Source organism: Hydrogenophilus hirschii, from assembly GCF_054656675.1.
Genome location: NZ_BAAHXQ010000001.1, coordinates 681,565 through 738,791, shown reverse-complemented (window position 1 = coordinate 738,791; position 57,227 = coordinate 681,565). Strand labels below are relative to the sequence as shown.

Genomic DNA, 57,227 nt, shown 5'->3' with positions numbered 1-57,227 from the left:
GAAGGGCAGCACCTCGACAATGCACGGCTCTTGGGGCTGGTCGCGGAAGCGCGCTGCAGGCTTTTGGCCGAGTTGGGCTTTTCCCAGGTAGACATTGGCGGCGCAGGGATCATCCTCGCGGACGTGGCGGCGCAGTACCGCAGCGAAGCCTTTCACGGCGAACGGCTGCTCTGCGCGATGGGCATCGCCGACCCCCATCGCTACGGTTTCGACCTGGTTTGGCAATTGACGGAATCAGCGAGCGGGCGCGAAGTGGCGCGGGGCAAACACGGCGTTGTCACCTTCGATTATGCGAAACGGGAAAAGGCGCCGGTACCCGACGCCTTTTGGCAACGATGGCAAGAACGTTTCGGAATGCTGCCTACGTCTTGAAGAGCGACGCGGTGTGGATGACTTGCTGCGTCGCACGCCCCACCTGGCCTGCGGCTGCAACGACGGTATGCGCTTTTTCTTCGACCGACTGACTCCCTTGGGCAATTTGTTGTGCGTTCTTTTCAATTTCGCGCAGCGCTTCGAGCTCCTCGTGCATCGCCCGCTGAATCTCCTGCGCAGCGGAGATCACCTTTTCGGCTTCCCGCTTGATCTCCTCGACCGAGTTCCCCGCTTCGTGGGCACTCTCCGCCCCTTTTTCAACGAGCGCCACCCCCCCCTCCTGCATGCTGGTTACCGAGACGCGCGTCTCTTCCTGAATGCGTTCGATCATCGTCCCGATTTCGAGCGTTGCTTTCGCGGTGCGCTCGGCCAGTTTCCGCACCTCGTCGGCGACTACCGCAAAACCGCGCCCCTGTTCGCCTGCGCGCGCCGCTTCGATCGCGGCGTTCAGTGCCAACAGATTGGTTTGATCGGCGATTTCGCGGATCGTCTGGATGATCTGGCCGATTTCACCTGCAATGCCTTCGAGCTTAGTGAGATTCGCTGCCGACGTTCGGACGGAAAGGGCGATACGCGCGATCTCGTCGGCGGCACGGTGAACGACTCGCGCGCCGGTGTCGACCGCCTGCTGCGCCGCAACGGCCGCTTTGGCCGTAACGGTAGCGTGTTCGGCAATTTTTTGAGCGGAAGCGGTGTTCTGCGAGACCGAAGCAGCAATCGCCTGGGTATTTTCGGCCTGTTGGTGCGCGCTGGCGGCAATCGCTTGCGCAGAGGACTCTGCCGCGTGCTGCGCTTCCTGCACCGCTTTGAGCTGTTGCTGGAGCGTAAAGACCAATTCGAAGAGGCGGTTGCGCATGATCTGAAGCGCGTCGAAGAGTTCGCCGAGCTCGTCCCGCCCCATGTCGTCGAACTCGACTTTGAGTTCGCCGTTTGCCACCGCACGGGCGATGCGCTGCGCTTCGGCAAAACCGTGCGAGAGGCGGCTGACCGTCCACCCACCGACCGTCAGCGTCACGACCACAACAAGGAGCGTGAATAGAAAAGAAAGCAGCGACGGTTGCCCGTATTCATACCACTCCAGACCCAACAACAACCCAAAACCGATCACCGGAAAGAGCATGAGGAGTACGACCCGCTGCTTGAGGGTAATGCGCCGCAAAAAGCGGGTGATGGCGCCTGCGCGGACTTTACCCCCTTCGAGTGCGATCTTTTCCCCGGCGCGCATCCGCGCGTAGAGTTCATCCGCGGCTTGAACCTCTTCGCGCGTGGGCTTCATCCGCACGCTCATATAACCGCCCCCCGGCTTCGGGGTTGCGGTAGCCTTGACCCAGTAATGGTCGCCATCTTTGCGCCGGTTTTTCACCATGCCCTGCCAAGGACGTCCCGCTTTGAGCGTGGCCCAGAGGTCACGAAATGCTTCTGGCGGCATATCGGGGTGCCGAATGATGTTGTGGGGTTGTCCCATCAACTCTTCGGGCGCAAAGCCGGCATACTCCAGAAAATCTTCGTTGAAATAGGTGATGCGACCCTTTTCGTCGGTGTGGCTGATGATCGCGCAGTCGTCGCGCACCGGGTATTCACGCTGGGTTACAGGCTGGTTGATGCGCATCGTCTTCCCCTTTGGGTTGGAGGCCCAAATTTCGCAATTCTAATAGAGTTATCAGCACACGGTTGGAAAAGTTGAGGGGTTTTTTGATGTTTTTTCATAGCCACTTTCGTCCCCCCGCCAGGAATCGAACCTGGATCTAGCGCTTAGGAGGCGCTCGTTCTGTCCATTGAACTACGGGGAGCCAGTGCGCGGTGGCGATTCTACCACCGGCAGGCGAGGCAGCGGCAAACCGAGGTAGTAGCCCTGCGCATAGGTGATCCCCATCTTCTGCAACATGGCAAACATTTCGTCATTTTCGACGAATTCCGCTACCGTCTGCATGCCGAGATCCGCACAGAGATTGGAGAGGTTACGCACCAGCGCCTCGTAGATGCGCGACGTTTGCATGCCCCGCACGAACGCGCCGTCGATCTTGACGAAATCGAGCTCCAGTTCCCGCAGATAGTGCAGGCTGTTGTAGCCGCTGCCAAAGTCGTCGAGCGCAAACCGGAACCCTCTTTTGCGCAATTGCCGGATGAACTGGCGCATCTTCTCGAGATCGTCGACAGCGTGCCGCTCCAAGAGCTCGAAGACGATGCGGCCGGGATCCAGCCCCCACTGGTGGCAAAGGCGTGCCGCAAAACCGAGCACGTTGCGGTTTTGGATCTCCTGTACCGATAGGTTGAGAAAAAGGGTGGGTTTTTCCCCTGGAAAGTTACGCAACGCCGCGAGCGCTGCTGCAATGATCTGGCGGTCGAGTTCGCGTCCCAAACCATATTTTTCGATTACCGTGATGAACCGTCCTGCTGGGATCGGGTCGCCTACCGACGGGATGAGGCGGGCGAGCACCTCGAACGCAACCACCTGACCGCTTGCCATATCGACGATCGGTTGAAAAAACGGAACAATGCGTCGCTCGGCGAGCGCTTCGCGAAGCGCTTCCACCTTGCTGCGCTGCTCGGCAAGGGAGTCACGCGTCAAAGCGCCGCCCGTCCGGCGCGTTTTGAGGTCGTCATAAGCGCAGATTTCGTCTTTTCCTCGCCGTTTTGCCTCATAGGCAGCCAGATCGGCGTGCGCTAGGAGTTCATGGACCGACTTTCCGTCTTGCGGGTAGCTCACAATGCCCAGTGAACAGGTCACATGAAATGAGGTCCCTTGATAGAAATAACGATGGGCGCGCAACCGATCACAGAGTTTGCGCGCGAGCGCCTTAGCACCCTCCAGCGGCGTTTCGGGAAGCAACAAGATGAACTCATCGCCGCCAATCCGGCAAGCGAGGTCGCCTTGCCGAACTTGCGCCTGGAGCACGTTCGCAAGCTCTGTGAGCGCCAGGTCACCTGCGGGGTGACCGTAGGTGTCGTTGATCTCCTTGAAATCGTCGAGATCGATCATGATGAGGCTAAACGCATGCTGGTGCCGTTCGCTGCGACCGATCTCGTACTCGAGCATGTGGAGAAAATGGCGGCAGTTGTAGAGGTGGGTGAGCGGATCGTGCATCGAAAAATACTCAAGCTCGCGCAGCGTGTCTGAAAGCGCCCGGCTAGACCCGACGACGATCACCAGGATTGCCAAGAGCGAGCGGATCACGGTTTGCTCTTGCGCGCTGAGCGGTTGCGCGGTGCCAAAGCCAACACCAAGAATACCGGCCAGTCCTGAGCGATGATCGGGCACCTTCTCGGTGAGCAATTGATAGCATTGCGCTGTCGCGATCCCAAACCACGGCGTCCAATCCAGGTAATGGACCGCCAGGTCGACAGCGGCATCAAACGGTTGGTTCAAACGCGCAAGGAGTTCGCGCACGAGTTGTGGTTCCAGATCGGATCGCTGTGCCGCTGTGGGTCGCCCTGGGTAGAAGAGGTGCGCGGTCAACCCATGCTTTTCCGCAAACGCGACGAAAAAGAGGTCGAACGGAAAAATCGCGTGAAACTCCTTGAGCACCTCTTCGATGAAGGGCAGCCAGTTGATCACCCGTTCGTAGGAGAGGACAACCCGCTCGAGCACCATCCGGTGGCGATCGAGAAGATCCTTTTCTACCAACGTCTGCGCCAGCACTTTGCTGCTTTCGTTGAACGCCGCAAGAAGGGCGCGCAACGCATCGCGCTGCCGGACGACATCGGCCTGATAGTGTTGCTCGACGAGCGCAAGAGTCGTTCTCAGCGTTTGGCACCGTCTGGCCAATTGCCGAACGGTAAGGTCCGCATCGGCTCTCCCAGCCAATTCCGCAAGCGAATTGGCCAGTTCCCCGTGAACGCGGTGAAGCGTCTTGGCGATTGCCGAGAAGGCCTGGCTAGCCCGAACCTGCTCTTCCAGGAGCGCGCTCGCGGCGCAAAGCACGTCACGGCGCAAAACGACCAGATTACTGGGGACGAAACGGTTCACGGAAGGAATCTCCCGCCTGGCTGTAGGCAATCGACGCCGCAAGGCAGTTCGTCGATCCAGGCAAGGAAATCAGTGATCGCACGACCACGGTAGATCGCTCCGTGCTGCGGGGCGATCATCGAGAGCGGTCGATCCCCCAGGGTCGCGCGCCATACGGCAACCGCACGGTGACTCACCATGTAGCGACGGTGAAATCCGGCAATTTGGCAAACGTGGGCGGGGAAGTCATCGACAAATGGGCTGAGTGCCGCACTGCTCATCTCCGCTGCACCGAGGTCGCCTGAAAAGAGGATCTGGCTGGTGGGGTCATAGACGTGGAAATTGCCTTCGGAATGGAGGAAATGAGCCGGCAGGAGCTCCAGTTCCGTACCGTCGTTCCAGGTGAAGCGTGCCCCTTCGTCGGGAATCGCGATAAGGCGCTCGACCGCCTTGGGTGGGAGACCATAATGGGGAATGAAGCGGGTCCACAAACGCGAAATCCACACCTGAGCTTGTGTGATCTCGAGCCAGGAAGCTAACCCGCCGACGATGTCCGGGTCCTGGTGCGAAAGGATGATCGCCTTGATCTGCTCCGGCGTGCAGTAGTCGAGCATCGCTTCGAGCACGTCGGGCATCACGCCGAAACCGCCGGGGTCGAGCAATACCCCCTCCTCCCGGTGCAAAATGAGATACTGATTCGAGTGAATGCCTTCCTCTTCATTCCCTTCGGTTTCGTGCAAAAGCACGCACAGGTGGTTCGAATCGCGGTATAGTTCTAGATTGCGCATACGCCACCCCATGGCATGTGTGGTATTTTTCACATTACCATAGTTATTCACGGGCTTCTTTGACCTGGATCAAGAAACCGGCGAGTTTTTGTATGCAGACCTATCTGGCGCTTCTCGACCACATCCTCACCCACGGCGTGGAAAAACGCGACCGCACCGGCGTCGGCACGCTGTCGGTCTTCGGCTATCAGATGCGGTTTCCACTCAACGGCGGGGAGACCTTTCCGCTGCTCACCACGAAAAAGCTCCATGTGCGCTCGATCATTCATGAGCTGCTCTGGTTTTTGCGCGGCGACACCAACATTCGCTACCTTTATGAAAACAAGGTGACGATCTGGGACGAATGGGCCGACGCAAATGGTGACTTGGGGCCGATCTACGGCAAACAGTGGCGGCGCTGGGAGGCACCAGACGGGCGGGTGATCGACCAGATCGCGCAGGTGGTGGAATCGCTCAAGAACAATCCAGAATCGCGACGCCACCTGGTCGTGGCGTGGAACCCCGCCGATGTCGACAAGATGGCGCTTCCGCCCTGTCACGCACTCTTTCAGTTTTACGTCGCGCATGGGCGCCTTTCGTGCCAACTCTATCAGCGTAGCGCCGACGTCTTTTTGGGGGTTCCGTTCAATATCGCCTCGTACGCGCTTCTGACGATGATGGTGGCACAGGTTTGCGGCTACACCGCGCACGAGTTCATCTGGACGGGCGGCGATTGCCACTTGTACCGCAACCACATCGAACAGGCGCGCCTGCAGCTCACCCGCACGCCACGCCCCTTGCCCAGGATGCGACTCGACCCGACGATCACGCGGCTCGAGGATTTTCGCTACGAGCACTTCACCCTGGAGGGGTACGACCCCCATCCCCATATTCCGGCGCCGGTGGCGGTATGAGCGAGATCGTGATCATCGCCGCGGTGGGTCGAAATGGGGAACTGGGGTACCGCAATGCGCTTCCGTGGCATCTGCCGGACGACCTCAAACGCTTCAAGCAGCTCACGCTGGGGGCGCCGGTGGTGATGGGGCGCAACACGTGGCTTTCGCTGGGGCGGCCGCTACCCGGGCGCGTCAATGTGGTGGTGAGTCGAACGCTCGCGCGATCGCAAAGAGAAGAGGCGCGCACCGATAAGGAGCCGGAGGCGACGCTTCCCGCTGGGGTGCGATGCTTTCTGACGCTTGAGGAGGCGTTGGCGGCGCTGGCGAATGAGCCGACGGTGTTCGTGATCGGCGGTGCGCAGCTCTACGCCGCGGCGCTGCCCTTTGCGGACCGCTTGGAGCTCACCGAGGTCGACGCCGAAGTCTCTGCCGACGCGTTCTTTCCGCCTTGGCCCAAAACGGAATTCGTCGAAGTTGCACGCACGCGACACCCGGCGGACGCGAACCACCCCTATCCGTTTGCGTTCGTCACCTACCGCCGCGTTCAATCGCGCACGCAATCGACGTAGTATTCCCCATCCTCGCCTTTGACGAGGCCGTGCACGTCGGTCTCGAACCCGGGAAACGAGCGGTTGAACGCGCGGGCAAACTGCAGGTAGTGGACGATCGTTGCGTTGAAGCGCTCGCCCGGAATCAGAAGCGGGATTCCCGGTGGGTACGGGGTGACGAGCATCGCGGTGATCCGCCCTTCGAGCGCGTCGATGGGGACGCGGTCGATTTCGCGATGCGCCAGTTTGGCCCAGGCGTCCGCAGGGCGCAGCGCCGGTTCCATCTCCGAAAGGTACATCTGCGTGGTAAGGCGCGCCACGTCGTGTGCTTTGTAAAACGCGTGAATGCGCTGACACAGGTCGCGTAGCCCCCATTTTTCGTATCTCGGGTGCTTCGCGATGAACTCCGGCATCACCCGCCACAGAGGTTGGTTGCGGTCGAAATCGTCTTTGAACTGCTGTAATTCGGTCACCATCGTGTTCCACCGCCCTTTGGTGATGCCGATGGTGAACATGATGAAGAACGAGTAAAGCCCCGTTTTTTCGACGACGATGCCGTGTTCCGCAAGGTAGCGGGTCACGACCCCGGCCGGGATACCCCAGTCGTGGAAATCGCCATCGACGTCGAGCCCTGGGGTGATGATCGTCGCTTTGATCGGGTCCAACATGTTGAACCCTTCGCTGATCTCGCCGAAACCGTGCCACCGTTCGTTCGGGCGCAGCATCCAGTCTTCGGGCGTGCCGATCCCCTCTTCCGCGAGCCGCTCCGGCCCCCAGACGCGGAACCACCAATCGGGGTAGTCGCGCGCCACTTCGCGCATCGCACGGCGGAATTCGGCGGCTTCCATCAAGGATTCTTCGACGAGCGCGGTACCCCCAGGCGGTTCCATCATCGCCGCGGCAACGTCGCAACTGGCGATGATCGCGTATTGCGGCGAGGTCGAGGTATGCATCAAGTACGCTTCGTTGAAGAGGTCACGGTCAAACCCACCCTGTTTCGCCTCTTGAACCAGGATTTGCGACGCCTGCGACAGCCCCGCAAGCAGTTTGTGGGTCGATTGGGTGGAGAAGATAAGCGAAGTTTCGCAGCGCGGGCGGTCTGCGCCAATTGCATGGTAGTCGCCGTAAAAGTCGTGAAAAGCGGCGTGCGGCAGCCACGCTTCGTCGAAATGCAGCGTCGGAATGTAGCCGTCGAGCTCTGCTTTGATCCGTTCGACGTTGTAGAGGATGCCGTCGTAGGTCGATTGCGTCAGCGTGAGGATGCGGGGTTGTCGGTCGTTTGCCAGTTGGGCGAACGGGTGTGCGTCGATCTTCGCCTGGATCGCTTCTGGCGCGAATTCGCGTTCCGGGATCGGGCCGATGATCCCGTAGTGGTTGCGCGTCGGGGTGAGAAAGACCGGAATCGCGCCGGTCATGATGATCGCGTGCAGCACCGATTTGTGGCAGTTGCGATCGACCACGACGATATCGTTCGGCGCAACGGTGTAGTGCCAGACCATCTTGTTCGAGGTGCTGGTTCCGTTGGTGACGAAAAACAGATGGTCACAGTGGAAAATGCGCGCGGCGTTGCGTTCGCTCGCCGCAACGGGCCCGGTGTGATCGAGCAACTGCCCCAGCTCTTCTACGGCGTTGCAGACGTCGGCGCGCAGGAGATTTTCGCCGAAGAACTGGTGGAACATCTGACCGACGGGGCTTTTGAGGAATGCCACCCCACCCGAATGCCCCGGGCAGTGCCATGAGTAGGATCCATCGGCAGCGTAATGGGTAAGCGCCCGAAAGAAGGGGGGAGCGAGGCTGTCGAGGTAGTTGCGCGCCTCGCGCACCACGTATCGCGCGATGAATTCCGGGGTATCCTCGAACATATGGATGAAGCCGTGGAGTTCGCGCAACACGTCGTTGGGGATGTGGCGGCTGGTGCGTGTCTCCCCGTAGAGGAAGATCGGAATGTCGGCGTTACGAAAACGGATCTCGGCGACGAAATTGCGAATCTGTTCGATCACCTCAGCCGCCTGCAGCGGGTCTTGCAGCTGCTCGTCGTCGATCGAGACGATGAACGCCGACGCCCGGCTCTGTTGCTGGGCAAACGAGGTGAGGTCGCCGTAACTCGTCACCCCCAGCACCTCCATTCCTTCGGCTTCGATCGCCTGCGCGAGCGCTCGAATCCCCAAGCCGGAGGCGTTTTCCGAACGGAAATCCTCGTCGATGATGACGATAGGAAAATGAAAACGCATCGCGTCGCCCTTTGTCGTTGTCGCTTCACATGCGCGGCAGGGTCACGCCGCGTTGCCCCAGATACTTACCGCCCCGGTCGCGGTAGCTCGTTTCACACACCTCGTCCGATTCGAAGAAGAGCATCTGCGCCACGCCTTCGTTTGCGTAAATCTTCGCCGGCAGCGGCGTGGTGTTGGAGAATTCGAGCGTCACATGCCCTTCCCACTCCGGTTCAAGCGGTGTGACGTTGACGATGATGCCGCAGCGCGCGTAGGTGCTCTTCCCAAGGCAAACCGTGAGTACGTTGCGCGGAATGCGAAAGTATTCGACGGTGCGCGCCAACGCAAACGAGTTGGGCGGGATGATGCAGACGTCACCGACGAAGTCGACGAAGCTGCGTTCATCGAAATTCTTGGGGTCGACGATCGTCGAATTGATGTTGGTGAAGATTTTGAATTCGTTGGCGCAGCGCACGTCGTAGCCGTAGCTCGAGGTGCCGAACGAGACGACGCGTGCGCCGTCGACTTGCCGCACGAGTTCGGGTTCGAACGGTTCGATCATCCCATACGCTTCTGCCATGCGGCGTATCCAGCGGTCCGATTTGATGCTCATCGTTGCGTTCAGTCGTTCCTGACCACGATCGTGGGCATTTTGTGGGTGAAATCTTTGCCACGGTCGGCGATCGCGATCGCCACCTGCCGGGCGATTTCCCGATATTTTTCGGCGATCGGGCCATCGGGTTCGGCGACCACGGTGGGCTTGCCGCCGTCGGTCTCTTCCCGGATGCGACGATCCAAGGGCAACGCCCCCAAAAAGGGCACGCCGTAGTCGGCGCACAACTTCTTGCCCCCCCCTTCGCCGAAGATCGGTTCGACGTGACCGCAGTGCGAGCAGATATGCAGGCTCATGTTTTCGATCACCCCCAAAACGGGGACTTGGACTTTTTCGAACATCTTGAGCCCTTTGCGCGCGTCCAACAGCGCGATCTCCTGCGGGGTCGTGACGATCACCGCGCCGGTGAGCGGCGCTTTCTGCGCGAGCGAGAGATGGATATCCCCCGTTCCCGGTGGCATATCGACGATGAGGTAGTCCAAGTCGTGCCACGCGGTTTCGGTGAGGAGTTGCACCAGCGCCTGCGAAGCCATCGGGCCGCGCCAAATCATCGGCGTTTCGACGTCCACCATGAAGCCGATCGACATCGCTTCGATCCCATACGCGGTGAGCGGCTGCATCTTCTTCCCGTCTTCCGAGACCGGATTGTGATGGCCAAGCCCGAGCATTTGCGGAATCGAGGGGCCATAGATGTCGGCATCCAAAATCCCGACCTTCGCCCCTTCTGCCGCCAACGCGAGCGCGAGATTGACCGCGGTGGTGCTCTTCCCCACACCGCCTTTACCCGACGCGACCGCGACGATGTTCGCGACACCGAGCAGCGGCCGTAACCCGGGCGGCACCTTGTGGATGCCGATTTGGCTGGTCACTTCGACAAAAAGCGCCGAAGGGTGCAACGCGTCACGAAGCGCGGTTTCGATCTGCTGCTGGATCGCTACCCATTGACTCTTTGCGGGGTAATCGAGCGCGATCTGGACCGAAACGGCGTCGCCGTCGACCGCGATTTGCCGAACAGCACCGGTGGTCACGTAATCTTTTCCGCGATTGGGGTCGATGGTCTGCGCAAGCACCGATCGAACAGCCTCTTGGGTTATCGCCATGTCGCGCGGCTCCTTGTCGAATGCGAACGATGCGTGCGATCATACCACCGTGTGGCAGGAACGATCACCCCTCGAAAAGGAGCGCAGTGAAACGAATCGTCGTGATCGGGGCGGGCGCAGCGGGACTGACCGCTGGTTGGCGGTTGGCGCGTTGGGGGTATTCCGTGATCGTACTGGAAAAGCGTGCGCAACTGGGCGGGGCGCTCGCCGAACTGACAGAAAATGCGCTTCGTTTCCCAGCCGCCGCTCCGACGTTGAAACAACTCATGCGTACGGGTGTGCTTTCCCTGCAACCGCTCCGTTCGCTTCCGTTCACCTGGGGGGATGACGCCGGAACGCAGCAGTGGTCAATCCCCGCAACCGGTTGGCCCAAAATCGAGGGAACGCCCGTTCCCCACCCCCTCTTTTGGCTTTGGCGGTTGCGGGCGTGGGGGCGTCGCCATCCGGATACGCCGCTCGATGCCTGGTTCCGTATCGCCACTCCGCCCGCGCCGCTCAGCGCTGCGCTCACACAATTGGCTGCCCAATGGTGTGGAGAGTCAGTCACAACCCTGACCTGGCCACGTCTCGCGCCGCTGCTTCGCGCCATCATGCGTTTTTCGGCGCCGCAAAGACATGCGTGGCAGGTAGCGGAAGCTGCCAGCGAATGGTTTGCGGTGGCGCTCGCGCGGCGGATCGGTCGGTTCGGACAGGTGGTACAGATCGCGTCCCCAGTAATGACGCTCACCCCACACGGCGATTCGGGGTGGCGGGTGACCACGGTCGGGCAACTGCACTTCACCGCAGCAGCGGTAGTCGTGGCAACCGAACCGCAGGACGCAGCGCCGCTTTTGCCCGCTGAATTGGGCCGAACAGCGGCGCGGCTGCACCAGTGGCCGCAGGTTCTGCGCTGGGGTAGCGCACGGGCGCTTCCGCAGATGGTTGCCAAACCGGTTCGCATCGCCAGCCATTTGTGGCTTGCCGGCGACTGGTTGCCCCCCATCGGCGCGCTTCCCGGGCTGGAAAGCGCGGTGGCTAGTGGCTGGACCACCGCGCGCGCGGTACGCGCCGCGCTCTCATCCCAGTGAAGGATGGTCGTTCGCGACGAGTCTGCCCCGCTGTAAGGTCAATACCCGCTGACAGCGCGCGGCCAATGCCGGATCGTGGGTGACCAGAACGAGCGTCGCCCCGCTCTCTTGCTGCAGAGAAAAGAGAAGTTCGATCACGGTTTCGCCCGTAGCGGCGTCGAGGTTTCCCGTGGGTTCGTCGGCAAAGAGATAGCGCGGGTTGCACGCAAAAGCGCGCGCCAACGCGACGCGTTGCTGTTCGCCACCGGAGAGCGTCTCCGGGCGATGACTGAGCCGTTCGGCCAAACCGACACGAGCGAGCCACGCTTTGGCTTGCTTTTCCGCATCCCCGTCGCCCTTGAGCCAGAGTGGTAGCGCTACGTTCTCCCACGCGGTGAGGTGGGAGAGGAGCTGGAAATCCTGAAAGACGAACCCAACCGCTTGCTGCCGCCAACGGGCGCGCGCCTCTTCGTCCCACGTGGCGATATCGGCGCGATCGACGACGATCTTTCCGCTCGTAGGCAGGTCGAGCCCGGCGAGCAGTCCAAGGAGCGTCGTTTTACCAGACCCGGAAGCGCCCACGATCGCGACCGCCTCGCCGTCGTTGATGGTAAAGTCGACCGCATCGAGCAAGGTCAAGGTGGCCCCGCTTGGCAGGGTAACCGTTTTCGTGAGATGGATGGCTTCGATCATATGTCGCGTTGCTCTCTTAATCGTCGTCGTCTCTTGAGTGCGATGATAACGGTTGGGTTCCTCAACCGGTTATCGAACAGTCTGGCGCTGGCCAACCCCGACCCGGGGAACCCGGAGCGCCCTACCGCGCTGCGCGCCCAGTCGGCAACGCTCCTCGTCTTCGGCGACAGCCTTTCGGCAGGCTATGGTCTGCGCGCCGGTAACGGTTGGGTCGATCTCCTTGCCGAACGATTGCGCGCCTGCGCGCCGCAGTGGCGCGTGGTCAACGCCAGCGTTTCGGGAGAGACGACCCACGGCGGTCGGGTGCGGCTACCGAAACTGCTCGCCCGCGAACGGCCCCGGTTGGTGATCCTTGAACTTGGCGCAAACGACGGATTGCGCGGTCTGTCACTCACGGCGATGCGGGAAAACCTGGCTGCGATGATCGACGCAGCGCACGGTGCTGGCGCGCAAGTGGTACTCGTTGGCATGCAGATCCCGCCAAACCTTGGCCCCGACTACAGCGAAGCGTTCGCCGCGACCTTTGCGGAATTGGCAGCGGAAAAACGGGTCGCCGGTTTCGTTCCGTTCCTTTTGGCGCCCATTGCGCTCAACCGTGACGCGTTCCAAGCCGATGGGCTCCATCCCACCGCGGAAGCGCAGCCGCTCCTTCTCGAAACGGTCTGGCCTGCTCTCGCGCCGCTCATCCCCTGTCAGGAACTTTCGCGCCGAACCGGGTCGCGGTGACGGATGGGCGTCTGTTGTCACAGCAGCCCCTCGCGCCGCAGGGTCGATTTGAGTTGCGCGAAGAAAACGGGGGCGCTCACCACCCCAGCCACCCCAAATGCCGCCTCCAGCACCACCATCATCGTCAAAATCTCCCACGCGTGGGAGCGGATGCGGTTGCCGATGATGTGGGCGTTCAAAAAGTACTCCAGTTTGTGGATGAAAACGAGCCAACCCAGGGCCAGTACCGCGTCGATCACCGAGACGCTCAACGCCACCAACGTGGTGATGGTGTTCGAGATGAGATTACCCACCACAGGAAGCAGCCCCGCCACAAAAGTGACGACCAGCAGGACTGGGGTGAGCGGCAACGTTCGCCCTAGAAGTGGCAAAATCCCCACCAAAAAAACGGCGGTGAGCGCGGTGTTCACCAGAGAGATCTTCACCTGGGCAAAAACGACCTGGGTAAAACTGGCGACGAGCTCGCGCGTGTAGTCGAAAATGGCCTGCGCCAAAGGGGGAAGCGGTTTGGGATTGGGCGCATCGCTGCTCGCCCAGGCAACCTGAACGGCCGCCAGCCCACCGATGACGAGCCCCAGGATCACGTACCCTATCCCCCGTGCGGTGTGCAGCCCCCAACTCTGCACCGCCGCTGCGTTCGCTTTGAGCCATACGATCACCTCGCGGCGCACGGTATCAACCGAATCGGGCAGATAGCTCGCCCAGGCGGGCAGCAGACCCCGTAACTGTTCGAGCGTGGTCGCCAACTGTTTGAAGAGCTTTGGGATCGCTTGCGGCGCCCACAAGACGAACTCGACCAATCCGACGATCAAAAGGAGCGTCACCACGGCCACCACCGCGGCAGAATAGAGACGCGCATGGCGGGCAAAAGCGGGCGAGCGAGCAAAACGCTGGGTCATCGCCTGAGAGGCACCAAAGGTGAGCACACCCGCAAAAAAGGCGGGCGTGAGTTTGAGGGAGAGGACAGTTCCCCAGAGCAGAACGATCGGGGTTGCTAACAGCAGCGCGCGACGCCCCCAACCGGTTACCGCCCAATGCGCCGATCCGTTCACGGCAATACCTCAACTTTTGGCGTTCCGGCGACTACCGAACCGATCACCACCCCACCTCCGCCTTGCGTCTCCGAGATCGCGCGCCACACCCGCTCCACCGCAGAAGGGGCGCACGCAATCAAAAGACCACCGCTCGTTTGCGGATCGGTGACGACCGCTTGCCACCAGGCGCGCTTTGCTTCCGGCAGCGCAGAGAGGTCGATCGCGTTGCCGTAGCTTTGCCAGTTGCGCGTTGCAGCGCCCGTGCTGATCCCTTCGAGAAGGTAACGGAGCGCTGCGGGCAACACCGGCAGCGCCGCTGCGTGGAAACGCACCACCACACCGCTTGCACGCGCCATCTCCCATCCGTGTCCCGCCAGGCCGAAACCGGTGACGTCGGTGAGCGCATGCACCTCCGGGTCGGCGGCCAAACGGGCTCCCACCTGGTTGAGACAGGTGGTCCACCGCCGCATTTCCGCATATTCGTCTGGAGTCAGCAATCCCTTCTTGAGCGCCGCGGAGAGGATGCCAATCCCAAGCGGTTTGGTCAGGATCAACTGGTCGCCCGGCCGCGCCCCGGCGTTGGTCTTGATCTCCCGGGGGTGTGCCAGCCCCAGCGCGACCAGGCCGTAAAACGGCTCGACGCAGTCGATCGAATGGCCCCCGGCAAGCGCCACCCCTGCTTCGCGGCACACCGAAGCGCCGCCCGCGAAAATCTGCGCGATCACCGCCTCGGGCAGTTTTCCGACGGGCATCCCGACGACCGCAAGCGCCAGGATCGGGCGTCCCCCCATCGCATAGACGTCGGAAAGCGCATTGGTCGCAGCGATCGCGCCGAAGTCGAACGGATCATCGACGACGGGAAGGAAAAAGTCGGTGGTGGCGATGAGCGCCTGCGTCTCGTTCAATCGCCATACCGCAGCGTCGTCGGTTTTGTCATAACCCACCAAGAGCTCAGGGGGAACGCACCCCGTTGGAATCTCCCGCAAGAGCCGTTCGAGTACGCCGGGCGCAATCTTGCACCCGCAGCCGCCACCGTGCGCGAGCGCTGTCAACCGTACCGCTGCTGTCATTCCCAGCTCGCTCCTTGAAAACACCCGTTCGAATTGCGCGATAATAGCACCCGAGTCCACTCCATGGTTCGCCAATGCCCCGCGAAACTGCCCCCCTCGTTTCGGTAGCGGAGATCGACGCGTTCGATACGGTGATCGACGCCCGTAGTCCCGCCGAATACGCCGAAGACCACATTCCCGGCGCGATCAGTTGCCCGGTGCTGGACGACCGGGAACGGGCGATCGTCGGTACGATCTACAAACAGCAGTCCCCGTTCGAAGCGCGGCGAATCGGGGGGGCGTGGGTGGCGAAAAATATCGCGCACCACATCGAAAACCAGTTTCAGGGCAAACCGCGTTCGTGGCGCCCGTTGGTTTATTGTTGGCGCGGCGGGCAGCGAAGCGGCGCGTTCGTCACCTGGCTGCGGTTGATTGGTTGGGACGCCGCGCAGCTCGAAGGCGGGTACAAGGCGTTTCGCCGTCATGTCCTAGCGCAACTCGATACGTTGCCGACTCGGTTGCGGCTTTTCGTGCTCGCAGGTCCTACGGGTTGTGGCAAGACGAAGCTGCTGCACACTCTGGCACAACTGGGCGCACAGGTGTTGGACTTGGAAGCGTTGGCGCGCCATCGCGGTTCGCTGTTGGGGCGAGCGCCGGACGGCGCGCCACAACCGACCCAGAAAGCGTTCGAGACGGCGCTCTGGTCCGCACTGCGCCGCTTCGATCCCACCCAACCGGTTTTCGTGGAAGCGGAGAATCGCCGCATCGGCACCTGCCACCTGCCTGAGACGCTGTGGCAGCAGATGCGCGCAGCGCCGCGCGTCACGTTGGAAGCCCCCATCGACGCGCGCCTAGCGCTGGTTCTGGCCGAGTATGGATTCTGGCGCCACGACCGCAAAGCGCTCAAAGCGCAGCTTTTGCGCCTCAAAGGGGTGGTCCCGAACGCCGTGCTCGCGCACTGGCAGCAATGGATCGATCGGGGCGATTTCGCCGCGCTCTACCGTGACCTGATGGTGCGCCACTACGACCCCCGTTACCGCAAAGGGCTTGCCACCTGGTCGGGCCCGATCGTGGCGCACTTTTCCTTTTCCACGCTCTCTGAGGCGACGTTCGCCGATTTGGCCGCGCAGCTCATCGCCATCGCCGCCTCTTTCCGACCAGTGGCGACTGTTACCAGAGAAACGTCACGCGCCTAAGGGGAGCTTGCGGCGTCACCTCGACCCAGCGATCCTGAGGGGGATATTCGACGACTGGGAGCGCAGAGGCGACCAACCGATAACGCCCTGTTGGCAACTGCGCACACCAAAGCGGCCCCAACCCGCCGCCTTGCCAAACCACCGCGCCGGAGTCGTTTTCGAGGGTCAAGGTCGCTTCAGCAAGGTAAGGGCGCTCCTTTTGCGCCCACTCGACGCAGACCGTAAAACGGTCTCTGAGCCGTTGTAACGCCACCCGCTCCTCCAAGCCGATCCCACCGGCACACCAAAAGAACGGGGTTTGCCCGCAACGAAGGGTCGCGATCGCCGCCTCGACTTCGGCTTCGGTAACCGTTTGCCGCCCCTCCCATTCCGCCGCAGCTTCGGCAGACAGGGTCGCGGAACCCTCAGCAAGCGGCGCAGCGCCGCGCGTCGAGGGCTCAAGACCCGATGCGGTGACACCCCCTGAGAACAGGGTCAAAACGAGCGCGCCCACCCAAAGGTCGCGCCAAGCACTGCCTCTGCTCGAACCGACCGATCCACACCCCACATTACGGCTCCTTTCCCTCATGGTTCCTCCCTTACTCGGGTTCTACAACGATCACACGCCGGCAAGACAGATCGCCTTCACCTCTAGGTATTCGTCGACCCCGTACTTCGACCCTTCGCGGCCAAACCCCGACTGTTTGACGCCGCCAAAGGGGAAAACCTCGCTCGAGATGATCCCGGTGTTGATCCCGATCATCCCGTAGTCGAGCTGCTCGGCTACCCGCCAGACGCGCCCCACGTCGCGCGCGTAGAAGTAGGCCGCAAGGCCATATTCGGTCGCGTTCGCAAGCGCGACGGCTTCGTCGTCGGTACGAAAACGGTAGATGGGCGCGACGGGGCCAAAGATCTCTTCACTGGCGATCGCCATCTCCGCGGTGACGTTCGTGAGCACCGTGGGGGCGTAGAACTGGTTGCCCAATTCCGTGAGCAGATGCCCGCCGCAACGTACTTGCGCCCCGCGAGACACCGCCTCTTCGACCAAGCGCGTCACTTTGGCGACTGCAGCTGCATCGATGAGCGGCCCCACTGCGACGCCCGCTTCCCACCCGGGACCGACGCGCAACTTGGCCACCTCCGCCGCGAACCGTTCCGCAAAAGCGTCGTAGATCCCCTCTTGGACGATCAACCGGTTGGCACAGACGCACGTTTGCCCGGCGTTCCGGTATTTCGACGCCAGCGCCCCGGCCACTGCCGCGTCCAGGTCAGCATCGTCGAACACGATGAACGGGGCGTTGCCACCCAGTTCAAACGAGAGGCGCTTCAACGTCGGTGCGCATTGCGCCATCAAGAGGCGACCGACTTCGGTCGAGCCGGTAAAGGAGAGTTTGCGCACGATCGGGCTCGCGGTGAGCGTCTCGCCGATCTCCTCCGGCCGACTGCCTGTGATCACATTGAACACCCCGGCGGGGAAACCGGCATCTTCGGCCAGCGCCGCCAAAGCCAGAGCCGTGAGCGGGGTTTGCTCCGCCGGCTTCACCACCACCGTGCACCCCACCGCAAGCGCCGGAGCCACCTTACGGGTGATCATCGCAGCGGGAAAATTCCACGGCGTGATCGCTGCGCACACCCCAACGGGCTGTTTCCACGCCATGAGGCGGCGATCCGCCTGCGGAGTCGGGATGAGATCGCCATAAACCCGTTTCGCCTCTTCGGCGAACCACTCGACGAACGACGCCGCATAGGCGACTTCACCCCGAGCTTCCGCCAGCGGCTTCCCACATTCGAGCGTGATCAATTGCGCCAGGGGTTCGGCGTTTTCGATGATGCGCGCATGCCATTGCCGTAACAGCGCCGATCGCTCTTTCGCGAGGGTATTTTTCCACGTCGCGAAAGCGTGCGCCGCCGCGTCGATTGCCGCCTCGGTCTCACTGCGTCCGCAATCGGCCACTTCGGCGATCGTTTCCCCTGTTGCCGGGTTCCGCACGGGAAATCGGCCCGATCCCGGATGCCACGCACCACCCCAATAGGCGTTCGTTTGCCAACACCGGGTTTGCGTCAAGTGGTTCAGCCATTCGTGCATCGTCATCTCCCTGGTCGTTCGAACGAATCGTTTGCGAATAAGTGGGATTGTACGCGCACAGAGTCGGTGCGATGCGGTACACTTCGCCGCAATGCCCTAGGAGAGTTTCGCCGTGCAGGAGAACCACTACTTGCAACCGTTGATCGAACCGCGCTCGGTCGCCGTGATCGGTGCTTCCGAACGTGCCGGGTCATTGGGTCGAACCGTGATCCGCAACCTGATCGACAGTGGGTACACCGGCCGCCTCTTTGCGGTCAACCCCAAACATAAAAAAATCTTCGACCTCCCCTCTTATCCGTCGATCGAAGAGGTGCCCCACCGCATCGATCTCGCGGTGATCTGCGTCGCCGCGGAAAAGGTGATCGCTGTGGTCGAAGGGTGCGGCCGAGCCGGCGTCAAGATGGTGGCGGTACTCTCTGCCGGTTTTGCCGAATCGGGCGCCCGCGGCGAACGGTTGGAGCGGCAATTGATCGAAACAGCACGTCGCTACCGGATGCGCCTGTTGGGCCCGAATTGTCTCGGTGTGATGCGGCCGCAGATCGGGCTCAACGCCTCATTTGCTCTGACCGCTCCGCTCAAAGGGTCGATCGGGTTCATCTCCCACTCCGGTGCGCTCTGTTCCGCGGTACTCGACTGGGCAAAACCGGCGGGGGTCGGATTTTCGGCGGTGGTCTCGCTTGGCGCGAGCGTCGATATCGACTTTGCCGAAGTGCTCGACTTCCTGGCGCAAGATTACCGCACCGAAGCGATCGTGCTCTACATCGAAGGAATCAAGAACGCGCGCCGCTTCATGAGCGCGTTGCGTGCTGCGGCACGCGTCAAACCGGTGCTGGTGCTCAAAGCGGGACGCCATCCCGAAGTGATGCGCACGATTCATCTCCACGCAGGCCATCAGCCAGGCGACGACAAAGTGTTCGACGCGGCCTTGCGGCGTAGTGGCGTGATTCGTCTTTATAACATCTCGCAGCTCTACGCCGCGCTCTCCGCGCTTTTTGCCCGACTTCGTCCGCGCGGCAACCGCTTGGCGATCCTCACGAACGGCGGCGGAATCGGCGCGATGGCTGCCGACCGCGCCGCGGACCTGGGCATTCCGCTTGCGGAACTCGGGGATACCACCCGCGAAGCACTCGACAAACTGCTGCCCCAGAACTGGTCCCACGCCAACCCGGTCGATATTTTGGGCGACGCCGACGCCGAACGCTACGGCGCTGCGTTTCAAACCCTTCTGGCTGCGAAAGAGGTCGACGGGATCCTGGTGATTCTCACGCCCCAGGCGATGACCGACCCCACCGCGGTCGCAGACCGGATCATCGCACTCGAAGCGAAAGCCGACAAACCGGTCGTCACCTGCTGGATGGGAGAGGCGCACGTCCAGGAAGCGCGGCAAAAATTCCAAGCGGCGGGGATCCCCACCTTCCGTGCGCCGGAACCTGCGGTCGAGCTCTTCTCGCACGTCTCGTCGTACTACCGAAACCAAAAACTGCTGGCGCAGACCCCCCCGCCGCTCACCCATTTCGAAGCGCCGCGCATCGAGAGCGCCGAACTGATCATCGAAGCCGCGCTCACCGAACGGCGGCTACGCCTCAACGAGATGGAGGCCAAAGCGGTCCTTTCTGCGTTTCGCATCCCGATTGCCCAAGCGATGCTGGCGCGCACCGTCACCGAAGCGATCGTGCTCGCCGAAGAGATTGGACTGCCGGTGGCGATGAAAATTCAGGCGAAAAACGTCATCGACAAAGCCGACAGCGGCGGAGTGCGACTCAACCTCACCACCATGGCGGCGGTACGCACCGCGTTTCAGGAGATCGTCGCCGAAGTGCAAAAAAATGCGCCTGAAGCGGAAATCGAAGGGGTAGTGATCGAACCGATGGTGATTCGTCGTTACGGCCGCGAGGTGATGATCCGCGTCAAACGCGACCCCGTCTTCGGGCCGGTGATCTACTTCGGCGAAGGGGGCAAACGGGCCGTTCCCGAAGAGGACATGTCGGTTGCGCTGCCGCCGTTCAACAAATACCTGGCGCACGACCTGGTTCGGTCGAGCCGCATCTATCCGATGCTGCAGGAGTGGCGCAACATGCCCGCGGTAGCGCTCGAACGGCTGGAATACGTCCTGCTGCGGGTTTCAGAAATGGTCTGCGAATTGCCGTGGATCGAATATCTGAGCATCAACCCGCTGATCGTCGACGAACACGACGCGATCGCGCTCGACGCCAAAATTTCACTCACCCCTACGAACCCGTCACAGGATCGCTACGCGCACATGGCGATCCACCCCTACCCGTCTCACCTCGTCCAACATTGGACGCTGCCTGACGGCACCGACGTGCTGATCCGCCCCATCCGGCCGGAAGACGCCGAACTGGAAGCGGAGTTCGTCCGCAACCTCTCGCCACAGACGAAGTACTTCCGTTTCATGACCACGCTCAACGAGCTGCCGCCCGCGATGCTCGCTCGGCTGACCCAAATCGATTACGACCGCGAAATGGCGTTCATCGCGGTCACGACACAAAACGGCAAAGAGATCGAACTGGGGGTGGCACGGTACGCGGTAAACCCCGACGGCGAAACGTGCGAATTCGCGATCGTCGTTGCCGATGCGTGGCAGCACCGGGGCCTTGCGCGCAAACTGATGCAGGTGCTGATCGAAACGGCACGCAACCGTGGCCTCAAAGAGATGCGCGGCGTCTTTCTCGCGAACAACGAACGGATGCTGCGGTTCGTCGCGAGTCTCGGTTTCACCCTCTCCGACGACCCCGAAGATCGAACGATCAAGCACGGTGTCCTTCCCTTGCAACCGCTGCATTGAGGCAATCGAAGATGACTCCGACCGCAATCACCACCGACCGCTGGTGCGGGCTCGACGTCGTGCGGCTTCAGATTGGCGGTGCTCAGGTCACGGTGAGCCACTGGGGCGCGCACGTGCTTTCCTGGATCCCCGCCGACGGCATCGAACGGCTCTACCTGAGCCCCAAAAACCCAGGGGATGGCGTTACCCCCATTCGCGGCGGCATCCCAGTGATCTTTCCGCAGTGGGCCGACCAAGGCCCCCGCACACGCCACGGGTTTGCGCGGCGCGTCCTGTGGCAGATGACAGAACAGAAACAAGACCCAGCGTTCGTCTTCGCAACGTGGCGGCTCACGCCGGACGCGCTCCCTGCGTCCTATCGTGACGAAATCCCCTCAGGCTGGTGGGCGGAAGTTACCGTAATGCTCTCCCCCGACCGCTTGGATGTCGAGTTGGCGGTAGGAAACGACGGAAGCACCCCCCTCTCTTTCACCGGTGGATTGCATACCTATCTGGCCACTCCGGAACTCGAACTTTCCCAACTCTCCGGTTTGTACGGGCTCACCTACCAGGACGCCAATGCCCAATGGCAAGCGGTCAAAGAGACCGCGCCCGAACTGGTCGTCGATCGCGCGGTGAACCGCGTCTATCCAGCGCCTACGCGCGCGCTGCTCTGGAAAAGTGGCAAAGTGGCCACGGGCATCGACCAAGCGGGCTTTGCCAATCTCGTCGTCTGGAACCCCGGGGAACACCACAACCTGGCCGATCTGCCCGCAGATGGGTTTCGGCGTTTCCTTTGCGTCGAAGCGGCGCAACTCACCGCACCGATCACCCTTGACCCCGGAGCCGAATGGGCAGGACGGCAATCGCTCGTCGCCCTTCCCTCGCTATAATCGCCCCTTGCCTGGATCGAACCGAATACCATGACGACGACACACTTGCCTTCGATCGAAGCCCGTATCGCCGAGCGGATTGGCGTTTCGCCGCACCAAGTGATCTCCGCGGTGCGGCTGATGGACGAAGGGGCAACGGTTCCCTTCATCGCCCGCTACCGTAAAGAGGCAACAGGAGGATTGAGCGACGCGCAACTGCGCGAAATCGAAACCCAGCTTCTGACGCTGCGGGCGCTCGAAGCGCGCCGCGAAACGATCCTCAACACGCTGCGCGAAGCGGGCCATCTCACGCCCGAACTCGAAGCGGCCGTCATGTCGGCTGAGACACGCCAGGCGCTCGAAGACCTCTACCTGCCGTACCGACCCAAACGACGCACCAAGGCAAGTATCGCGCGCGAAGCCGGATTGGAACCCCTTGCCGACCGGCTCATGGGCCGAGTCGAAACCCCGCCGGAAGTGCTCGCCGCACCGTTCGTCGCTCCGGAAAAAGGGTTTGCCGACGCCGCTGCGGCGCTCGAAGGGGCCCGCGCGATCTTGAGCGAACGCCTCAGCGAAGACGCCGCTTTGTTGCAACCGTTGCGCGAACGGTTCTGGAGCGAGGCGGTGATCCGGTCGCGGGTGCTCGATTCCAACGCCCCGAACGCCGCAAAATTTCGCGACTGGTTCGCGTTCGAAGAGCCGATCCGCTCTATTCCCTCACACCGCGCATTGGCGCTCCTACGCGGGCGCAACGAGGGGGTGCTGCACCTTGCCGTCGATATCCCTACCGCGGAAGACCAGCCCCATCCCTTCCTGGCGTGGATCGCCCGTCGGATCGGGTGGGATCGACTCGACGACCCGGCAGCAGCGTGGCGGACCCAGACCCTTGCGCGCATCTGGCGCACCAAACTCCACCCGCAACTCGAACGCGACGCGCTCAACCAGATGCGTGAAAACGCGGAACGGGAAGCGATCCGCATCTTTGCGGCGAACCTCAAGGAGCTGCTCCTTGCGCCGCCTGCCGGCAACCAGGTCGTGATGGGAATCGACCCGGGCATTCGCACCGGGATCAAAATCGCGGTGATCGACGCCACCGGCGCCGTCGTCGCCACGGAAACCTGCTACCCGTTCGAACCGAAACGCCACGTCGAGCCAACACTTGCGCGCCTCGCCGAATTGGTAACGACACACCGAGTGCAACTCATCGCAGTCGGCAACGGCACCGCGAGCCGGGAAACCGAAAAGCTGATCGACACACTCCTTGCGCGTTTGCCCCACGACGCACGCCCCATGAAGTTGATCGTTTCGGAAGCGGGCGCTTCGATCTATTCGGCCAGTGAACTCGCCAGTGAAGAGCTCCCGGAACTCAATGTCAGCCTCAGAGGCGCGGTCTCGATCGCCCGCCGCGTGCAGGATCCCCTGGCAGAGTTGGTGAAGATCGACCCGAAATCGATCGGTGTCGGGCAATACCAACACGACGTCGATCAAGTGGAACTCGCGCGGATGCTCGACGCGGTCGTTCAGGACTGCGTCAATGCCGTAGGGGTAGATCTCAACACCGCCTCGCCCGCGCTCCTCGCCTACGTCTCCGGGCTCAATCGCACGCTAGCGCGGGAGATCGTCGCGTGGCGCACCCAGCACGGCCCCTTTCGCAGCCGCGCGCAACTCCTCGAAGTGCCCCGGCTGGGCCCAAAAACCTTCGAACAGTGTGCTGGTTTCTTACGCATTCGCGACGGAGACGAACCGCTCGATGCCTCTGCCGTCCACCCCGAAGCCTATCCGCTGGTGGAACGGATACTCGCGCGCATCCAGAAAACGGTGAAAGAGGTGATGGGGCGAAGCGACTGGCGCAACGCGATCGACCCCAACGAATTCACCGACGCGCAATTCGGCCTCTTTACCGTGCAGGACGTCCTCGAAGAGCTGGCAAAACCGGGGCGCGATCCACGCGGCGAGTTTCGCACCGTCCGCTACGCCGAAGGGGTCGAATCGCTCGACGACCTCCAAGAAGGGCAGTGGCTCGAAGGGGTGGTCACCAACGTCACCCATTTCGGCGCATTCGTCGATATCGGCGTGCATCAAGACGGGTTGGTACATGTCTCCGAACTTGCCGACCGCTTCGTCAAAGATCCGTTGACCGTCGTCAAACCGGGGCAAATCGTTCGCGTACGGGTGCTCTCTGTGGACAAAGCACGGCAGCGCATTGCGCTCTCGATGCGTGCCCAACACGAACGTAGCGGGAAACCCAACAGTGTCCCCTCCGGCACGACCGTAACAGCGCACAACGGCGCGCACAACCGTTCCCGTACCGCCACACCTGCCAAACACAACCCCACTCGACCCCAAGAACCGGTAACGGCGCTCGCGCTGGCCCTTGCCCGCGCGCAACAGGAGAAATCCGCGCGATGACCCCAGAATCGACCGATTGCGTGACCCCTTTCCTACTCGAAAATACGGACATCCGTGGCGCCCATGTGCGACTGACCCAGGTGTGGCAGCGCGTTTTGGCGCACCGTCGTTACCCTCCGGCGATTCGGCGCGCCCTTGGGCAACTCACCGCTTTTGCGGCGCTCCTATCGGCACGCCTCAAAACCCCCACGCGGATCACATTGCAGGCGCAGGGAAAAGGGCTCGTTCCGCTCGTGGTCGTCGATCTTTCGCTCGAACGCGAGCTGCGTGCCGTCGCGCAACGGCGCGACGAAGCGATCCCGATCGCCGACGACGCGGAACTCCGCGAACTGTTGGGCGAAGCGGCGCAACTCGCTCTGATCATGGAACTGCCCGCGACGCATACCCCGTATATCAGTATCGTCCCGTGGGAAGGGACGACCCTCAACGACGCCCTGGAAGCGTTCCTTGCGCAATCGGATCAACAGCCCACGCGGCTTTGGCTGAGCGCCGACGACCAGACCGCAGCCGGCCTGATGATCCAGAAATTGCCCACCGCAGACGAAAAAGACCCCGATGGTTGGCGGCGTACCGTTCTTTTAGCCGAAACCTTGCGCGAAACGGAACTCGTGCAACTCGACGCCAGCACCCTTTTGACGCGGCTCTTTGCCGAAGAGACCATTCGCGCATTCCCCTCGGTGCCGATCATACCGTACGACCGGGTCGAACCCGAACGGATCCAACGGCTCTTGCGTTTGATCGGACGTGACGAAGTGGAGGCGATGTTGGCTGAACAGGGTGTCGTGGAGATCCACGACGAACTCTCAGGACACACCTACCGGCTCGAGCGCAACGAAGCGCTTGCCGCGTTCGCGAACGACCTTCCCTCTTCCCCTCGCATTCATTGAGGTATTGCGATGCCGGAACCGATCGTCCGCTTCACTCCGACGAACCTTGCCGGTTTCGTCGTGACACTCGCCGCAACCAGCCCCGCCCGTTTGGCAGACGAACTCCACAAGGTGTTCGCTGGCGCCAACCGCTACTTTGCTGGCGAAGTGGCGGTGCTCGATTTTAGCGAAGTGCCCGAGTGGCCCACTCAGGTCGATTGGGCGGGAATCGCTGCGTTGATGCGCCGCATCGGTCTGCAACCGGTTGGGGTGCGCAGTGTTCCGGAATCGTTTCATACGGCGCTTGCGCGCACCAACCTGGCGCTGCTCGATGCCATTCCTGCGGAGCGTACCGCCTCCCCAATGCCACAAGCCACTAGAGCGGTCACACCCGAATGGAATGGCCCGCTTGCGGCAACGCCTGAGGGAGCGAAAGCAGAACCCAGCGAATCGCCCACGAGCGCCACGCGTATCATCGACCGTCCCGTTCGCTCCGGGCAGCAGATCCATCATCCCGACGGCGACGTGATCCTCATGAACGGAGTCAATCCCGGTGGCGAAGTGATCGCAGGAGGGCACATCATTTGCTGGGGGCCCCTTGCCGGGCGAGCGATCGCAGGCGCGTATGGCTTGGAATCGGCACGTATCTTCGCGCAGCGCTTCCAACCCGAGCTCGTCGCGATCGCGGGGATCTTCAAAACCTTCGAACAGGGTGTCCCTTCTGCCTTTTCGGGTAAGCCCGTACAGGTCCGCTTGGAACCCCAATCAGAAAAAACGGAAATGCGGTTACAATTCGAAATCATCGAACCCTGAAATTGAATTTACGGATCGAACATCATGCGCATCGTCGTCGTGACCTCGGGGAAAGGGGGCGTAGGAAAAACCACCACCAGCGCCGCGTTCGCTACCGGCTTGGCGTTGCGCGGGTACAAAACGGCCGTGATCGATTTCGACGTCGGGTTGCGTAATCTCGACCTCATCATGGGTTGCGAACGCCGCGTCGTCTATGATTTCGTGAACGTCATCCAAGGAGACGCGAAGCTCCACCAAGCGCTGATCAAAGACAAACGGGTCGAATCGCTCTATATCCTACCCGCTTCGCAGACCAAGGACAAAGAAGCGCTCACCGAAGCGGGCGTCGAAGCGGTGATGCACGAATTGCAGCAGATGGGCTTCGATTTTGTCGTCTGCGACTCGCCCGCCGGAATCGAGCATGGCGCGTTGATGGCGATGATGTTTGCCGACGAAGCGATCGTCGTGACCAACCCGGAGGTCTCTTCGGTGCGCGACTCCGACCGCATCCTGGGATTGTTGCAGTCGAAGACACGGCGCGCGATCGAAGGCCGGGAACCGATCAAAGAGCACCTTTTGATCACCCGGTACAACCCGAAACGGGTCGAAGAGGGCGAAATGCTCTCTTACAAAGACATTTTGGAGCTTCTGCGCGTCCCCTTGATCGGTGTGATTCCCGAATCGGAAGGGGTGCTGCACGCTTCCAACCAGGGCGAACCGGTGATCCTCATCAAAGAGGACAAGGCGGCTCAGGCCTACGACGACGTCGTCGGTCGTTTCCTCGGGGAGAACCGACCGCTGCGCTTCACCACCTACGAAAAACCGGGGCTATTGAAGCGCCTACTGGGAGGTGGTTGAAATGGCTGGGTTGTCTCTGCTCGACCGCTGGTTGGGGCGCAAACCGCGCTCGACCGCAAGCATCGCCAAAGAGCGGCTCACCATGGTTTTGATGCGGGAGCTGCCCGAAGGACAAGCGAGCTCTCCTGAAGAAAGCGCGCGCCTGCAACAACTTCAGGAAGAGATCCTGGCAGTCGTCGCAAAATACTACCCGGTTGACGCCGACGCGATCAAAGTTCATCTCGAGCGCAAAGAAAACGTCGAGATGCTCGAAGTCAATATCGCGCTCAACGAACGTTCCCGATCACAAGGGAACACGAACCCATAAAAAAGAGGCTTCGCAGCAAGCAGTCTGCAAAGCCTCTTCTGCCTTCAAACGGTGCTTCACGCGGCTTTCGTGCGTTCTTCGACCAAAACCGAGATCGGCATCCCTACCCGCACGTTGCCCCACAAGCGACCATTGACGTAAATCGGCATCGCGATATCGGCAAGGATTTCGCCCGTATCGCGCCGGTAGGTCTGTAGTAGAATCGGCCGATCGTTTTGCGCGGCGCGCAACTCGTGATGGTTGGTGAATTTCCGATACGTCCGATTCCCCACCAGGTCTTTGGCTGGGTCGCCAGTGAGCGGTTGGCTGAATTTTTTGTTGTGCGCAGAAAGATAACCATCGGTATTGACCGCAACGGCAAAGACCGCGTTAGGGATACGGGACAACGTCTCATCGAGGAGCCCTTGCGCCCGCCTTACGAACTCATCGCTCCACTTCAATTTGAATTTGGGCGGTTCGCAATTGAGGTAGGGTTGGTAGTTGCGATCGAAAATGTCGATGCCCTCTGTCGCCATTTCCGTGAGAATAGCTTGGACACGATCGCGGAAGCGCCGCGTCTCAGATACCGCGTGGTCCAATCGCCCGAAACCAATACGGTAGCGAGAAAGCAGTTCGAGCGTTTTCTCCGTTCGTGCTTCCAGCTGCTCCATATGCTGGCGGCTGGTGTCGATCACTTGGGTGACTGCTTCGCTCGCCTGCACGATTTCCTTCACCTGTTTCGCGGCGTCCTCGTTGGCCACGCTCATCGTCTTCGAGGCGTCGACGATCTCGTCGAGGGCAACGCGACTCGCGTTCAACTCCGCTGCCATCGATTCGAAAAGCGTATTGGTCGCTTCGATGTCCGCTTCGGTCTGACGGACACGATCGACGATCGTCTCCCCCTGAGCTTGCGTCTTCTGCACCTCGGTAAGCATTAAATCGAGATCGCGGTAGATGTCGCTCGTCGCGACATTGACCCGCTCGGCGAGTTTGCGCACCTCATCGGCGACCACCGCAAAGCCACGCCCCATCTCCCCGGCACGTGCCGCTTCGATCGACGCATTGAGCGCCAATAGGTTCGTCTGATCCGCGATGTCGCGGATCAGGTCGGCGATTCCGCGAACTTCCTTGGCACGCGCCATGATCTCCTCCACTTGCCCATTGAACGCGGCCACGCCTTCGCGCGCCACCTTCACCTTCGCCACGGAACCACGCAGCGCTTCGACCGCTTCGGCTACCCGATCCAAATTGCGATGCATCATTTCGTCGAGATGTTCCGTCTTCGCCAAGACCGAACGATTCGCCGCGACGATTGCTTCGCTTGCCCGTTGCGCATCGGCTGCTGCGTTGCGCTGAGCTTCTACCCGTTTCGCCGCCGTTTCGATTTCGTGTTTGGTGACGACGGTTTCTTGACCGGTTTCGAGTCCCGAGGCCCGCAGATCGACGATCATCTGCCGCATCCGCTTCGCGAACGCGTTGTACGCGCGCGCGAGTTCGCTCAGCTCGTCTTGCGACAATTCGGGCAAATCGATCGAAAGATCTCCGAGACGCCGGTCGTTGCCCAACGTCTCGAAGATGTGCGTCATCGTACGCACCGGACGCACGATGAGATAGCGCAGGTACCAGACCAGAAAAACGGCGTACAGCAGGAGTGCGCCCCAAAGCCCCCAGAACCACGGCGTGACCTCGGCAAAGATTTGCGATACCTGCGCGGCTTCGACACCCGCCGCAACCAAACGAGACTCCAGCGCGGTAAACAACCACCAAAACCCACCCGCAAAGAGGGCAACCGAAACGATGCTCGCGAGCTTTTTGGTGAGCGTATTGAAGAAGGTTGCCTCAACCCAGCGATAGAGACGCCAAAAGAGTTCCATCTCACACCTCACTTTGCGCAAAGGGGCGCCGCGTGCGACAATTCGCGTCGGTCTCTTTTCCCGGAATGGTTGGCACGATGAACGAATCCACCGCTCAACACGAACTCAACACCGTGATGGAAGAGCGCCGGCGCAAACTGGCTGCGTTGCGTGAACAGGGCATTGCCTACCCCAACGATTTCGAACGTCTTCATTATGCCGCAAAACTGGCGGAGGCCTACGAGGAAAAAAGCCAGGAAGAACTGGAGCAATTGTGCGTTTCGGCAGTCGTTGCCGGCCGCATCATGCTCAAACGGGTGATGGGCAAAGCCAGCTTCATCACCCTTCAGGACATGTCGGGCCGCATCCAGGTCTATGTCGCAAGGGATTCCGTCGGTGCGGACCGTTACGCGGACTTCAAACATTGGGACATCGGCGATATCGTTGGCGTTTCGGGGACGCTCTTCAAAACGCGCACCGGGGAACTGACCATCCACGCCGAATCGATCCGGTTGCTGACGAAAAACCTGCGCCCGCTTCCCGACAAGTACCATGGGATCGCCGATCAAGAACTCAAATATCGGCAACGCTACGTCGACCTCATCATGAGCGAAGAGACACGGTTGCGGTTCGTTGCGCGCAGCCGCCTCATCCAGGCCATCCGCAACTACATGGTCGAATATGGGTTCCTCGAAGTGGAGACGCCGATGCTCCACCCGATCCCTGGCGGCGCGAACGCGCGCCCGTTCGTCACCCACCACAACGCGCTCGATATGGCGATGTATCTGCGCATCGCGCCAGAGCTCTACCTCAAACGGTTGGTGGTGGGCGGCTTCGAGAAGGTCTTCGAAATCAACCGTAACTTCCGCAACGAAGGGTTGAGCCCGCGCCACAACCCGGAATTCACGATGATGGAGTTCTACGAAGCGTACGCCGACTACCGCAAAATCATGGACTTTACCGAAGGGTTGCTGCGCCACGCCGCGCGGGTGGCACTCTGCAGCGAAACGTTCGTCTATCAGGGGCGCACCCTCGACCTTTCTCGCCCCTTTGCGCGCATGACGATCGTCGAAGCCATTCACCACGTCCATCCCGGTTGGTCGGTGGCTCAGCTCAACGACCCCGACTGGTTACGCGCAAAACTCCACGAATTGGGAGTCGAAACCCGCCCCGAGCAAGGGGTGGGCGCGCTGCAACTGGCGCTTTTCGAAGAAACCACCGAAAGCGAACTCTTCGACCCCACCTTCATCGTCGACTACCCCGCTGAAGTCTCACCGCTGGCGCGACGCAGCGACACCAACCCAGAGATCGCAGAACGGTTCGAACTCTTCATCGCCGGGCGCGAGATCGCCAATGGTTTTTCGGAACTCAACGACCCCGACGACCAAGCCGAACGCTTTCGCGCCCAAGTGCGCGCCAAAGAGGCGGGGGACGACGAAGCGATGTATTTCGACGCCGACTATATCCGCGCGCTCGAGTATGGCCTTCCCCCCACGGGCGGTTGCGGGGTAGGAATCGACCGTCTGGTGATGCTGCTCACCGATTCGCCGAACATTCGCGACGTGATCCTCTTCCCCGCCATGCGGCCGGAAGCGCATGGCTGAAGGGACTGCATCGTGACACTTGAACGGCAACCGGATCTGCCCCCTGGCGTTGAAGCCGAATTTGCGATCACCCGGCGGCTCGAGTTCGACGCTGGCCACCGGATTCCAGACCACAGGAGCCTCTGCCGCCACGTCCATGGCCACCGGTACGTCCTCGAATTGACGCTCGTCGGCATGCCCGACCAAACGCCGGGGTCTCCCGAACGGGGAATGGTGATGGATTTCGGCGACGTCAAGCGAATCGCGTGGGAGCAACTCGTCGGCCACTGGGACCATGCGTTCCTGGTGTGGAACGAAGACCCGGTTGCCGACGCAATTGATGCGGTATTGCCAAACCACCGCACCGTGCGTCTCGATGTGATCCCGACCGCAGAGAACCTGGCGCGCATTGCATTCACTACCCTAGCACCCCATTTCCGCGCGCGTTACGGCCGCCATTTGCGTCTGGCGCGCGTCCGTCTGTACGAAACCCCCAACTGCTGGGCCGATTATCCGCTGGAAATCGGCGCGCATTAGCACTATATTGATTCGTATCCCAGCCTTAGGATACGAAGCGCGATGCATCAAAGAGCAACGACCCGGCAACCTGCTGTAAGCGGGCTCTTCTACCCTTCCGACCCAACAACGCTCGCAGCGCAAATTACCGCGTTTTTGCGGCGAACCCCTCCCGTTCCACGGTCCGACGTTCCGCCCAAGGCGTTGATCGTCCCCCACGCCGGTTACGTCTATTCGGGGCCGATCGCAGCGCAAGCCTATCGATTACTCATCCCGTTTGCCGACCGCATCCGGCGCGTGGTGCTCTTCGGTCCAGCCCACCGGGTCCCCGTGTTGGGTCTGGCGCTACCGGAAACTTCGGCTTTCCGAACGCCACTCGGTGACGTTCCAGTCGATGTCGCAGCCTCCGCTGTTGCGCTACAGCATCCCGACGTCGAACGGAGTGAGCGTGCGCACCTGCTGGAACACGCGCTCGAGGTCCAACTCCCGTTCCTGCAGCAAATCCTCGACGATTTCGCGATCGTCCCGTTCGTCGTCGGCTGGGTTGAACCGCACAAAGTGGCTGAGGTGATGACGCGGTTGTGGGGCGGGCCGGAAACCCTGATCGTGGTGAGTTCCGACCTCTCCCATTACCACCCCGACGTCGAGGCGCGTGCGCTCGATCAACGAACACTGCAACGCATCCTGGCGTTCGATCCGACGTTGGAGCCCGACGACGCCTGCGGCTCGACCGCGATCGACGCGCTGCTGATCGCTGCCAAGCAGCACGGTCTCACCCCGGAACTGATCGCGTACGGCACGAGCGCCGACACGGAAGGGCCACGCGACCGCGTCGTCGGTTACGCCAGTGTCGCGTGGTTTCCCGCACACGGCGCCGCCACGCACCTGCATTGAGGAAAAAATGACCGCGAAGCCAATCGCCGACGCCCCCACCATCGACGACTCACTCGGGTATGCGCTGCTTGCGCATGCGCGTGCCGCGATCCATCACGCACTGACGGGCGAATCACTGAGCGTGGCGGAAGACCCACGACTCGACACTCCTGGCGCGACCTTCGTCACGCTCACTCAGAACCACCAACTCCGAGGGTGCATCGGTTCTCTGGAAGCCTACCGCCCCCTTCGCGAAGACGTGCGCGCCAACGCGCTCGCTGCCGCGTTCGAAGATCCCCGCTTTCCGCCCCTCTCGCGCCACGAATGGCCGGCGATCACGCTGGAAGTCTCGTTGCTCTCCCCACCGGAACCCCTCACATTCACCGACGAAACGGCGCTGATTGCGCAACTGCGCCCCCACCAGGACGGATTGATCCTCGCGGCAGGCCCCTACCGCGCCACCTTTCTGCCCCAAGTTTGGACGCAACTTCCCGATCCGAAAACCTTTCTGGCTGCGCTCAAACAGAAGGCGGGGCTCGACCCCTTTCGTCCGGTACCGGGGCTCAAGGCTTGGCGCTACACCGTGACCGCATGGCACGAACCCGCGCACCGTGAAACCGGCGCACCGCAAGGAGCACCTTGATGAGTCACCCAGCGCAATTTTGGCGACCGCTTGCCGATGGTCGTCTGGAATGTACCCTCTGTCCGCGGCGGTGTAAATTGCGCCCGAGACAACACGGCGCATGTCTGGTGCGTGCCAACGACGCCGGGCGCATGGTGCTCACCACCTACGGCCGCTCTACCGGTTTTTGTCTCGACCCGATCGAGAAAAAACCCCTCAACCACTTCTACCCCGGTACCGCCGTGCTCTCTTTCGGCACCGCGGGCTGTAACCTGGCATGCAAATACTGTCAGAACTGGTCGATTTCCGCTGCGAAAGCGCTCGACGCGACGATTGGCGACGAAGGCACCCCAGAAACCATCGTCGCCGCAGCGAAAGCCACGGGCGCCGCGGGCATCGCCTTTACCTACAACGACCCGATCATTTTTGCAGAATATGCGATCGATTGCGCGCGTGCCGCACACGAAGTGGGGCTCTACACCGTTGCGGTGACGAACGGCTATATCGAGCCCGAAGCGTATGCTCCGTTCTTCAGTGTCATGGATGCCGCAAACGTCGATCTCAAGGCATTCACGGAACACTTTTACCAACGCTATTGCGGCGGCCACATCGAACCGGTCAAAGAGACCTTGAAATACCTCGTCCATCACACCACGGTCTGGGTCGAGGTCACCACACTCATCATACCCACGCTCAACGACAGCGACGACGAAATCCGCGTGCTCGCCCGTTGGATCCGCGACGCATTGGCGCCCCACGTTCCGCTCCACCTCACCGCGTTTCACCCCGATTTCAAATTGCGCGACCTTCCCCCCACCCCGCCGCAAACGCTCCAACGCGCCCGGGCGATTGCCAGGGCGGAAGGATTGTGGCATGTCTATACCGGGAACATCTGGGATCGCGAGGGCAGTACGACCTTCTGTCCCGGGTGCGGCGCGGCACTGATCGCCCGTGACGGCTATGCGATCACCGCCTATCGCCTCACCCCCGACGGCGCTTGCCCCGACTGCCACCGACCTTTGGAAGGGCGTTTCACCCGCACGCCCGGGCACTTCGGCAATCGGCGCATCCCCATCCGGCTGACTGCGTAAACAAGCGGGTTGGAGACACCGTCCGTTTGGAACCCGCGATGAAACGACACCGCCACCTGCCCGTTGGGATCAAGATCGAGCGCAGACTCTGGCTCGATGCCGAGCTTGCCTATCACGATGAATGCCACGGCTTGGCGCTGCTTTTCGACCCAACCGTCGTCCCGCGGTGGATCGACCTGCCTCTCTACGCCCTTGTCGAACCCCTCAAAGCACAAGGATGGGCCACGCTCACGGTTGCGCTCATTCCCGCGACAGAAGCCGCGCACAGCGAAGAGCGCAGTTTTCAGATCGCCGAACTCACCGAACGGTGCCACAAGACCTTGGAATGGATCGACCACCAACCCTTCCTGGCTCCGATTACCGACCTTCTGGTCGCAGTCGGTTGGGGCACTGCTGCCGCAGCAGCGATGCGGCTCATCGATCACGCCCCGGCGCGCTTTCGCGCGCTCTCGGCCCCCTTTGGGCGGCTCGATCTGGCGGGCGCGTCGGTCTTGCGCCAGTGGGATTTGCCGATCCAGCTCGTTACCGCAGCAAACAGCAACCTCAACCAGCCCAATCAGAGCGCTTGGGCATTGATTCCTTCCCCGCACAAGGTCTGGATGGAAATCGAAACGGATACGGATCCCGAAATGGTCTCACCAGAAGTCGCAGATCGCGTCGTCACCCTCGTCTCCGAATGGCTGGGCGGTATAATCCCCGCCCATGATTCCTGACTCCTTTCATCTCCCGAAAGCGGGGCAACGGGCGAAACTGCCGCTCCCCTTCCCTGGGCTGGTTGCCCCCTACCTCGCGGAATTGAAGCGCCGCACGCGCGCACCGTTCGTCCTTTTGGCAGCGAATGCCGCCGAGACGCTCCGGATCCAAGCCGAACTCACCTTTTTTGCGCCGGAACTCCGCGTCAGCCATTTTCCCGACTGGGAAACGCTGCCTTACGACCCCTTTTCGCCCCACCAAGACCTGATCTCCGAACGGCTCGCGACGCTCTTTGCGATCACGCAGCAGGGGGTCGACATCGTCGTGACTTCGGTGGCGGCGGCGCTACCGCGACTTACGCCGCCTGCGTTCGTTGCCGGGCGAATGTTTCGCACCCGCAAAGGGGAAACGCTCGATCTGGCGGCGTTCAAAGCCCAATTGACCCTGGCCGGATACGAACCCGCGGCCCAGGTGCTTCGCCCCGGAGAATTCGCGATTCGCGGTGGGATCATCGACCTCTACCCGATGGGCGCAGCGCTCCCCTATCGGATCGAACTCTTCGACGACGAAATCGAAACCATCAAAACGTTCGACCCCGACACCCAGCGCACGCTCTACCCGGTGGAGGCGATCGAACTCTTGCCGGCACGCGAGTTTCCCACCGACGACGAGGGGCGCACGACCTTCCGCCGCCGTTTTCGCGAAACCTTCGAGGGCGATCCCAGCAAAGTGGCCCTGTACAAACAGGTCAGTCAGGGGTTGCTGCCCGCCGGGATCGAATACTATCTGCCACTCTTTTTCGACGAAACCGCCACCCTCTTCGACTATCTGCCCGACGCGCTCTGGGTCACCCTGGGTCCGGTTGCCGAAACCGTCACGGCCGATTGGCAAGAAGCGCTCGACCGCTACCGGCTGCTCAACACCGACCCGGATCGCCCGCTGCTGCCACCAGAGGCTTGGATGTTGCCGCCCGAGGCGTTTCACGGTCGGCTCTCTGCCTGTGCGCGGATCGACCTCTCGCTTCCCGAACGCGCTGAAGACGAGCTTCCCCCGATCGCCCTCGATGCGCGCGCCGAACAACCGGCTGCTGCATTGGCCGCATGGCTCGACGCCCACCGCGACTGGACCGTGCTCCTTGCCGTTTCCAGCGAAGGGCGCCGTGAAACGGTGCGTGAGAAATTGCGCGCGGTGGGCTGGGAACCGAGCGACGTGCGCGAGTGGGAAACTTTCCTGGCAGAAAGACCGCCACTCGCGCTCACGGTCGCGCCCGTGGAAAACGGCTTTCTCGACGCGGAACGGCGCCTCGCCTTTTTCGGTGAAGCGGAGCTCTTCGCGCATCTGGTGCGGCGCAAAGGAGGGACGAAACGCAAACACGCCGCACACGATCCCGAGGCGTGGATTCGCGACCTCACCGAACTCACCCCCGGTGCCCCTGTCGTGCACCTCGAACACGGAATCGGACGCTACCGAGGCCTCGTGCGCCTTGCCGGCCCTGAGGGTGAAGCGGAATTCCTCCACCTCGAATATGCGGGGGGCGCCGCGCTCTACGTCCCGGTGACCCAACTGGCGCTCATTGGCCGCTACCTGGGAACCGACCCCGAAACGGTGCCGCTTCACGAACTCGGTTCCGGTCAGTGGGAAAAAGAGAAACGCAAAGCGGCGGAAAAAGCGCACGATACCGCGGCAGAGCTCCTGGCGCTCTATGCTGAGCGGGCCGCGCGCGGTGGCGAACGGTTCGCATTCGACGCTGCCAGCTATGAAGCGTTCGCCGCGGGCTTTCCCTTTGAAACCACGCCCGATCAACAAGCCGCGATCGACGCGGTGATCGCCGACCTTACCTCTGGCAAAGTGATGGATCGGTTGGTGTGCGGCGACGTCGGTTTCGGGAAAACCGAAGTGGCGCTCCGCGCCGCGTTCCTTGCCGCGATGAACGGCCGCCAGGTGGCGATCCTCACCCCAACCACCTTGTTGGCTGAACAGCACACCCAAACCTTTCGCAACCGCTTTGCCGGTTGGCCGCTCCAAATCGCCGAGCTCTCGCGCTTTACCAGTAGCAAAAACCAGAAAGCGACGTTGGCGGCGCTTGCCGACGGCACCGTCGACATCGTCATCGGCACCCATCGCCTCATTCAGCCCGACGTGCGGTTTGCGCGGCTCGGCTTGGTGATCATCGACGAAGAGCATCGCTTCGGCGTGCGCCAGAAAGAGGCGCTGCGTACCTTCTGCGCGCACGTCCATACCCTTTCCCTTTCGGCCACACCGATTCCCCGCACGCTCGGGATGGCGCTCGAAGGAGTGCGCGACTTTTCGGTAATTGCCACCCCCCCGGCGAAACGGCTTGCGGTCAAAACGTTCGTCGTCAAAAAGAGCGACGCGCTCATTCGCGAAGCCGTGGCGCGCGAACTGCGGCGTGGCGGTCAAGTCTTCTATGTGCACAACGAGGTGCGCACCATCGGCAATGCGCTCGAAGCGTTGCAAAAATTGCTGCCCAACGTCCGGATCGGCGTCGCGCACGGCCAAATGAGCGAAATCGAGCTCGAACGGGTGATGCGCGACTTCATCCACCAGCGGCTGCAGGTGCTTCTTTGCACCACCATCATCGAAACCGGTATCGACATCCCCAACGCGAACACCATCCTGATCGAACGCGCCGACCGCTTCGGCCTGGCGCAACTGCACCAATTGCGGGGGCGGGTCGGTCGCAGCCACCACCAAGCGTTCGCCTACCTGATGCTCGACCCACACATCAAGCCGACCGCTGCCGGTGCGCGGCGGTTGGAAGCGATCGCGCAGGCGGAATCGCTCGGCGGCGGTTTCACCCTGGCGATGCACGACCTGGAGATTCGTGGTGCGGGCGAAATTTTGGGCGAAGCGCAATCGGGTGCGATCGAATCGGTCGGATTCGCGCTCTTTACTCAGATGCTCCAAACAGCGGTTCGCCGCCTCAAAGCGCAGAACGCGACGTCAGAAGCGCCCGGTAAAGCGGCACAGAGCGATGCGTCTGCCTCAGAGTCGCTCCTTGCTGCGTTTGCGGTAACCACCGAAATCACGTTGGGCGAACCGGCGCTGCTCCCCGAAAGCTACTGTCCGGACATCGCAGTGCGCCTCGACCTCTACAAACGGCTCGCCGACGCTGCCGACGACGAGGCGGTCGATGCGCTCAAAAGCGAACTGATCGACCGCTTCGGGCCGCTGCCACCGCAAGCCGTTGCGCTCATCGCGACCCATCGGCTGCGCATTCGGTTGCTCCCGTATCGGGTAGCCCGCGTCGACGCCAACGCGCAACGGATCCTGGTGCGATTCGCCACCGATGCCCCCGTAGACCCGGCCAAAGTGGTCGCGCTCATCCAAAGCGACCGAACGGTGCAGATCAAAGGCAGCGACACCTTGGTCCGAACCGGCACGTTTCCCACGCATGCCGAGCGCGCCGCGGCCGTTGAGCGCCTGGTGCAATCGGTAATGGCCCAAACCAATCACGCCACAATTGCGTAAAATTGCCCTTTTGCCGTGCCACGCCAACAACCATTCACCAGGGAGCGACCATGATCCAATTCCTATTGGAAAACACTAACATCGAGGCGTTCGAGCCGATGCCGACGCCTGCGGAGATCAAAACCGCATTGCCGCTCACGGAACGCGCCGCAACCACCGTTGCCACCGCGCGACAAACGCTTACCGCGATCCTCGACGGAACCGACCGTCGCCTTTTCGCGGTCGTTGGCCCCTGTTCGATTCACGACCCGGAAGCCGGTCTCGATTACGCACGCAAACTCAAAGCGCTGGCCGACGAAGTCGCGGAGACGATCGTGCTGGTGATGCGGGTCTATTTCGAAAAACCCCGCACCAGCGTCGGCTGGAAAGGGTTCATCAACGATCCTTTCCTAGACGATTCGTTTCGCATCGACGTCGGGATGAAGCGCGCGCGCGCGTTCCTCTTGGCGGTGAACGAACTGGGGCTTCCTGCCGCCACCGAAGCGCTCGACCCGATCGGACCGCAGTACTATGGTGACCTGGTCAGTTGGACGGCGATCGGCGCCCGTACGGTCGAATCGCAAACCCACCGCGAAATGGCTTCTGGCCTCTCCACCCCCGTGGGCTTCAAAAACAGCACCGACGGTAGCCTCGAGGTTGCGATCAACGCGATCCTCTCCGCCTCGCACCGCCACGCCTTTTTGGGCATCGACGAAAGCGGCCGCACCGCGATCGTCCGCACCAAAGGCAACCGCTACGGCCACCTCGTGCTGCGCGGTGGCGGCGGACGCCCCAACTACGATTCGGTCTCGGTCTCCCTTGCCGAACAAGCGCTCACCAAAGCGAGGCTTCCGGCGAACATCGTGATCGACTGTTCGCATGCCAACTCGTGGAAAAAGCCCGAGTATCAACCGCTCGTGCTCAAAGATATCGTCCATCAGATCCGGGAAGGGAACGGTTCGATCGTCGGTTTCATGGTGGAAAGCTTCCTGGAGGCCGGCAACCAACCGCTGCGCCCGCGCGAAGCGCTGAAATACGGCTGCTCGATCACCGACCCGTGCGTCGACTGGGCAACCACCGAGACGATGATCCGCTCGGCACACGAGGTCTTGCAGCACGTCCTGCCGGAACGGAAACGGAACGGATCGGTATCGTGACGCAACGGCTGCGACTCCTCGAAACCCCCGCGGCAACCGCGTGGCTCACCGCCCGAGGTTTCCCCTACCGCCGGTTGCCCGTTACGCCCGATCTCGGGAACCAAACGCTGGATCGCACACCGACCGCGCACACGGCTGCCCCGCTGCCGCAACCCGCTGCCGTACTGGAAGTCACGGCGCCGCTTCCACGAACCCATGCGCTCGACCATGAACTCGCGGCAGCGCGCTGCGATTGGGGCTGGTGGTCTCCCTCGTGGAACTTTGCTGCGCTGCGCCTTTTCGTCACCGATATGGATTCGACACTCATCACCGTCGAGTGCATCGACGAAATCGCCGAAGCGGTGGGCAAAAAAGCCGAAGTGGCGCGAATCACCGAAGCGGCGATGGAGGGGAAGCTCGACTTTCGCGAAGCGCTCACGGCTCGGGTTGCTCTTTTACGAGGCTTACCCGAAGCAGCGCTCACGCCCATTTTTCACCAGTCTGTTCGCTACACACCTGGGGCACGGGAACTCATCGCGGCGCTCAAAGCCCAGGGCGTCTATTGCCTTCTGGTCTCCGGTGGCTTCACCCACTTCACTGCGCCGATCGCAGCGGAGCTCGGTTTCGACGCCCATGTAGCGAACCAACTGGAGGTGGATCCTGAAGGACGCCTCACCGGACGGTTGCGCGGCCCAATCATCGACGCTGCCGCGAAACGATCGGCACTCCAAGCCGCACAGGCGAAGCTCGGCTGCACCTCGGACACTATCCTTGCCGCAGGGGACGGCGCGAACGACCTTTTGATGCTCCAGGAAGCGGGACTTCGCCTCGGTTACCGGCCGAAAGCACTGCTCCTGCCCGCACTCAACCTGGTCTCGATGACCGCCGGGCTCGCGCTCCCGCTGTGGCTTTGTCGCTAACGGGCCTCCCACCCCACGATCCGCCGCGTGGTTTTGCTGAACTCTACCCCGAGTTCGATCACCCGCGTCACACCCGGCGCGTGGCGATACGCGGCGGCGTAGTCGCGCGCATGTAGCTGCGCAAGCGCCGCGCCAGTAGCCTCTTCGCCCTCGATGACCTTGAACTCGATCACCCAGACAGTCGCACCCGCTTGAACCACCAGGTCGATCCGCGTTTTCGCTTTCACCGCTTCCGCGGTGAGCGCCACGCCGGTGCTTGCCAGGAAGCTGTAGAAAACGCTTGCGTAATACCCTTCGTAGTTCCCGGCTTTGTCGTACCAGTGGCTGGGAATACTGGCAAAGAGGTGGCTCATGTGTGCTTGGAGCGTGTCACTGTCCCCTTCGAAGAGCGCCCGCGCCACGTCGTGCGCAAGCGCATAGGGCGGTTCAGGCAGCAGCGCATTGACCAGCGCTTCGTTGAGCGCTTTGCGTACTTCGTGGTTGGGTAGCCCCAGCCAGTAGGTCGTCTCGCCTGCCGGGTCTTGCTCTTTGCTGCGTATCGTCAGGTACCCAGTCTGCCACAAGAGCGTTTCGCTCGGCATCGTCCCGACGTCGAAGCTGCCCAAGAGCTGATGGGTGGCGTAGGTGCGCTCCAGTTGCGGGGTGAAAAAGCCGCGCGCTTTGAGAAGCTCCACCAGAAAAGTGGGCGTTGCGGTTTCGAACCACCACGGGCGGTATTCGCGTTCTGCTAAACAGAGCAGCACGTCGAACGGGTTATAGACCCGATTCGCGCCACCCCACCCGTAGCCGTTGTACCAGAAGCGCACCCGATCGCGATCGAGCGGCTTCCCGTCAGCGGCCGCCGCAGCAAACTCCGGCGCAAAAACGGTGTCGAGATCGGCGTCGGTGTAGCCACAGAGGGAACCGAATTCCTCGGAAACCGTAATATCGTGCAGGTTGTTGAGCCCCGAAAAGAGCGACACTTGGCTGAATTTGGAGACGCCGGTGAGGAAGACGAAGCGCAGACAGTCGCTGCGCGCTTTGAGGACACTATAGAGGTTACGCAGCGCGTTACGCATCACCGAAGCCACTTCGGGGTTGGTGAGGTGGTCGAGGATCGGTTTGTTGTATTCATCGACCAGCACCACCACCGGTTGGTTGTAGTGCTCCGCGGTGCGGCAGAGAAGCCGATCGAATTGGCTGCGGAAATGGTGTGGGGTCGGTTCGAACGGTACCTGCAACCGCCGCGCGTTTTCGCTCAGTTGCAGTGTGATCGCTTCGACCAACTCCGCTTCGTCGTTCAAAGGCCCCTCGACGAACGAGAGCCGGACCACCGGGTAGCGTTGGTTCCAGTCCCAATGGTCTGCGAGGTAGAGCGCTTCGCGCGGCGCGCTGCCATCCCCCCCATCGTGCGCCGCGAAGAGTTCGCGCTGCCCGGAAAAGGCGCACGCGATCGTGTCGAGCAGCAACGATTTGCCAAAACGCCGCGGGCGGGAGAGAAAATAGTACTTGCCGCCGCTTTCGACCATGCGTGCCAAAAAAGGGGTCTTGTCGACGTAGTAGTACCCCTCCCGGCGGATCTGTGTGAAGCTCTGGATACCGATCGGCAGTTTTTTACGCATCGCCGACGCTCCTTGCTTTTTCCTCACGGCGAAACACCGGCGCATCCGGACGAGAGATTTCTGGAACGTAATGGTATCCCGCTTTGGCGAAACTCAGGATCGCTTCCGGTTCGAGACGGCCCTGCGCGAGCGCACATTCGGCCAAGTGGCGCACCATCAAACCGCGTGCCCGTTTCGCATAGAAACTGATCACCCGGTAGCGCCCACCTTTTTCGTCTTCGAATTGCGGCGTGATCACCGGAAAGCCCAACGCTTTGGGGTCGACCGCTTTGAAATACTCGTGCGACGCCAAATTGACGAGCACCGCTGGTTCTCCGGTAGCGGCCATTGCGGCGAGCGTGCGCTTCAGGTTTTCCGTCACCGTCGTACGCCAAAACGCGTAGAGATCCTTCCCTTCCGGATTCTCCAGACGGCTGCCCATCTCCAGACGGTAGGGCTGCATCGCGTCGAGCGGTCGCAACACCCCGTAGAGCCCCGAGAGGATTCGCAGGTGGTTTTCGAGCCACTCGATCGCATCCGGTGGCAAGGTTCGCGCAGACAACCCCTCATAGACGTCACCGTTGAAGGCAAAGAGCGCCGGCGCGCTGTTTTCGGGCGTATGCTCAGGCTGCCAGGCTCGGTACCGGGCTACGTTGAGTGCGGTGAGCGCATCGGAAAGATCCATCAACTGCGCCACCGCTTGCGGGGGGAGCGCCCGTAACCGTTCGATCAGAATCGCGGCGCGATCGACGAACGCAGGCGCTTGCCGCGCGGGGAACGGCGCCGGGGTTTCGAAATCGAGCGCTTTCGCAGGGGAAATGACGATCAACATCGGGGTTTCTCCTCCAATTCAGCGATCACGAGAACGGGGCGAATGGGACCGATCCACAGAATCGCGGCGTGCGGTGCGTTGCCGCCGTGCTTCGAAGAGGAAAACGGCAGCAGCGGTAGCCACATTGAGTGACTCGATGCCTGGCGCCAGCGGCAAAATCACCGGGGTTGCCCTTCGTTCGTGCCAGATCGAGCGCACCCCGGCCCCTTCGTTGCCGAACACCCACGCGGCGGGGGCGGTGAGATCGAGCGAATAGAGCGAGCGGCTTTCCGACGACAACACGGTTGCCAAGAGCCGGCGTTCGCGCGCGTACGGCTGCCAGACCGCGTCGGGCATCTCCCCTTCGAAGATGGGCAGGACCATGTGCGCCCCCATCGCTGCGCGCAACACCTTCGGCGACCACGCGTGCGCCGAACCGGGTGCGAGCCACGCCGCCGCACACCCAGCGGCCGCCGCAACGCGCAGCAATGCGCCGACATTGCCCGGTTCTTGCACGCCGTCGATAATAACGAGATCCCCGTCACCCCAATGCACCACGTCCCACTGCGGTTTCGCCACCTCGGCAATGAGCCCCTGCGGTGTGGTCGTGTCGCTCACTGCGGTAAGCACCGCGGCAGTGACGCGCACCAGCGTGACATGCTGCGCGCGAAGCCGATCAAGCAGAATCGCGTGACGGGATGCGCCCGTCTCGTCATACCACACTTCGCGGATGCACCACCCTGCGGCGAGCGCAGCCTCGATGAGGTGCGGGCCTTCCAAGAGCGCCCAATCGGCAATGCGGCGAACGCTCCCTTTTTCGAGCCAGGCCCGCCACCGCTTGACACGCGGGTTATGCCGCGACGTGATCAGAACCGCCGCGTCGTCTCTCACGGCGCTTCGCCCTGCAGGAACGCGGCTACCGGTTGGAACGACCGGCGATGCTCCGGCGTCACCCCCAAGCGGCGCAATGCCTCGCGGTGCTGCGCCGTTCCATACCCTTTGTGCTGCGCGAAACCATAACCCGGATAGTGCACGTCGAGTGCCCCCATCAGTCGGTCGCGCGCCACTTTCGCAACGATCGACGCCGCAGCGATCGCTGCCACCGTCGCATCACCGCGCACCACCGCCTCGGCACGATACGACCACTGCGGCAAGCGGTTGCCATCGACAGCGATCGGATAATGCGCAACCTGTGCCTTGTGTTCGGGGGAGGCGTCGAGGGCGTGCCAAAGCGCGGAAACGGCACGCGTCATCGCCAACGCCGTCGCGGGCCAAATGCCCAACGTATCGATCTCGGCGACGGTTGCCCAGCCCCGCGTGACCGCTAGCGCCTCCGCCTCGATCGCTGCCGCCAACGCTTCCCGACGGCGAGCGGTCAGTCGCTTCGAATCGGTCAGCCCAGCGATCGCGCTGCCCCGCTCACCCAAAACCACCGCGGCGGCACAAACCGGTCCGGCCCAAGGACCACGCCCCACCTCATCGACACCGATCTGCCACGGATTGCAGGAATACCCCATTCCACTAACCTCCGTCATCGGTGACTCCGTAAGCCGCCACGCCTTCCTTCCTCGATCCACTCGGAAAGCAGCGCCGCGGTTCGCTCGGCCATCTGGCGGCGCAGCTGTGCATGAAGCGCCGTGAAACGCGCACGCAGCTCGGTTTGGCGCTCGGGTTCGTCGAACCAGGCAAGCACAGAGTTCGCTAGCCGCTCTGGAGTGGCTGCGTCTTGGATCAATTCCGGCACCACGGTTTCGTTGCACAAGATATTGGGTAGGCCGATCCACGGCAAATAGGCCATGCGCTTCATCCAGCGATACTGCCATGGGGAAACACGGTACGCAATCACCATCGGTCGCTTGAAGAGCGCTGCTTCCAACGTCGCGGTGCCGCTCGCGACCAATACGACATCGGCCGCGGCAAGCGCCGCATGCGCTTGCCGCGGAACGATCTTGAGCGGTGCCCGCCCCGACCAGCGCGCTGCCAGCGCTTCCGCGTACCGATCACCGAGTACGTTCGCGGTGGGTATTACCACCTGAAGTCCTGGGAGCGCGAGCGCCACCCGCTCCGCCGCCGCGAAGAAGATCGCCCCCAGACGCCTCCATTCCCCTTCCCGGCTACCGGGCAGTAGCGCCAAAAGCGGCGCTGATTCGGCCACCCCGAGCTGTTGCCGTGCGGCACTCCGATCGGGCTCTAGAGGGATGAGATCGGCCAGCGGATGGCCGACATATTCGGCGCGCAGCCCCGTGCCGGCATAGCACTGCGGTTCGAAGGGAAAAAGGCAAAAGAGCAGCTCCACCGCGCGGACGATCTTCGGAATGCGTCCGCGCCGCCACGCCCAGACAGACGGGCTCACGAGCTGCGCGGTATGCACCCCTTGTGCGCGCAACCGCTCAGCCAGCCCCAAATTGAAATCGGGTGCGTCAATCCCCAGAAAATGGGTCGCTTCCGCTGCGAAGACGTGCGCGAGCTCTCTGCGAAATGTAAACAATTGAGGGAGCCGTCGGATCGCATCGACGAAACCATGAACCGCGAGCGGCTCATACGACCAGCGAACGGAGCAACCCGCATCCGCGAGTTGCTCACCACCAACGCCGAACAGGGAAACCTTGGGGAATTGGGCGCGCAACGCACGGACCACGGGTGCCGCGATCGCATCACCCGACGCTTCGCCCGCAACCAACGCCACGCGAGGCGACGGAACCCTCATCCGCGCACGATACCCCGTCCCGGTGTGCGCAGAAATGCAACGAGTGGTTCGAGTTCCGGGAACTCGGCGCTCGCTGCCGCTATCTGCGCGATCGCTTCGTTCAGAGACAACCCCTGACGGTAGAGCGTCTTGTACGCACGCTTGATCGCCCGAACCGCCTCGGGCGAAAAACCGCGCCGCCTCAGACCTTCGCTGTTGATGCCGTGCGGTACCGCTGGATTCCCGGCTACCGTGACGTACGGAGGCAGGTCTTGCGTCAGTACCGTCCCCACGCCGCAGAAGCTGTGGGCACCGACGCGCACGAACTGATGCACCCCCGTGAACCCCCCGAGGATCGCCCAATCCCCCACCTGAACGTGACCACCGAGCGTCGCGTTGTTGGCAAAGATCGTGTGCGAGCCAACGACGCAATCGTGCGCAATATGAACGTACGCCATGATCCAGTTGTCATCGCCGATCGTCGTCACGCCGCGGTCTTGCACCGTCCCGCTATTGACGGTGCAGTATTCCCGGAAGGTATTGTCGTTGCCGATCTCCACGCGGGTAGGCTCACCGCGGTACTTCTTGTCCTGCGGTTCGAGCCCGATCGCGCAGAACGGAAAGAAACGGTTGCGCGCGCCGACCGTCGTATGGCCGTCGATTACACAGTGCGCGCCGACGTGACACTCCTCCCCCAACACGACATGGGGGCCGATCACTGCATAGGGACCGACGGTAACGCCACGCCCCAGTTCGGCTTTCGGGTCGACGATCGCGGTGGGATGAATCGAAACGCCCACGGAACGCGCCTCATTTCCCTTCTTTGAGGGCACAGAGGATCTCCGCTTCTGCGGCCAATGCCTCGCCAACCCGTGCGCGGGCGGCGTAGCGCCAGATGTGGCGCATCGTTCGCAGGATTTCCACTTCGAGCAACAGTTGGTCGCCTGGCACCACCGGCCGCTTGAAGCGCGCGTTGTCGATACCGGCATAATAGACGACGGAGTCGGGCGTCGGTTTGCGCTCCATCGTCACAAAAGAGAGCACGGCTGCAGCTTGCGCGAGCGCCTCGAGGATCAAGACACCGGGTAGAATCGGCTGGTTGGGGAAATGGCCCGGGAAAAAGGGTTCGTTCACGGTCACGTTTTTGAGCGCGACGATCCGTTTCCCTTTGTCCAACTCGAGCACCCGATCGACCAACAAAAAGGGGTATCGATGGGGAAGATAGGTCAGAATCTCCTGAATATCGATCATCGCTTGTCCTTGTTCCGCTGCCACCATTTGCCGATTTCCGCCAACCGTTTCCACCACGCGGCGTTCTTCTGCCATTCCCGGTACGGCAACGCCGGGAGATGCCCCGCGTAAAAGCCACCGTCGGGAAGCGAACTCGTCACCAGCGTCGCCGCACCGATCGTCACATCGTCACCGATCGAGAGATGCCCCGCCAATCCGGCTTGGCCACCGATCCGACACCGCGCGCCAACCACGGTACTTCCCGCCAACCCAGCACACCCGGCGATCGCGGTGGCGCGCCCGATTCGACAGTTGTGCGCGATCTGCACCAGGTTGTCGATCTTCACACCGCTTTCGATCACGGTATCTTCCAGCGCGCCACGGTCGATCGTCGTATTCGCGCCGATTTCGACGTCATCACCGATCACCACCCGGCCCACTTGCGGGATCTTCTCCCACCGCGCGTGGGTTCGGTCCCAGGCAAAACCGAAACCATCCGCACCGATCACCGCGCCGGGGTGCACTCGGCACCGTGCGCCCAGTCGACACCGTGCACCGACGACGACGTTTGCACCCAACCAGCTTCCGGCACCGATCGTCGCTTCTGCTCCCACTTTGACGCCCGCTTCCAGCACGACATCGTCTTCGACCACCGCGCCCGCGGCCACATAAACCTGCGGGCCGATATGGGCGCTTGCGGCCACTTTCCCTTCCACCACGGCGGTCGGGTGGATTCGAGGCGGAAATTCCGGTGACGGATAGAGCCACTGCGCGACGCGGGCATACGCCAGATATGGGTCGCTACAGTAGAGCACCGCTTGCACGTTCGGCGAAACATGCGCTTCGACCCCTTCGGGCAGGATCAGAATCGCCGCGTGCGTGGTCGCCGCTTGCGCCAGGTAACGGGGGTTAGCGATGAATGCCAACGACCGCGCATCGGCGCGGTCAGGGGGTGCGATTCGCTCCACCGCTACGGCACCGTCCCCGTTGAGAACGGCACCGAGCCGTGTCGCCAAATCCGCTGCGGTCAATGCCATCCGTCTCGCTCAGCGGACGTTTTCCAGCGCCTTGATCACGTCATCCGTGATATCGATCCGCGGGTTGGCATAAACCGCGTCTTGGAAAACGATATCGAGATCTTTCTTTTCCGCAACGCGCTTGATCGCTTGGTTCGCGAGATCAAGCACCTGCACCAACTCTTCGTTGCGGCGCTGGTTGAGATCCTCGCGGAATTCGCGCTGTTTGCGCTGGAATTCCCGACTGAGCTCGGCAAACGCCCGTTCTTTGCGTTGCCGTTCGTTCTCACTCATCGACGCGCCTTTGGTGTCGAGCTCCTGTTGTAGCTGCTGCAACTCTTGCGCCATCCGCTTCAGCTCGCGGTCGCGCGGTTCGAACTCTTTTTCGAGCCGCTTCTGTGCTGCTACCGCAGGCGCCGCCTCTTTGATCAGGCGTTCCGAATTGACGAAGCCGATTTTGGCTTGCGCCATCACCGAAAGGCTCGCGAGCGAAAATGCCACCGCCATTACGGCTTGCTGCCAACGACGTTTCATGATGCTCCTTTTTCGTGGTTGTGATACATCTACAGATCTTAGAATACCGCACCCAACTGGAACTGGAAGCGCTCGGTTTTGTCCGGCACCCCGTTGATGTCTTTCCGCACCGGTACCGCTACTGCGAACCGCAACGGACCGATCGGCGACACCCAGGTCAATCCAACCCCAGCGCTCACGCGCAAATCCTGCAAACGCATCTTCTCTTCTTCACCCCAGACATACCCCGAATCGACGAAGACCGACCAACGGAACGATTGGTCGCTGCCGCTCCCGGGCATCGGGAAGAAGTATTCGGCGTTGAGGATGAGGCGACGCGTCCCGCCGTACGCGTCCCCGTATTCGTCTTTCAACCCGAGCGACGAAGCAGCAAAACCGCGCACGGTGGTAATGCCACCGGCGTAGAAGTTGCGGTAAAACGGTACCGCTTTACCGCCGTACGCTTTCTGGTAACTGAACTCAGCGTTGAGCATCAGTGCGGTTTTACGGGTCACCGGGAACCAGTGTTGGTGTTGCGCGGTGATCCGCCACAATTTGACGTCACCCGGCGGGAGGTCAATTTCGCCCACCAGCCGCTGGTAGATCCCCTTGGTCGGCAATAACCGGGAATCGCGCGTATCGCGTGCCCAACCTGCGGTAGCGGCAAGGGTCAAAATCCCCCCACAATCGTATTCGCTCAAGCCGGGGGTACAAAAATCGATGTAGCGTTGCGGACTCGTGTCGTAGGTGACGATCTCGGTGCGGTCGACCGAAAGGCCGAAGTTGATGCGATCCTCTTCGGCAATCGGCCAGCCAACCCGTATCCCCGCGCCGAGCGATTTGGTCTTGTAGCTCGAAACGTAAAGCGAACTCACGTTCGAGGGATCGTACGTGCGATGATAGAGGTCGTAGCCGACGGATACCCCATCGATCGTATAGTAGGGATCGGTAAAAGAGAGCGAAAAGGTGCGGCTTGCTTTACTGGTATCAAGACCGAGCGACACCGATTTGCCTGTGCCCAGGAAATTTTCTTGCGAGATCGAACCTGAGAGAACCAATTTTTCCGCACTCGAAAAACCGGCACCGATCATCAAGTTCCCCGTTGGGCGCTCCTTCACCTGAACCTTGACGTCGAGCTGGTCGCTCACCTCCGGCGCAGGCTGGGTGTCGACGCGCACTTCGTCGAAATAGCCCAACCGCTCCACCCGCTCTTTCGACTTCTTCAGTTTCGCGACGTTGTACCATTCCCCTTCCAATTGCCGGAGTTCACGCCGAATCACCTCATCGCGCGTTTTGCTGTTGCCGGCGATTTCGATGCGGCGCACGTACATTCGCCGTCCGGGGTCAACGGCAAGGGCAAAGGCCACGGTCTGTTTTTCTCGGTCGATTTGCGGAACCGGCGTGACGTTGGCGAACGCATACCCCTCCTCACCCAAACGCTCGGTGATTCCCTGAATCGACTGCTCCAGTTTTTCCCGCGAATAGGTGTCACCCGGTTTGAGCTGCACCCGCTCGACCAATTCCTCCGCCGGCACAGGGAATTCACCCGTGAGCTTGACGCCGCTCACCCGGTAGGGTTTGCCTTCGTGGATCGCGATCGTGATGAAGATGTCGCGCTTGTCGGGTGAGATCGCGACGTTCGCCGATTCGATACGAAAATCGAGATACCCTTGGTTCATATAGAACGCGCGCAGGTTTTCGAGATCCTGCGAAAGCTTTTCGCGCGAATATTGATCCGCCTTGGTGTACCAGGTGAACCACCCGGGTGTCGTCAGTTGGAACTGATCGAGGAGATCGTCTTCGGCAAAGGCGCGCGCACCCACGATCTTGATTTCGCGAATCTTTGCGACTTCCTCTTCGTTGATCTCGAAACGCAGCGCGACGCGGTTCCGGGGAAGCGGGACCACTTCCGCGCGCACTTGCGCGGCGTATTTCCCTTTCGCCAGATATTGGCGTTTCAACTCTTGTTCCGCCTGCCGTACCAGCGCAGGATCGTAGATACGTGCCTCAGCGATCCCAATGGCGCGCAGCGCTTTTTTGATCTGGTCCGGTTCGAACTCTTTCATCCCGCTGAAAAGGATTTCACCGATTGCGGGACGTTCATCGACGACGACGACCAGGACGTCGCCGTCGCGTTCGACGGAGACGTTACGGAAAAAACCGGTTTCGAAGAGGCGCCGCACCGCTTCGTCGGCCAACTCGGGCGTGATCCGATCACCGATACGGACCGGCAAATAGCTGAAAACGGTACCCGGCTCGACACGCTGAATCCCTTCGACGCGGATATCGCGGACGACGAACGGCTCCAGCGCCCAACCGGGCAATGCCCAACACGCAAGCGCGCCCGCAACAAGCGCATGACGCTGGATCGATCGCGCACGCAGCAAAAGAGAGACCCTGCTCATAAATCAGCTCAACCAACGTAAAAAATCATTGAGGAGCGCCAACCCCATCAGAAAGACCAAAAGCGCCATTCCGATGCGCTGTCCGAGGATTTGCGCCGTGTCGGACAATGGCCGCCCGCGCAACCACTCGATCGAATAATACAGCAAATGCCCCCCGTCGAGAATCGGAATCGGCAGGAGGTTAAGCACGCCCAGGCTCACACTGACCAGCGCCAAAAAACTGAGGTAGTGCGCCCAGCCCAGTTCCGCGCTCTGTCCCGCGACGGTCGCTATCGTTAATGGCCCAGAGAGGTTTTTCACCGACGCTTCGCCGACGAGCATCTTACCGATCAATTTGAGGGTCAACCCCGCCATCTCGAGCGTTTGTTCCCATCCATAGAGGAGCGCTTCCGTTGGCGCATAGACGACGCGACGGACGAACGCGTCACGATCGGGCGCACGCGCCTGAACCCCCAAACGCCCAAAGCGGCGCCCATCCCGCTCTGGCACCACTTCCAAAGTCACCTGGGCGCGCATCCGCTGACCCGCACGGAGCCATTCGATCGCGACGGTTTCCCCTGGATGACGCCGTACCGTTTCGGCAAGCGTATCCCAATCGGTGATCGGGGTGTTCGCCAATGCAACGATCTCGTCCCCCGCGCGGAGGCCGGCGGCGGCCGCTGGACTATCTGGCGCCACGGCACCGATCACCGGCGGCAACTGGGGACGCGCAGCCACCAGCCCCAGTTGGTGCAACGGGTCGCCACGATCGGGGTCGAGTTCGACTTGGGAGAGCGGCAAGACCACCTCGTAGGTCGCTGCGGCTTGATCGCGGAGGGTGAGCGTCACCACATCCTGACCATCGGCGATCGCCTGCAACACTGTCCAACGAACCTGCGGCCAAGTATCGGCAGGCGTCTGATTCACCGCGACGATCTGTGCCCGGGGAGGGATTCCAACCGATGCCGCGAGCGAGGCTTCAGGGGGATCGACGAACGCGAGCGGCTCTTCGACCCCGATCACCGCCACCCAGGCGTAAAAAAGGATCGCCAGAACAAAATTCGCAAGCGGCCCCGCCGCGACGATCGCGATCCGCACAAGCGGCGGTTGACTGTCGAACGCGTAGGGTTTTTCCGATTCCGGGACGTGCGCTTCCCGGGAATCGAGCATCTTGACGTACCCCCCCAGCGGGATACCCGCAACGACCCATTCGGTACCACGACGATCACGCCAGCTCAATAGCGGTTTGCCAAACCCCACGGAAAAGCGAAGGACCCGCACGCCAAACGCGCGCGCAACCCCGTAGTGGCCCAGCTCATGGAACCAAATCAGAATCCCCAGCGCGAGCACAAAGGCCACGACCGTATGCAAAACGCTCATCCAATGCTCCAGCGGGAGACCCACCTGCGCGCTTTTTCCCGCGCTGCCTGATCGATCGCAAGCGCCGCCTCGACGCTGGTCACAGCCGTCACAGGGATTTCCGCTAGCGTTTCGGCAATTACCGCGGGGATGCGATCGAACGCCAAACGCCGCTCCAAAAACGCCGCAACCGCCACTTCGTTCGCGGCATTGAGCACCGTGGGTGCACAATCGCCCGTTCGTGCCGCTTCGAAGGCCAGACGCAGACAGGGGAAACGGTCGAAGTCGGGTGCCGCAAAGGTGAGCGTTTCCCGAACGGCCAGCGCCAACCACGAAGCCCCTGAGGTGATGCGCCTCGGCCACGCCAGCGCGTGCGCGATCGGCACCCGCATGTCGGGTTCCGAAAGATGGGCAAGCACCGAGCCATCGCAATACTCGACGAGCGCATGCACGATGCTTTGCGGATGGATCAACACCTCGATTCGCTCGAGCGGCAAGCCAAAGAGCCACATCGCCTCGATCACTTCGAGCCCTTTGTTCATCATCGTTGCCGAATCGACGGAGATCTTTTGCCCCATCGACCAGGTGGGGTGCGCACACGCCTCTTCGGGGGTAATCGACGCGAACGTGCCCGGGTCACGCGTCCGAAAGGGGCCGCCAGAGGCGGTAAGCACGAGGCGCCGGATCATCTGCTGCGCGTCTTTGAGTTGCCACCCTCCCGATTCGGTAGTGACGACGAGCGAACCCAAACATTGGAACAGCGCGTTGTGTTCCGAGTCGATCGGCAACAGCACGGCCCCCGATCGGCGCGCCGTTTCGGTGAGCAGCGCCCCGGTCATTACCAGCGCCTCTTTGTTGGCCAACAACACGCGCTTACCCGCGGCAACCGCCGCGTAGGTACTCGGAAGCCCCGCCCCACCGACTACCCCTGCGATCACCGTGTCGACGTCGCTTGCTTGCGCAACCGTCACGAGCGCGTCGGCACCGGAGAGCACCTCGGTCGGCAGATCCTCTGCCGCAAGGTGGGCACGCAACGCATTCGCCGCATCGGGATCGACGACGACTGCCCAGCGCGGTCGGAACGTCTGACAGATCTCGAGCAGCGGCGCCCAGCGGCGATGCGCAGAGACCGCGACGACGGTAAAACGTTTGGGATGACGGCGAATCACCGCCAAGGCGCTTGCACCAATCGACCCGGTTGCGCCAAAGACGGCGATTCTCTGCGGCATCACGCTACCGTGCGCCATATCACCAAACGCCAACGGGCATACGCCTCACCAATGGAGCCACCACAATGCGGCAATCGGTAAAACCGCCAAGAGGGTGTCGATGCGATCGAGCACGCCACCATGCCCTGGAAGGGTTCCGCCCGAATCTTTGACCCCAGCGTTGCGTTTCAACCACGATTCGAAGAGATCGCCCGTGACGGCAAGGAGCGCTACGCCAACGAACGCGAGCACCCAACCAAACACACCCTGCCCGACCCCCATCACAGGATAGAGTACCGCACCGTACGCGGCGACAGCACCCAACGCGCCCCAAAAACCCGCCCATGTTTTCCCGGGGCTCACCGCTTCAAGAAGTTTGCGCGACCCATAACGGCGGCCGACGAAGAAAGCCGCGGTGTCTGCAATCCATACCAGCGTCACTGCCGCCAACAGAAGCCCGCTCGAAACCTCACGCAGCCCGAGCGCAGCGATCCCAGCCCCCAACAGCGTCACCCACCCCAAAACGAGGCCGATCGAGCGGGAACGAAGCGGAATTTGGAACCACACCATCACCGGAGCGAGCGCAACCCAGAAAAAGAGGGCTGGAATCACGGCTGCCGCTGCTACAGGCGCGTGGATCGCCCCCGTGGAGATACCCGTTACCCGCCACAAGAGCGCCAAGAGTGCAACGGTTACACCCGCGTAACCGACCGCTTCGATTGCCGACAACTTGACCAAACGGCCCCACTCCCACGCGGCGACGCCGATCACGCACGCGATGAAGAGCGCCCACAGCCAGTCCGGCGCAAAAAACGTCAGCACCAAAAAGACGACAATCGCGGCAACAGCCGTTGCCGTGCGCACCAACAATTCGTTCATCGTACCCTCCCTTGTGTTGTCGCAAGCTGCTCGCTCGTTCGTCCAAAGCGCCGCTCGCGTTCGCGATACCATTGGATCGCCGCATCGAGCGCTGCGGTGTCGAAATCGGGCCAAAAAATGGGTGTGAAGTAGAGTTCGGTGTAGGCCAACTGCCAGATCAGGAAATTGCTGATTCGTTGCTCGCCGCCGGTTCGGATGAAGAGATCGGGTTCCGGGGCGTCGCCAAGCGCGAGATAGGGCCACAGATCGCTTTCGCTGACCCGTCCCACCAATTCCGGGCGGTCGCTCAGCAAGCGGTTGAACGCGTTGAGGAGGTCCCAGCGCCCGCCATAATTGACCGCGACGTTGAGCATCAGCTTGGTGTGGCACGCCGTTTTCGTTTCCGCCGCCTCGATCAGCGCGCGAAGCTCATCGCTCAACCCGTCACGGTTGCCGATGATCCGCAACCGGATGCCATTTTTGTCGAGCCGTGCGACCTCGCGCTTGAGCATCAAACGAAAGAGCCCCATCAAAAAATGAACCTCTTCCGGCGGACGGCGCCAATTTTCGGAACTGAACGCGAAAAGCGTGAGGTGCTCGACCCCCAATTCAGCGCAATGTTGCACGACCGTACGCACCGCTTCGACCCCGCGCCGGTGCCCCTCGATTCGGGGCAGACCCCGCGCCTTAGCCCAGCGGCCATTACCGTCCATGATGATCGCGATATGGCGAGGGATCTCGCCAACATCCGGTATCGCTAAGGTCGAAGAAGTGCGCACGGGATCAGATCTGCATCAATTCGGCTTCTTTTTTCTCGATCGTCTCGTCGATGACCTTGACGAACCGGTCGGTCAGTTTCTGCACCTCTTCTTCGGCGCGACGCAGTTCGTCTTCCGTGATCTCTTTTTTCTTCTGCAGCTCTTTGAGCGCTTGGTTGATGTCGCGGCGGACGTTGCGCACCGCAACGCGCGCCTGCTCGCCTTCGTGGCGAACCACTTTGGTCAATTCGCGACGACGCTCTTCCGTGAGCGGCGGCATCGGCACACGGATGATCTCCCCCATGTTCGCTGGGTTGAGCCCCAAGTCGCTTTCGCGAATCGCCTTCTCGACTTTACTCATCATGCTCTTTTCCCACGGCTGGACGCCGAGGGTACGCGCATCCAGGAGCGTCACGTTCGCCACCTGGGGAATGGGCACCATCGTCCCATAGTATTCGACCATCACATGATCGAGGAGCCCCGTATGGGCGCGCCCGGTACGGATTTTCGTCAACTCCTCCTTGAGCGTCTCGACGGCCTTTTTCATCCGCCGTTCCGCGTCTTGCTTCAATTCTGCTACGCTCATCGATCGTTCTCCTCTTCAGGAATGCACGAGCGTTCCCTCGTCTTCGCCACACACCACGCGCAACAGCGCGCCAGGCTTGAAGATCGAAAAGACGTTGATCGGTAGTTTGATGTCGCGACACAGCGCAAAGGCGGTGGCATCCATCACCTGAAGGTTGCGGCCGATCGCCTCATCGAACGAGATCCGCGCAAACCGTTGCGCATCCGGATGCTTGGTGGGATCGGCGGAATAGATGCCATCGACTTTGGTCGCCTTCAACACGATTTGGGCGCCGATCTCGGCGCCCCGAAGTGCCGCCGCGGTATCGGTGGTGAAAAACGGGTTTCCGGTGCCCGCAGCAAAGATCACGACCCGACCCTCTTCCAAGTGGCGGATCGCGCGGGCACGGATGTAGGGTTCGACCACCTGGTCGATGCGCAGTGCCGATTGCACCCGCGCCGCGATACCCGCCCGGGTGAAGGCGTCGGCAAGCGCCATCGCGTTCATCACCGTGGCGAGCATCCCCATGTAGTCGGCGGTGGCACGGTCCATGCCACCGGCAGCTCCCTGCATCCCGCGAAAAATGTTGCCGCCCCCGATGACCACCCCTACCTGGACACCCAACGCCGTGACCTCGCCGATCTCCTTGACGATGCGCGCCACGACGGCTTCGTCGATCCCGTAGCTCCGCTCTCCCATCAGAGCTTCGCCAGAGAGTTTGAGGAGAATTCGGCGGTAGGCGGCAACGGCGGTCATCGGCGCACTCCAGCTCGGGTTACGATTTGGCGGCAGCGGCTTGCGCGGCGACTTCGGCCGCGAAGTCGGTGCTCTTCTTCTCGATCCCTTCGCCGACGATGTAGAGCGCAAAGGTCGCGACCCGTGCCCCGCGGCTCTTCAACAACTGCTCGACAGTGGTCTTGTCGTCCTTGACGAAGCCCTGCCCCAAAAGGGTGACCTCTTTGAGGAATTTCTGCACTGCGCCTTCGACCATCTTTTCGACGATGTTGGCCGGTTTTCCGGACTGCTGCGCCTTTTCCGCCGCAACACGACGTTCCGATTCGATCAGCTCACTCGGCACACTGGTGGCGTCGAGCGCTTTGGGCTTGAACGCGGCAACGTGCATCGCTAAGTCTTTCCCCAGCTCGTCGTCGCCACCGACGAGGTCAAGCAGCACGCCGATCTTGCTGCCGCCGTGGATGTAGGGGAAGACCTTCCCTTCGGCCTCGATGCGAACGAAGCGGCGAATGGTGATGTTCTCCCCAATCTTGCCGATCAACTCACGGCGCACCTCGTCGACCGTTTTGCCGTCGAGCGGCAATTGTGCCAACGCGTCGAAGTCGGCCGGGTTGTGCCGGGCGACCAGCTCCGCGACCTGCTTCGCAAACGCTTGGAAGTCTTCGTTCTTCGCGACGAAATCGGTTTCGCAGTTGAGTTCGACCATCGCAGCCAATTTGCCGTCTTCGGAGAGGTAGGTCGCAACGACCCCTTCCGCGGTGATCCGCGTCGACGCTTTCGCTGCTTTATTCCCCAAGCGCACCCGCAGAATCTCTTCGGCCTTCGCCAGATCGCCGTTGGCCTCAGTGAGCGCCTTTTTGCACTCCATCATCGGCGCGTCGGTGCGCTCACGCAGCTCTTTCACCATTTGCGCTGTAATCGCTGTCATTTCGACTCCTTGAATTCTCTTATATCCGCAATGGGTTTTTGATCGGGGGCAAGGTTGTGGACGTTACGCCTCGTCATCGAACGTTTCTTCAATCCCCTCTTCGACGACCGTCTCTTCTTCCACTTCGACGAAGTCGTCCGAGACCGCAGTGACCACCTCTTCGAGCGCCATTGCGCGCCCTTCGAGCACCGCGTCGGCGATCGCACGCGCGTAGAGGCGCACGGCGCGAGCCGAGTCGTCGTTACCCGGAATCACGTAATCGATACCGTCGGGCGAATGATTGGTGTCGACCACCCCAACCACCGGAATCCCCAATTTGTTCGCTTCGGCGACCGCGATCTTATGGTGGCCGACGTCGATCACGAAGATCGCATCCGGCAGATGTTCCATTTCACGAATACCACCAAGGCTCTTTTCGAGCTTGGCGATCTCCCGCTCCAGCCCGAGTTGCTCGCGCTTCGAAAGCTGTGCGACGGTACCGTCTTCGAACATCTGTTCGAGTTCGTTCAACCGCTTGATCGACTGGCGGACGGTCTTGAAGTTGGTGAGCATTCCACCGAGCCAGCGCTCATTGACGTAGGGCATGCCGCAACGCTCGGCCTCTTCGGCGATGATCTCTTTTGCTTGCCGTTTGGTTGCAACAAAGAGGATCGTACCCCGGTTTTGCGCGAGCCGACGCACGAATTCGGTAGCGCGGCGCAACCGCTCG

The 57,227-nt window shown here is 61.7% G+C and carries 52 protein-coding genes and 1 tRNA gene (2 of these 53 only partly in view); 22 read left to right on the top strand and 31 right to left on the bottom strand.

What is annotated here, in order from left to right; genetic code table 11:
• Positions 1-372, top strand: partial view of an acyl-CoA thioesterase gene (locus ACYQ4Z_RS03670; protein ID WP_219972431.1) — the 3' portion only. Its footprint begins 78 nt before the window's first position; 372 of the gene's 450 nt are visible here — the last part of the coding sequence; the start codon falls outside the window, past its left edge; the stop codon is at positions 370-372.
• On the opposite strand, the gene ACYQ4Z_RS03665 is transcribed toward ACYQ4Z_RS03670, so the two are convergent.
• The 4 genes from ACYQ4Z_RS03665 to ACYQ4Z_RS03650 form a co-directional block, all read right to left on the bottom strand.
• Entirely contained in the window at positions 362-1,981 is a 1,620-nt protein-coding gene (locus ACYQ4Z_RS03665; RefSeq protein WP_459860071.1) for a methyl-accepting chemotaxis protein, read from the bottom strand. The genes ACYQ4Z_RS03670 and ACYQ4Z_RS03665 overlap by 11 nt on opposite strands.
• Positions 1,982-2,090: 109 nt before the next feature.
• Positions 2,091-2,162 (bottom strand) — tRNA-Arg (locus ACYQ4Z_RS03660).
• Positions 2,153-4,339 carry a putative bifunctional diguanylate cyclase/phosphodiesterase gene (locus tag ACYQ4Z_RS03655; protein ID WP_459860069.1) on the bottom strand — a complete coding sequence of 729 codons (2,187 nt, stop codon included), beginning with the start codon at positions 4,337-4,339 and terminating at the stop codon, positions 2,153-2,155. Before ACYQ4Z_RS03655 ends, ACYQ4Z_RS03660 begins: the two co-directional genes overlap by 10 nt.
• Entirely contained in the window at positions 4,336-5,106 is a 771-nt protein-coding gene (locus tag ACYQ4Z_RS03650; RefSeq protein WP_119334939.1) for an oxygen-binding di-iron domain-containing protein, read from the bottom strand. The genes ACYQ4Z_RS03655 and ACYQ4Z_RS03650 overlap by 4 nt, the downstream gene beginning before the upstream one ends.
• Before the next feature lie 92 nt (positions 5,107-5,198).
• On the opposite strand from ACYQ4Z_RS03650, the gene ACYQ4Z_RS03645 reads away from it, so the two are divergent.
• On the top strand, positions 5,199-5,999 hold the full coding sequence (locus ACYQ4Z_RS03645; RefSeq protein ID WP_459860068.1) for a thymidylate synthase: 801 nt from the start codon (positions 5,199-5,201) through the stop codon (positions 5,997-5,999).
• A complete protein-coding gene (locus ACYQ4Z_RS03640) occupies positions 5,996-6,550 on the top strand; it encodes a dihydrofolate reductase (RefSeq protein ID WP_459860066.1) in 555 nt (184 codons plus the stop codon). Before ACYQ4Z_RS03645 ends, ACYQ4Z_RS03640 begins: the two co-directional genes overlap by 4 nt.
• Here the strand turns inward: ACYQ4Z_RS03640 and ACYQ4Z_RS03635 are convergent.
• Genes ACYQ4Z_RS03635 through apbC form a run of 3 tightly spaced genes read right to left on the bottom strand, consistent with a single transcriptional unit; the run spans position 6,526 to position 10,452 of the window.
• Positions 6,526-8,760, bottom strand: a complete 2,235-nt coding sequence (locus ACYQ4Z_RS03635; protein WP_217126343.1) for an arginine/lysine/ornithine decarboxylase — start codon at positions 8,758-8,760, stop codon at positions 6,526-6,528. The genes ACYQ4Z_RS03640 and ACYQ4Z_RS03635 overlap by 25 nt on opposite strands.
• A 25-nt stretch (positions 8,761-8,785) precedes the next feature.
• Positions 8,786-9,352, bottom strand: a complete 567-nt coding sequence (dcd, locus tag ACYQ4Z_RS03630; protein ID WP_119334935.1) for a dCTP deaminase — start codon at positions 9,350-9,352, stop codon at positions 8,786-8,788.
• Between the two features lie 8 nt (positions 9,353-9,360).
• Positions 9,361-10,452, bottom strand: coding sequence for an iron-sulfur cluster carrier protein ApbC (gene apbC, locus ACYQ4Z_RS03625; RefSeq protein ID WP_459860063.1), 1,092 nt, complete (start codon positions 10,450-10,452; stop codon positions 9,361-9,363).
• Between the two features lie 86 nt (positions 10,453-10,538).
• Between apbC and ACYQ4Z_RS03620 the strand changes: the two genes are divergently transcribed.
• Complete coding sequence (locus ACYQ4Z_RS03620; protein WP_219972437.1) at positions 10,539-11,519, top strand: FAD-dependent oxidoreductase; 981 nt, start codon at positions 10,539-10,541, stop codon at positions 11,517-11,519.
• On the opposite strand, the gene ACYQ4Z_RS03615 is transcribed toward ACYQ4Z_RS03620, so the two are convergent.
• Positions 11,508-12,191: an ABC transporter ATP-binding protein gene (locus tag ACYQ4Z_RS03615; protein WP_285614584.1), complete on the bottom strand. Its 684-nt coding sequence runs from the start codon at positions 12,189-12,191 to the stop codon at positions 11,508-11,510. The genes ACYQ4Z_RS03620 and ACYQ4Z_RS03615 overlap by 12 nt on opposite strands.
• A gap of 42 nt (positions 12,192-12,233) precedes the next feature.
• On the opposite strand from ACYQ4Z_RS03615, the gene ACYQ4Z_RS03610 reads away from it, so the two are divergent.
• Positions 12,234-12,917, top strand: coding sequence for an arylesterase (locus tag ACYQ4Z_RS03610; RefSeq protein ID WP_285614604.1), 684 nt, complete (start codon positions 12,234-12,236; stop codon positions 12,915-12,917).
• Between the two features lie 17 nt (positions 12,918-12,934).
• On the opposite strand, the gene ACYQ4Z_RS03605 is transcribed toward ACYQ4Z_RS03610, so the two are convergent.
• Complete coding sequence (locus ACYQ4Z_RS03605) at positions 12,935-13,969, bottom strand: AI-2E family transporter (RefSeq protein WP_219972439.1); 1,035 nt, start codon at positions 13,967-13,969, stop codon at positions 12,935-12,937.
• Entirely contained in the window at positions 13,966-15,021 is a 1,056-nt protein-coding gene (gene selD, locus ACYQ4Z_RS03600) for a selenide, water dikinase SelD (protein ID WP_459860060.1), read from the bottom strand. Before selD ends, ACYQ4Z_RS03605 begins: the two co-directional genes overlap by 4 nt.
• Positions 15,022-15,095: 74 nt before the next feature.
• Here selD and mnmH point away from each other — a divergent pair, with 74 nt between their 5' ends.
• Complete coding sequence (gene mnmH, locus ACYQ4Z_RS03595) at positions 15,096-16,196, top strand: tRNA 2-selenouridine(34) synthase MnmH (protein ID WP_219972440.1); 1,101 nt, start codon at positions 15,096-15,098, stop codon at positions 16,194-16,196.
• Here the strand turns inward: mnmH and ACYQ4Z_RS03590 are convergent.
• Positions 16,171-16,764 carry a hypothetical protein gene (locus ACYQ4Z_RS03590; protein ID WP_145981788.1) on the bottom strand — a complete coding sequence of 198 codons (594 nt, stop codon included), beginning with the start codon at positions 16,762-16,764 and terminating at the stop codon, positions 16,171-16,173. The genes mnmH and ACYQ4Z_RS03590 overlap by 26 nt on opposite strands.
• Before the next feature lie 30 nt (positions 16,765-16,794).
• A complete protein-coding gene (locus tag ACYQ4Z_RS03585; RefSeq protein ID WP_459860058.1) occupies positions 16,795-18,261 on the bottom strand; it encodes an NAD-dependent succinate-semialdehyde dehydrogenase in 1,467 nt (488 codons plus the stop codon).
• Between the two features lie 112 nt (positions 18,262-18,373).
• Here ACYQ4Z_RS03585 and ACYQ4Z_RS03580 point away from each other — a divergent pair, with 112 nt between their 5' ends.
• Genes ACYQ4Z_RS03580 through minE form a run of 7 tightly spaced genes read left to right on the top strand, consistent with a single transcriptional unit; the run spans position 18,374 to position 27,150 of the window.
• A complete protein-coding gene (locus tag ACYQ4Z_RS03580) occupies positions 18,374-21,067 on the top strand; it encodes a bifunctional acetate--CoA ligase family protein/GNAT family N-acetyltransferase (RefSeq protein ID WP_459860057.1) in 2,694 nt (897 codons plus the stop codon).
• Between the two features lie 11 nt (positions 21,068-21,078).
• Positions 21,079-21,939, top strand: a complete 861-nt coding sequence (locus ACYQ4Z_RS03575) for a D-hexose-6-phosphate mutarotase (RefSeq protein WP_459860056.1) — start codon at positions 21,079-21,081, stop codon at positions 21,937-21,939.
• A 30-nt stretch (positions 21,940-21,969) separates the two neighbouring features.
• Entirely contained in the window at positions 21,970-24,327 is a 2,358-nt protein-coding gene (locus tag ACYQ4Z_RS03570) for a Tex family protein (RefSeq protein WP_459860055.1), read from the top strand.
• Positions 24,324-25,214 (top strand): Hsp33 family molecular chaperone HslO, encoded by an 891-nt coding sequence (gene hslO / locus ACYQ4Z_RS03565; RefSeq protein ID WP_219972447.1) that lies wholly within the window; start codon positions 24,324-24,326, stop codon positions 25,212-25,214. The genes ACYQ4Z_RS03570 and hslO overlap by 4 nt, the downstream gene beginning before the upstream one ends.
• A 9-nt stretch (positions 25,215-25,223) precedes the next feature.
• Entirely contained in the window at positions 25,224-26,006 is a 783-nt protein-coding gene (gene minC, locus ACYQ4Z_RS03560; RefSeq protein ID WP_119334921.1) for a septum site-determining protein MinC, read from the top strand.
• A gap of 24 nt (positions 26,007-26,030) precedes the next feature.
• Positions 26,031-26,843, top strand: a complete 813-nt coding sequence (gene minD / locus ACYQ4Z_RS03555) for a septum site-determining protein MinD (RefSeq protein ID WP_179949085.1) — start codon at positions 26,031-26,033, stop codon at positions 26,841-26,843.
• Between the two features lie 10 nt (positions 26,844-26,853).
• On the top strand, positions 26,854-27,150 hold the full coding sequence (minE, locus tag ACYQ4Z_RS03550; RefSeq protein ID WP_349497523.1) for a cell division topological specificity factor MinE: 297 nt from the start codon (positions 26,854-26,856) through the stop codon (positions 27,148-27,150).
• Positions 27,151-27,206: 56 nt separating this feature from the next.
• Here minE and ACYQ4Z_RS03545 read toward each other — a convergent pair whose 3' ends face one another.
• Positions 27,207-29,003, bottom strand: coding sequence for a methyl-accepting chemotaxis protein (locus tag ACYQ4Z_RS03545; RefSeq protein WP_459860053.1), 1,797 nt, complete (start codon positions 29,001-29,003; stop codon positions 27,207-27,209).
• Between the two features lie 77 nt (positions 29,004-29,080).
• Here ACYQ4Z_RS03545 and lysS point away from each other — a divergent pair, with 77 nt between their 5' ends.
• The 9 genes from lysS to serB are packed head-to-tail and all read left to right on the top strand — an operon-like array spanning position 29,081 to position 39,887.
• A complete protein-coding gene (lysS, locus tag ACYQ4Z_RS03540) occupies positions 29,081-30,586 on the top strand; it encodes a lysine--tRNA ligase (RefSeq protein WP_459860052.1) in 1,506 nt (501 codons plus the stop codon).
• Between the two features lie 12 nt (positions 30,587-30,598).
• Positions 30,599-31,102: a 6-pyruvoyl trahydropterin synthase family protein gene (locus tag ACYQ4Z_RS03535; protein WP_197713786.1), complete on the top strand. Its 504-nt coding sequence runs from the start codon at positions 30,599-30,601 to the stop codon at positions 31,100-31,102.
• A 42-nt stretch (positions 31,103-31,144) separates the two neighbouring features.
• On the top strand, positions 31,145-31,975 hold the full coding sequence (gene amrB / locus ACYQ4Z_RS03530; protein ID WP_219972454.1) for an AmmeMemoRadiSam system protein B: 831 nt from the start codon (positions 31,145-31,147) through the stop codon (positions 31,973-31,975).
• Between the two features lie 7 nt (positions 31,976-31,982).
• Positions 31,983-32,597: an AmmeMemoRadiSam system protein A gene (gene amrA / locus ACYQ4Z_RS03525; RefSeq protein ID WP_219972455.1), complete on the top strand. Its 615-nt coding sequence runs from the start codon at positions 31,983-31,985 to the stop codon at positions 32,595-32,597.
• A complete protein-coding gene (amrS, locus tag ACYQ4Z_RS03520; RefSeq protein ID WP_219972456.1) occupies positions 32,597-33,667 on the top strand; it encodes an AmmeMemoRadiSam system radical SAM enzyme in 1,071 nt (356 codons plus the stop codon). The genes amrA and amrS overlap by 1 nt, the downstream gene beginning before the upstream one ends.
• A gap of 38 nt (positions 33,668-33,705) precedes the next feature.
• Positions 33,706-34,380, top strand: a complete 675-nt coding sequence (locus ACYQ4Z_RS03515; RefSeq protein WP_219972458.1) for a hypothetical protein — start codon at positions 33,706-33,708, stop codon at positions 34,378-34,380.
• Complete coding sequence (gene mfd, locus ACYQ4Z_RS03510) at positions 34,370-37,852, top strand: transcription-repair coupling factor (RefSeq protein ID WP_219972460.1); 3,483 nt, start codon at positions 34,370-34,372, stop codon at positions 37,850-37,852. Before ACYQ4Z_RS03515 ends, mfd begins: the two co-directional genes overlap by 11 nt.
• Positions 37,853-37,902: 50 nt before the next feature.
• Positions 37,903-38,988, top strand: coding sequence for a 3-deoxy-7-phosphoheptulonate synthase (locus ACYQ4Z_RS03505; protein WP_119334909.1), 1,086 nt, complete (start codon positions 37,903-37,905; stop codon positions 38,986-38,988).
• Entirely contained in the window at positions 38,985-39,887 is a 903-nt protein-coding gene (gene serB / locus ACYQ4Z_RS03500) for a phosphoserine phosphatase SerB (protein WP_459860051.1), read from the top strand. The genes ACYQ4Z_RS03505 and serB overlap by 4 nt, the downstream gene beginning before the upstream one ends.
• Here serB and ACYQ4Z_RS03495 read toward each other — a convergent pair.
• The 18 genes from ACYQ4Z_RS03495 to rpsB all read right to left on the bottom strand — a co-directional run.
• Entirely contained in the window at positions 39,884-41,488 is a 1,605-nt protein-coding gene (locus tag ACYQ4Z_RS03495) for an ATP-binding protein (RefSeq protein ID WP_219972462.1), read from the bottom strand. The genes serB and ACYQ4Z_RS03495 overlap by 4 nt on opposite strands.
• Positions 41,481-42,299, bottom strand: a complete 819-nt coding sequence (gene yaaA / locus ACYQ4Z_RS03490; protein WP_219972463.1) for a peroxide stress protein YaaA — start codon at positions 42,297-42,299, stop codon at positions 41,481-41,483. Before yaaA ends, ACYQ4Z_RS03495 begins: the two co-directional genes overlap by 8 nt.
• A gap of 18 nt (positions 42,300-42,317) precedes the next feature.
• Positions 42,318-43,169, bottom strand: coding sequence for a TrmH family RNA methyltransferase (locus ACYQ4Z_RS03485; RefSeq protein ID WP_459860049.1), 852 nt, complete (start codon positions 43,167-43,169; stop codon positions 42,318-42,320).
• Positions 43,166-43,813, bottom strand: coding sequence for a ribonuclease HII (locus ACYQ4Z_RS03480; RefSeq protein ID WP_459860048.1), 648 nt, complete (start codon positions 43,811-43,813; stop codon positions 43,166-43,168). The genes ACYQ4Z_RS03485 and ACYQ4Z_RS03480 overlap by 4 nt, the downstream gene beginning before the upstream one ends.
• A complete protein-coding gene (lpxB, locus tag ACYQ4Z_RS03475) occupies positions 43,810-44,985 on the bottom strand; it encodes a lipid-A-disaccharide synthase (protein WP_459860047.1) in 1,176 nt (391 codons plus the stop codon). The genes ACYQ4Z_RS03480 and lpxB overlap by 4 nt, the downstream gene beginning before the upstream one ends.
• On the bottom strand, positions 44,982-45,764 hold the full coding sequence (gene lpxA / locus ACYQ4Z_RS03470; protein WP_119334904.1) for an acyl-ACP--UDP-N-acetylglucosamine O-acyltransferase: 783 nt from the start codon (positions 45,762-45,764) through the stop codon (positions 44,982-44,984). The genes lpxB and lpxA overlap by 4 nt, the downstream gene beginning before the upstream one ends.
• A gap of 10 nt (positions 45,765-45,774) precedes the next feature.
• A complete protein-coding gene (gene fabZ, locus ACYQ4Z_RS03465; protein WP_119336076.1) occupies positions 45,775-46,212 on the bottom strand; it encodes a 3-hydroxyacyl-ACP dehydratase FabZ in 438 nt (145 codons plus the stop codon).
• On the bottom strand, positions 46,212-47,231 hold the full coding sequence (gene lpxD / locus ACYQ4Z_RS03460; RefSeq protein WP_119334903.1) for a UDP-3-O-(3-hydroxymyristoyl)glucosamine N-acyltransferase: 1,020 nt from the start codon (positions 47,229-47,231) through the stop codon (positions 46,212-46,214). Before lpxD ends, fabZ begins: the two co-directional genes overlap by 1 nt.
• Before the next feature lie 9 nt (positions 47,232-47,240).
• The gene (locus ACYQ4Z_RS03455) at positions 47,241-47,744 is read right to left on the bottom strand and encodes an OmpH/Skp family outer membrane protein (RefSeq protein ID WP_197713784.1); all 504 of its coding nucleotides are present in this window, start codon (positions 47,742-47,744) and stop codon (positions 47,241-47,243) included.
• Between the two features lie 38 nt (positions 47,745-47,782).
• Positions 47,783-50,128: an outer membrane protein assembly factor BamA gene (gene bamA / locus ACYQ4Z_RS03450; protein ID WP_459860046.1), complete on the bottom strand. Its 2,346-nt coding sequence runs from the start codon at positions 50,126-50,128 to the stop codon at positions 47,783-47,785.
• Between the two features lie 3 nt (positions 50,129-50,131).
• Positions 50,132-51,487, bottom strand: coding sequence for an RIP metalloprotease RseP (rseP, locus tag ACYQ4Z_RS03445; RefSeq protein ID WP_459860045.1), 1,356 nt, complete (start codon positions 51,485-51,487; stop codon positions 50,132-50,134).
• The gene (gene dxr, locus ACYQ4Z_RS03440) at positions 51,484-52,695 is read right to left on the bottom strand and encodes a 1-deoxy-D-xylulose-5-phosphate reductoisomerase (protein ID WP_459860043.1); all 1,212 of its coding nucleotides are present in this window, start codon (positions 52,693-52,695) and stop codon (positions 51,484-51,486) included. The genes rseP and dxr overlap by 4 nt, the downstream gene beginning before the upstream one ends.
• Positions 52,696-52,740: 45 nt before the next feature.
• Positions 52,741-53,553, bottom strand: coding sequence for a phosphatidate cytidylyltransferase (locus ACYQ4Z_RS03435; protein WP_459860042.1), 813 nt, complete (start codon positions 53,551-53,553; stop codon positions 52,741-52,743).
• Entirely contained in the window at positions 53,550-54,311 is a 762-nt protein-coding gene (uppS, locus tag ACYQ4Z_RS03430; protein WP_219972470.1) for a polyprenyl diphosphate synthase, read from the bottom strand. The genes ACYQ4Z_RS03435 and uppS overlap by 4 nt, the downstream gene beginning before the upstream one ends.
• Before the next feature lie 4 nt (positions 54,312-54,315).
• Positions 54,316-54,876: a ribosome recycling factor gene (frr, locus tag ACYQ4Z_RS03425; RefSeq protein ID WP_219972471.1), complete on the bottom strand. Its 561-nt coding sequence runs from the start codon at positions 54,874-54,876 to the stop codon at positions 54,316-54,318.
• 15 nt (positions 54,877-54,891) lie between these two features.
• Positions 54,892-55,611 (bottom strand): UMP kinase, encoded by a 720-nt coding sequence (pyrH, locus tag ACYQ4Z_RS03420; protein WP_219972472.1) that lies wholly within the window; start codon positions 55,609-55,611, stop codon positions 54,892-54,894.
• A gap of 19 nt (positions 55,612-55,630) precedes the next feature.
• A complete protein-coding gene (tsf, locus tag ACYQ4Z_RS03415) occupies positions 55,631-56,518 on the bottom strand; it encodes a translation elongation factor Ts (RefSeq protein ID WP_459860041.1) in 888 nt (295 codons plus the stop codon).
• A gap of 63 nt (positions 56,519-56,581) precedes the next feature.
• Positions 56,582-57,227: the 3' portion of a 30S ribosomal protein S2 gene (gene rpsB / locus ACYQ4Z_RS03410; RefSeq protein ID WP_219972474.1), read on the bottom strand. Its footprint extends 137 nt past the window's final position; 646 of the gene's 783 nt are visible here — the last part of the coding sequence; its start codon lies beyond the right edge, outside the window — the gene reads right to left on this strand; its stop codon occupies positions 56,582-56,584.

What these genes read in the sequence shown, in the direction of transcription:
- ACYQ4Z_RS03665 (WP_459860071.1), bottom strand. Translation starts at nt 1,981, where the DNA reads ATGCGCATCAACCAGCCTGTAACCCAGCGTGAATACCCGGTGCGCGAC.
- ACYQ4Z_RS03610 (WP_285614604.1), top strand. Translation starts at nt 12,234, where the DNA reads ATGATAACGGTTGGGTTCCTCAACCGGTTATCGAACAGTCTGGCGCTG.
- amrB (WP_219972454.1), top strand. Translation starts at nt 31,145, where the DNA reads ATGCATCAAAGAGCAACGACCCGGCAACCTGCTGTAAGCGGGCTCTTC.
- ACYQ4Z_RS03575 (WP_459860056.1), top strand. Translation starts at nt 21,079, where the DNA reads ATGACTCCGACCGCAATCACCACCGACCGCTGGTGCGGGCTCGACGTC.
- yaaA (WP_219972463.1), bottom strand. Translation starts at nt 42,299, where the DNA reads ATGTTGATCGTCATTTCCCCTGCGAAAGCGCTCGATTTCGAAACCCCG.
- mfd (WP_219972460.1), top strand. Translation starts at nt 34,370, where the DNA reads ATGATTCCTGACTCCTTTCATCTCCCGAAAGCGGGGCAACGGGCGAAA.
- tsf (WP_459860041.1), bottom strand. Translation starts at nt 56,518, where the DNA reads ATGACAGCGATTACAGCGCAAATGGTGAAAGAGCTGCGTGAGCGCACC.
- bamA (WP_459860046.1), bottom strand. Translation starts at nt 50,128, where the DNA reads ATGAGCAGGGTCTCTCTTTTGCTGCGTGCGCGATCGATCCAGCGTCAT.
- ACYQ4Z_RS03515 (WP_219972458.1), top strand. Translation starts at nt 33,706, where the DNA reads ATGAAACGACACCGCCACCTGCCCGTTGGGATCAAGATCGAGCGCAGA.
- ACYQ4Z_RS03640 (WP_459860066.1), top strand. Translation starts at nt 5,996, where the DNA reads ATGAGCGAGATCGTGATCATCGCCGCGGTGGGTCGAAATGGGGAACTG.
- ACYQ4Z_RS03455 (WP_197713784.1), bottom strand. Translation starts at nt 47,744, where the DNA reads ATGAAACGTCGTTGGCAGCAAGCCGTAATGGCGGTGGCATTTTCGCTC.
- dcd (WP_119334935.1), bottom strand. Translation starts at nt 9,352, where the DNA reads ATGAGCATCAAATCGGACCGCTGGATACGCCGCATGGCAGAAGCGTAT.
- ACYQ4Z_RS03650 (WP_119334939.1), bottom strand. Translation starts at nt 5,106, where the DNA reads ATGCGCAATCTAGAACTATACCGCGATTCGAACCACCTGTGCGTGCTT.
- ACYQ4Z_RS03505 (WP_119334909.1), top strand. Translation starts at nt 37,903, where the DNA reads ATGATCCAATTCCTATTGGAAAACACTAACATCGAGGCGTTCGAGCCG.
- ACYQ4Z_RS03435 (WP_459860042.1), bottom strand. Translation starts at nt 53,553, where the DNA reads ATGAACGAATTGTTGGTGCGCACGGCAACGGCTGTTGCCGCGATTGTC.
- lpxD (WP_119334903.1), bottom strand. Translation starts at nt 47,231, where the DNA reads ATGGCATTGACCGCAGCGGATTTGGCGACACGGCTCGGTGCCGTTCTC.
- hslO (WP_219972447.1), top strand. Translation starts at nt 24,324, where the DNA reads ATGACCCCAGAATCGACCGATTGCGTGACCCCTTTCCTACTCGAAAAT.
- amrS (WP_219972456.1), top strand. Translation starts at nt 32,597, where the DNA reads ATGAGTCACCCAGCGCAATTTTGGCGACCGCTTGCCGATGGTCGTCTG.
- lysS (WP_459860052.1), top strand. Translation starts at nt 29,081, where the DNA reads ATGAACGAATCCACCGCTCAACACGAACTCAACACCGTGATGGAAGAG.
- ACYQ4Z_RS03585 (WP_459860058.1), bottom strand. Translation starts at nt 18,261, where the DNA reads ATGCACGAATGGCTGAACCACTTGACGCAAACCCGGTGTTGGCAAACG.
- apbC (WP_459860063.1), bottom strand. Translation starts at nt 10,452, where the DNA reads ATGGCGATAACCCAAGAGGCTGTTCGATCGGTGCTTGCGCAGACCATC.
- ACYQ4Z_RS03570 (WP_459860055.1), top strand. Translation starts at nt 21,970, where the DNA reads ATGACGACGACACACTTGCCTTCGATCGAAGCCCGTATCGCCGAGCGG.
- rseP (WP_459860045.1), bottom strand. Translation starts at nt 51,487, where the DNA reads ATGAGCGTTTTGCATACGGTCGTGGCCTTTGTGCTCGCGCTGGGGATT.
- pyrH (WP_219972472.1), bottom strand. Translation starts at nt 55,611, where the DNA reads ATGACCGCCGTTGCCGCCTACCGCCGAATTCTCCTCAAACTCTCTGGC.
- ACYQ4Z_RS03545 (WP_459860053.1), bottom strand. Translation starts at nt 29,003, where the DNA reads ATGGAACTCTTTTGGCGTCTCTATCGCTGGGTTGAGGCAACCTTCTTC.
- ACYQ4Z_RS03635 (WP_217126343.1), bottom strand. Translation starts at nt 8,760, where the DNA reads ATGCGTTTTCATTTTCCTATCGTCATCATCGACGAGGATTTCCGTTCG.
- ACYQ4Z_RS03615 (WP_285614584.1), bottom strand. Translation starts at nt 12,191, where the DNA reads ATGATCGAAGCCATCCATCTCACGAAAACGGTTACCCTGCCAAGCGGG.
- ACYQ4Z_RS03590 (WP_145981788.1), bottom strand. Translation starts at nt 16,764, where the DNA reads ATGAGGGAAAGGAGCCGTAATGTGGGGTGTGGATCGGTCGGTTCGAGC.
- ACYQ4Z_RS03480 (WP_459860048.1), bottom strand. Translation starts at nt 43,813, where the DNA reads ATGACGGAGGTTAGTGGAATGGGGTATTCCTGCAATCCGTGGCAGATC.
- dxr (WP_459860043.1), bottom strand. Translation starts at nt 52,695, where the DNA reads ATGCCGCAGAGAATCGCCGTCTTTGGCGCAACCGGGTCGATTGGTGCA.
- selD (WP_459860060.1), bottom strand. Translation starts at nt 15,021, where the DNA reads ATGACAGCAGCGGTACGGTTGACAGCGCTCGCGCACGGTGGCGGCTGC.
- frr (WP_219972471.1), bottom strand. Translation starts at nt 54,876, where the DNA reads ATGAGCGTAGCAGAATTGAAGCAAGACGCGGAACGGCGGATGAAAAAG.
- amrA (WP_219972455.1), top strand. Translation starts at nt 31,983, where the DNA reads ATGACCGCGAAGCCAATCGCCGACGCCCCCACCATCGACGACTCACTC.
- minD (WP_179949085.1), top strand. Translation starts at nt 26,031, where the DNA reads ATGCGCATCGTCGTCGTGACCTCGGGGAAAGGGGGCGTAGGAAAAACC.
- ACYQ4Z_RS03495 (WP_219972462.1), bottom strand. Translation starts at nt 41,488, where the DNA reads ATGCGTAAAAAACTGCCGATCGGTATCCAGAGCTTCACACAGATCCGC.
- mnmH (WP_219972440.1), top strand. Translation starts at nt 15,096, where the DNA reads ATGCCCCGCGAAACTGCCCCCCTCGTTTCGGTAGCGGAGATCGACGCG.
- ACYQ4Z_RS03645 (WP_459860068.1), top strand. Translation starts at nt 5,199, where the DNA reads ATGCAGACCTATCTGGCGCTTCTCGACCACATCCTCACCCACGGCGTG.
- minC (WP_119334921.1), top strand. Translation starts at nt 25,224, where the DNA reads ATGCCGGAACCGATCGTCCGCTTCACTCCGACGAACCTTGCCGGTTTC.
- lpxB (WP_459860047.1), bottom strand. Translation starts at nt 44,985, where the DNA reads ATGAGGGTTCCGTCGCCTCGCGTGGCGTTGGTTGCGGGCGAAGCGTCG.